The organism is Pseudomonas shirazensis (assembly GCF_014268785.2).
GTDB classification, from domain to species: Bacteria; Pseudomonadota; Gammaproteobacteria; order Pseudomonadales; family Pseudomonadaceae; genus Aquipseudomonas; species Aquipseudomonas shirazensis.
Window position 1 is genome coordinate 2,308,251 of the sequence record NZ_JABWRD020000001.1, and the last position, 56,857, is coordinate 2,365,107.

The 56,857-nt window shown below is 62.6% G+C and carries 53 protein-coding genes and 2 tRNA genes (2 of these 55 only partly in view); 27 read left to right on the plus strand and 28 right to left on the minus strand.

Features of this window, described 5'->3' with window-relative positions; genetic code table 11:
- Together HU736_RS10590 and HU736_RS10595 are read right to left on the minus strand one after the other, a co-directional pair.
- Nucleotides 1-263 carry the 5' portion of a YnfA family protein gene (locus tag HU736_RS10590; RefSeq protein ID WP_101323088.1) on the minus strand. Its footprint begins 70 nt before the window's first position, so 263 of the gene's 333 nt are visible here — the first part of the coding sequence; its start codon is at nt 261-263; its stop codon lies beyond the left edge, outside the window.
- 50 nt (nt 264-313) lie between these two features.
- Entirely contained in the window at nt 314-1,120 is an 807-nt protein-coding gene (locus HU736_RS10595; protein WP_103438226.1) for an SDR family oxidoreductase, read from the minus strand.
- A 197-nt stretch (nt 1,121-1,317) separates the two neighbouring features.
- Between HU736_RS10595 and HU736_RS10600 the strand changes: the two genes are divergently transcribed.
- A complete protein-coding gene (locus HU736_RS10600; RefSeq protein ID WP_181003848.1) occupies nt 1,318-1,476 on the plus strand; it encodes a DUF3309 family protein in 159 nt (52 codons plus the stop codon).
- On the opposite strand, the gene HU736_RS10605 is transcribed toward HU736_RS10600, so the two are convergent.
- From HU736_RS10605 to HU736_RS10625, 5 genes are all read right to left on the minus strand, one after another.
- On the minus strand, nt 1,404-4,688 hold the full coding sequence (locus tag HU736_RS10605; protein WP_367615286.1) for a transporter substrate-binding domain-containing protein: 3,285 nt from the start codon (nt 4,686-4,688) through the stop codon (nt 1,404-1,406). The two genes, HU736_RS10600 and HU736_RS10605, sit on opposite strands and share 73 nt — an antisense overlap.
- A gap of 12 nt (nt 4,689-4,700) precedes the next feature.
- Nucleotides 4,701-5,327 (minus strand): response regulator transcription factor, encoded by a 627-nt coding sequence (locus HU736_RS10610; protein ID WP_186699949.1) that lies wholly within the window; start codon nt 5,325-5,327, stop codon nt 4,701-4,703.
- A gap of 26 nt (nt 5,328-5,353) precedes the next feature.
- A complete protein-coding gene (locus HU736_RS10615) occupies nt 5,354-6,505 on the minus strand; it encodes a hypothetical protein (protein WP_225912998.1) in 1,152 nt (383 codons plus the stop codon).
- Between the two features lie 47 nt (nt 6,506-6,552).
- Nucleotides 6,553-7,290, minus strand: coding sequence for a molecular chaperone (locus tag HU736_RS10620; RefSeq protein ID WP_186699944.1), 738 nt, complete (start codon nt 7,288-7,290; stop codon nt 6,553-6,555).
- A gap of 227 nt (nt 7,291-7,517) precedes the next feature.
- Nucleotides 7,518-8,390 carry a CS1-pili formation C-terminal domain-containing protein gene (locus tag HU736_RS10625; RefSeq protein WP_186699942.1) on the minus strand — a complete coding sequence of 291 codons (873 nt, stop codon included), beginning with the start codon at nt 8,388-8,390 and terminating at the stop codon, nt 7,518-7,520.
- Here HU736_RS10625 and HU736_RS22185 point away from each other — a divergent pair.
- Nucleotides 8,377-8,736, plus strand: coding sequence for a transposase (locus HU736_RS22185; RefSeq protein ID WP_411561899.1), 360 nt, complete (start codon nt 8,377-8,379; stop codon nt 8,734-8,736). The two genes, HU736_RS10625 and HU736_RS22185, sit on opposite strands and share 14 nt — an antisense overlap.
- A gap of 8 nt (nt 8,737-8,744) precedes the next feature.
- On the plus strand, nt 8,745-9,578 hold the full coding sequence (locus tag HU736_RS10630) for an IS3 family transposase (RefSeq protein ID WP_427118622.1): 834 nt from the start codon (nt 8,745-8,747) through the stop codon (nt 9,576-9,578).
- Between the two features lie 20 nt (nt 9,579-9,598).
- Here HU736_RS10630 and HU736_RS10635 read toward each other — a convergent pair whose 3' ends face one another.
- From HU736_RS10635 to HU736_RS10655, 5 genes are all read right to left on the minus strand, one after another.
- The gene (locus HU736_RS10635; RefSeq protein ID WP_186701527.1) at nt 9,599-11,278 is read right to left on the minus strand and encodes a TcfC E-set like domain-containing protein; all 1,680 of its coding nucleotides are present in this window, start codon (nt 11,276-11,278) and stop codon (nt 9,599-9,601) included.
- Nucleotides 11,279-11,376: 98 nt separating this feature from the next.
- Nucleotides 11,377-11,859, minus strand: a complete 483-nt coding sequence (locus tag HU736_RS10640) for a CS1 type fimbrial major subunit (protein ID WP_186701526.1) — start codon at nt 11,857-11,859, stop codon at nt 11,377-11,379.
- Between the two features lie 221 nt (nt 11,860-12,080).
- On the minus strand, nt 12,081-13,745 hold the full coding sequence (locus tag HU736_RS10645) for a cation acetate symporter (RefSeq protein ID WP_103438228.1): 1,665 nt from the start codon (nt 13,743-13,745) through the stop codon (nt 12,081-12,083).
- The gene (locus HU736_RS10650; RefSeq protein WP_101321679.1) at nt 13,742-14,053 is read right to left on the minus strand and encodes a DUF485 domain-containing protein; all 312 of its coding nucleotides are present in this window, start codon (nt 14,051-14,053) and stop codon (nt 13,742-13,744) included. The genes HU736_RS10645 and HU736_RS10650 overlap by 4 nt, the downstream gene beginning before the upstream one ends.
- Before the next feature lie 215 nt (nt 14,054-14,268).
- The gene (locus HU736_RS10655) at nt 14,269-15,117 is read right to left on the minus strand and encodes a glycine betaine ABC transporter substrate-binding protein (RefSeq protein WP_186701525.1); all 849 of its coding nucleotides are present in this window, start codon (nt 15,115-15,117) and stop codon (nt 14,269-14,271) included.
- A 206-nt stretch (nt 15,118-15,323) separates the two neighbouring features.
- On the opposite strand from HU736_RS10655, the gene HU736_RS10660 reads away from it, so the two are divergent.
- Nucleotides 15,324-16,883: a glycoside hydrolase family 17 protein gene (locus HU736_RS10660; protein WP_103438230.1), complete on the plus strand. Its 1,560-nt coding sequence runs from the start codon at nt 15,324-15,326 to the stop codon at nt 16,881-16,883.
- Nucleotides 16,884-16,886: 3 nt separating this feature from the next.
- Here the strand turns inward: HU736_RS10660 and HU736_RS10665 are convergent, their stop codons facing one another.
- On the minus strand, nt 16,887-17,264 hold the full coding sequence (locus HU736_RS10665) for a hypothetical protein (protein WP_186701524.1): 378 nt from the start codon (nt 17,262-17,264) through the stop codon (nt 16,887-16,889).
- A gap of 229 nt (nt 17,265-17,493) precedes the next feature.
- Here HU736_RS10665 and HU736_RS10670 point away from each other — a divergent pair, with 229 nt between their 5' ends.
- Both HU736_RS10670 and HU736_RS10675 read left to right on the plus strand, forming a co-directional pair.
- Nucleotides 17,494-18,792: a serine/threonine protein kinase gene (locus HU736_RS10670; RefSeq protein ID WP_103438231.1), complete on the plus strand. Its 1,299-nt coding sequence runs from the start codon at nt 17,494-17,496 to the stop codon at nt 18,790-18,792.
- Nucleotides 18,785-19,600: an MlaA family lipoprotein gene (locus HU736_RS10675; protein WP_103438232.1), complete on the plus strand. Its 816-nt coding sequence runs from the start codon at nt 18,785-18,787 to the stop codon at nt 19,598-19,600. The genes HU736_RS10670 and HU736_RS10675 overlap by 8 nt, the downstream gene beginning before the upstream one ends.
- A gap of 34 nt (nt 19,601-19,634) precedes the next feature.
- Here HU736_RS10675 and HU736_RS10680 read toward each other — a convergent pair whose 3' ends face one another.
- On the minus strand, nt 19,635-20,777 hold the full coding sequence (locus tag HU736_RS10680; RefSeq protein ID WP_103438233.1) for a patatin-like phospholipase family protein: 1,143 nt from the start codon (nt 20,775-20,777) through the stop codon (nt 19,635-19,637).
- Between the two features lie 25 nt (nt 20,778-20,802).
- Complete coding sequence (locus HU736_RS10685; protein ID WP_186701523.1) at nt 20,803-21,738, minus strand: lipid A biosynthesis lauroyl acyltransferase; 936 nt, start codon at nt 21,736-21,738, stop codon at nt 20,803-20,805.
- A 111-nt stretch (nt 21,739-21,849) separates the two neighbouring features.
- Between HU736_RS10685 and minC the strand changes: the two genes are divergently transcribed.
- From minC to HU736_RS10720, 7 genes are all read left to right on the plus strand, one after another.
- Nucleotides 21,850-22,608 carry a septum site-determining protein MinC gene (gene minC / locus HU736_RS10690; RefSeq protein WP_103438235.1) on the plus strand — a complete coding sequence of 253 codons (759 nt, stop codon included), beginning with the start codon at nt 21,850-21,852 and terminating at the stop codon, nt 22,606-22,608.
- Between the two features lie 100 nt (nt 22,609-22,708).
- Complete coding sequence (gene minD, locus HU736_RS10695) at nt 22,709-23,521, plus strand: septum site-determining protein MinD (protein ID WP_186701522.1); 813 nt, start codon at nt 22,709-22,711, stop codon at nt 23,519-23,521.
- 3 nt (nt 23,522-23,524) lie between these two features.
- Nucleotides 23,525-23,779 carry a cell division topological specificity factor MinE gene (gene minE, locus HU736_RS10700; protein ID WP_101321688.1) on the plus strand — a complete coding sequence of 85 codons (255 nt, stop codon included), beginning with the start codon at nt 23,525-23,527 and terminating at the stop codon, nt 23,777-23,779.
- A 90-nt stretch (nt 23,780-23,869) separates the two neighbouring features.
- Nucleotides 23,870-24,553: an RluA family pseudouridine synthase gene (locus tag HU736_RS10705; protein ID WP_264081776.1), complete on the plus strand. Its 684-nt coding sequence runs from the start codon at nt 23,870-23,872 to the stop codon at nt 24,551-24,553.
- A gap of 71 nt (nt 24,554-24,624) precedes the next feature.
- The gene (locus HU736_RS10710) at nt 24,625-25,914 is read left to right on the plus strand and encodes a M18 family aminopeptidase (protein WP_103438238.1); all 1,290 of its coding nucleotides are present in this window, start codon (nt 24,625-24,627) and stop codon (nt 25,912-25,914) included.
- A gap of 95 nt (nt 25,915-26,009) precedes the next feature.
- On the plus strand, nt 26,010-26,177 hold the full coding sequence (locus HU736_RS10715; protein ID WP_178080787.1) for a hypothetical protein: 168 nt from the start codon (nt 26,010-26,012) through the stop codon (nt 26,175-26,177).
- 44 nt (nt 26,178-26,221) lie between these two features.
- Nucleotides 26,222-28,399 (plus strand): mechanosensitive ion channel family protein, encoded by a 2,178-nt coding sequence (locus HU736_RS10720; RefSeq protein ID WP_186701520.1) that lies wholly within the window; start codon nt 26,222-26,224, stop codon nt 28,397-28,399.
- 78 nt (nt 28,400-28,477) lie between these two features.
- Here the strand turns inward: HU736_RS10720 and HU736_RS10725 are convergent, their stop codons facing one another.
- Nucleotides 28,478-29,191 (minus strand): UTRA domain-containing protein, encoded by a 714-nt coding sequence (locus HU736_RS10725; protein ID WP_101321692.1) that lies wholly within the window; start codon nt 29,189-29,191, stop codon nt 28,478-28,480.
- 327 nt (nt 29,192-29,518) lie between these two features.
- Between HU736_RS10725 and HU736_RS10730 the strand changes: the two genes are divergently transcribed.
- From HU736_RS10730 to HU736_RS10755, 6 genes are all read left to right on the plus strand, one after another.
- A complete protein-coding gene (locus tag HU736_RS10730; RefSeq protein WP_186701519.1) occupies nt 29,519-30,580 on the plus strand; it encodes an ABC transporter substrate-binding protein in 1,062 nt (353 codons plus the stop codon).
- Nucleotides 30,581-30,674: 94 nt separating this feature from the next.
- Nucleotides 30,675-31,481 (plus strand): alkaline phosphatase family protein, encoded by an 807-nt coding sequence (locus tag HU736_RS10735; RefSeq protein WP_186701518.1) that lies wholly within the window; start codon nt 30,675-30,677, stop codon nt 31,479-31,481.
- On the plus strand, nt 31,481-32,317 hold the full coding sequence (locus tag HU736_RS10740) for an ABC transporter permease (protein ID WP_181003815.1): 837 nt from the start codon (nt 31,481-31,483) through the stop codon (nt 32,315-32,317). Before HU736_RS10735 ends, HU736_RS10740 begins: the two co-directional genes overlap by 1 nt.
- Nucleotides 32,307-33,101, plus strand: coding sequence for an ABC transporter permease (locus HU736_RS10745; RefSeq protein WP_103438242.1), 795 nt, complete (start codon nt 32,307-32,309; stop codon nt 33,099-33,101). Before HU736_RS10740 ends, HU736_RS10745 begins: the two co-directional genes overlap by 11 nt.
- A gap of 1 nt (nt 33,102) precedes the next feature.
- Nucleotides 33,103-34,092 carry an ABC transporter ATP-binding protein gene (locus HU736_RS10750; RefSeq protein ID WP_186701517.1) on the plus strand — a complete coding sequence of 330 codons (990 nt, stop codon included), beginning with the start codon at nt 33,103-33,105 and terminating at the stop codon, nt 34,090-34,092.
- A gap of 22 nt (nt 34,093-34,114) precedes the next feature.
- On the plus strand, nt 34,115-34,768 hold the full coding sequence (locus tag HU736_RS10755) for an HAD family hydrolase (protein ID WP_186701516.1): 654 nt from the start codon (nt 34,115-34,117) through the stop codon (nt 34,766-34,768).
- A 33-nt stretch (nt 34,769-34,801) separates the two neighbouring features.
- On the opposite strand, the gene HU736_RS10760 is transcribed toward HU736_RS10755, so the two are convergent.
- A complete protein-coding gene (locus HU736_RS10760; protein WP_103438245.1) occupies nt 34,802-35,764 on the minus strand; it encodes an NAD(P)H-quinone oxidoreductase in 963 nt (320 codons plus the stop codon).
- A gap of 141 nt (nt 35,765-35,905) precedes the next feature.
- On the opposite strand from HU736_RS10760, the gene HU736_RS10765 reads away from it, so the two are divergent.
- Nucleotides 35,906-37,987 carry a carboxy terminal-processing peptidase gene (locus HU736_RS10765; RefSeq protein WP_181003816.1) on the plus strand — a complete coding sequence of 694 codons (2,082 nt, stop codon included), beginning with the start codon at nt 35,906-35,908 and terminating at the stop codon, nt 37,985-37,987.
- 100 nt (nt 37,988-38,087) lie between these two features.
- Here the strand turns inward: HU736_RS10765 and HU736_RS10770 are convergent, their stop codons facing one another.
- From HU736_RS10770 to nirB, 7 genes are all read right to left on the minus strand, one after another.
- On the minus strand, nt 38,088-38,456 hold the full coding sequence (locus tag HU736_RS10770) for a hypothetical protein (protein WP_103438247.1): 369 nt from the start codon (nt 38,454-38,456) through the stop codon (nt 38,088-38,090).
- The gene (locus HU736_RS10775; protein ID WP_186701515.1) at nt 38,453-38,803 is read right to left on the minus strand and encodes a helix-turn-helix domain-containing protein; all 351 of its coding nucleotides are present in this window, start codon (nt 38,801-38,803) and stop codon (nt 38,453-38,455) included. The genes HU736_RS10770 and HU736_RS10775 overlap by 4 nt, the downstream gene beginning before the upstream one ends.
- A 100-nt stretch (nt 38,804-38,903) precedes the next feature.
- Nucleotides 38,904-39,344, minus strand: a complete 441-nt coding sequence (locus HU736_RS10780; protein ID WP_101321703.1) for a YkvA family protein — start codon at nt 39,342-39,344, stop codon at nt 38,904-38,906.
- Nucleotides 39,345-39,616: 272 nt separating this feature from the next.
- A complete protein-coding gene (gene bamJ / locus HU736_RS10785; protein WP_101321704.1) occupies nt 39,617-40,357 on the minus strand; it encodes a BamJ family beta-barrel-assembly machinery protein in 741 nt (246 codons plus the stop codon).
- Between the two features lie 229 nt (nt 40,358-40,586).
- Nucleotides 40,587-41,519, minus strand: a complete 933-nt coding sequence (gene pcaQ, locus HU736_RS10790) for a pca operon transcription factor PcaQ (protein WP_101321705.1) — start codon at nt 41,517-41,519, stop codon at nt 40,587-40,589.
- Between the two features lie 43 nt (nt 41,520-41,562).
- On the minus strand, nt 41,563-41,925 hold the full coding sequence (gene nirD, locus HU736_RS10795; protein ID WP_103438249.1) for a nitrite reductase small subunit NirD: 363 nt from the start codon (nt 41,923-41,925) through the stop codon (nt 41,563-41,565).
- Nucleotides 41,925-44,477 carry a nitrite reductase large subunit NirB gene (gene nirB / locus HU736_RS10800; protein WP_186701514.1) on the minus strand — a complete coding sequence of 851 codons (2,553 nt, stop codon included), beginning with the start codon at nt 44,475-44,477 and terminating at the stop codon, nt 41,925-41,927. The genes nirD and nirB overlap by 1 nt, the downstream gene beginning before the upstream one ends.
- A 413-nt stretch (nt 44,478-44,890) precedes the next feature.
- Between nirB and map the strand changes: the two genes are divergently transcribed.
- The 3 genes from map to HU736_RS10815 all read left to right on the plus strand — a co-directional run bounded on the left by map (nt 44,891) and on the right by HU736_RS10815 (nt 49,128).
- The gene (map, locus tag HU736_RS10805) at nt 44,891-45,682 is read left to right on the plus strand and encodes a type I methionyl aminopeptidase (RefSeq protein WP_186701513.1); all 792 of its coding nucleotides are present in this window, start codon (nt 44,891-44,893) and stop codon (nt 45,680-45,682) included.
- Between the two features lie 108 nt (nt 45,683-45,790).
- The gene (locus tag HU736_RS10810) at nt 45,791-46,483 is read left to right on the plus strand and encodes a DUF1266 domain-containing protein (protein ID WP_186701512.1); all 693 of its coding nucleotides are present in this window, start codon (nt 45,791-45,793) and stop codon (nt 46,481-46,483) included.
- Nucleotides 46,480-49,128: a J domain-containing protein gene (locus tag HU736_RS10815; RefSeq protein WP_186701511.1), complete on the plus strand. Its 2,649-nt coding sequence runs from the start codon at nt 46,480-46,482 to the stop codon at nt 49,126-49,128. The genes HU736_RS10810 and HU736_RS10815 overlap by 4 nt, the downstream gene beginning before the upstream one ends.
- A 48-nt stretch (nt 49,129-49,176) precedes the next feature.
- Here HU736_RS10815 and HU736_RS10820 read toward each other — a convergent pair whose 3' ends face one another.
- From HU736_RS10820 to HU736_RS10830, 3 genes are all read right to left on the minus strand, one after another.
- Nucleotides 49,177-50,883: a molecular chaperone HscC gene (locus HU736_RS10820; protein WP_103438252.1), complete on the minus strand. Its 1,707-nt coding sequence runs from the start codon at nt 50,881-50,883 to the stop codon at nt 49,177-49,179.
- A 156-nt stretch (nt 50,884-51,039) separates the two neighbouring features.
- Nucleotides 51,040-51,116 (minus strand) — tRNA-Asp (locus HU736_RS10825).
- A 13-nt stretch (nt 51,117-51,129) separates the two neighbouring features.
- A tRNA-Val gene (locus HU736_RS10830) sits at nt 51,130-51,205 on the minus strand.
- Between the two features lie 206 nt (nt 51,206-51,411).
- Between HU736_RS10830 and rdgC the strand changes: the two genes are divergently transcribed.
- The 3 genes from rdgC (at nt 51,412) to sugE (ending at nt 53,801) form a co-directional block, all read left to right on the plus strand.
- Nucleotides 51,412-52,329, plus strand: coding sequence for a recombination-associated protein RdgC (rdgC, locus tag HU736_RS10835; RefSeq protein WP_103438253.1), 918 nt, complete (start codon nt 51,412-51,414; stop codon nt 52,327-52,329).
- Between the two features lie 73 nt (nt 52,330-52,402).
- Nucleotides 52,403-53,368: a bile acid:sodium symporter family protein gene (locus HU736_RS10840; protein WP_186701510.1), complete on the plus strand. Its 966-nt coding sequence runs from the start codon at nt 52,403-52,405 to the stop codon at nt 53,366-53,368.
- 115 nt (nt 53,369-53,483) lie between these two features.
- Nucleotides 53,484-53,801 (plus strand): quaternary ammonium compound efflux SMR transporter SugE, encoded by a 318-nt coding sequence (gene sugE / locus HU736_RS10845; RefSeq protein WP_101321713.1) that lies wholly within the window; start codon nt 53,484-53,486, stop codon nt 53,799-53,801.
- Nucleotides 53,802-53,873: 72 nt separating this feature from the next.
- Here the strand turns inward: sugE and HU736_RS10850 are convergent, their stop codons facing one another.
- Nucleotides 53,874-55,748, minus strand: a complete 1,875-nt coding sequence (locus tag HU736_RS10850) for an MFS transporter (RefSeq protein ID WP_186701509.1) — start codon at nt 55,746-55,748, stop codon at nt 53,874-53,876.
- A 208-nt stretch (nt 55,749-55,956) separates the two neighbouring features.
- Here HU736_RS10850 and HU736_RS10855 point away from each other — a divergent pair, with 208 nt between their 5' ends.
- A protein-coding gene (locus HU736_RS10855) for a hybrid sensor histidine kinase/response regulator (RefSeq protein ID WP_186701508.1) crosses the window boundary here: on the plus strand, nt 55,957-56,857 show its 5' end (the start). The gene runs 2,576 nt beyond the window's last position; only the first 901 of its 3,477 coding nucleotides appear in the window; it begins with the start codon at nt 55,957-55,959; the stop codon falls past the right edge of the window.

Consider the following 56,857-nt stretch of genomic DNA (forward strand, 5'->3'; position numbering starts at 1 on the left):
CAATCGCTGCCCAACGGCCGAACCCGCTCAACCAGCGCCAGCCAAAGCAGCGAAGAAACGATATAGATCCCGCCATAAGCCGCATAAGCCCGTCCCGCATAGGCCGCTTCGACGCGCGTCAAAATCAGCCCAAACACACTCAGGCTGACCAGCGCTGGCACAACCCACCAGGCACTCTTGCCCAACCGCAACCAGAGGTAAAACGCATAGCACCCGCCAATCTCGAACAACGCCGCAAGAAAGAACCAGAAGTAATTGACCACAGCCCACGCCCGTGCAGATTCAAAGCTACCGAGCATACCTCACTCGCCCACTACTGCCGTGCCTTGGCGCGCATCTTCACCGCCATCCCAGCCATCTCCGCATACAACAATTCCGGCGTCTGGCACTTAAGCTTCCAGGCAGCACGCCCCGCCTCATGCGGCAAGATCAAAAACTCATCCGCAGCAATCCGCTCATGCATGTAATCGGCAATTTCGGCAGCGCTGATCGGCGAGCCTTCGAGCAACTTGCCCACTTGGGCTTTCATTGCCGGGTCCGGCCCGCGGAAAGAATCCAGCAGGTTGGTCTGGAAGAACGACGGGCACACCACATGCACCGCCACCTGCACCTGACGCAGCTCGACCAGCAGGCTTTCCGATAACGCCAACACCCCGGCCTTGGCCACGTTGTAGTTGCTCATGCCCGGGCCCTGCATCAATGCTGCCATCGAGGCGATGTTGACGATCCGCCCCTGGCTGCGTTCCAGTAACGGCAAAAATGCCTTGCAGCCCTTGACCACCCCCATCAGGTTGACCGCCAATTGCCAATCCCAGTCTTCCAGTGACAACTCGGCAAAAAAACCGCCCGAGGCCACCCCGGCGTTGTTGACGATCATGTCGATGCCGGCAAACCTTTCTTCACAGGCCTGGGCCAGCGCCGTCAGCTGGCTGTAGTCGCGCACGTCGCAGCGCTGCACGAACCCTTCGCCACCGGCGGCCTGCACCCACTCAAGGGTTTCCCGCAGGCCGGCCTCGTTGACATCGGCCAGCGCCAGGCGCCAACCCTCGCGCGCCCAACGCAGGGCAATTTCACGGCCGAGGCCAGACCCGGCGCCGGTAATCATCATTCGCTTGTGCATGCTGCAGGCCTTGTTCGGTGGGCAATAGCGCGAGTCTAGCCAAGGCCGGCCAGGGCCTGGTGCGCTATCGAAATGCTGAATGAGCGAACATGCCGACAAGGCAGACAATCGATTGAATTTTCTTGTAACAGCTGCGGTCGGAAATGTAAGCGGCCAGGATTGCCCGGCCCCTTCCCCCACGAAAACACGCAAGGATTCTGCCCATGACCACGATCCTCATCATCATCCTGATTCTGCTGCTGATTGGCGGCTTGCCAGTCTTCCCTCACTCGCGCAGCTGGGGCTATGGCCCGTCCGGCATCATTGGTGCGGTCCTGGTGGTTCTGTTGGTGCTGTTGCTGCTTGGCATGATATGACCCGGCACCGGTTCGGCTGACAGCTTCTCCAGCTGTCCTTCGAGCTGGTGCATAGCCAGGTGCAGCGCGTGTTTCGCGCGCTGCACTACGGCCACATTGCTTGGCTGTTGACGACAGCATCGCTCAAGTTCTTCACACGCTTCCAGCAACGGCCTCGCTCGGGCTATCTGCGCCCCGCCTTTGATCCGATGGGCCAATACGGCCAGTTCTTTCGGATCGTCTGGTTGCTGCTGTAACTGCCGTGAATCCTCGGTCAAACTCCCGCGTAAATCATTCAACAAGCCGCGCAAGGCCTGCTGATCATCGCCGACCAGACGTTGCAGATGGGCAAGGTCCAGCGCTGCGCCTACTCTGCCCGCCCCGGCCTGTGACGCGCCAGCGGTCCCCGCACCTGGGCCGGTCGCCAGTGCTGCGGCCAGGCTGCTCAGTGCCAGCGGTTTGAACAGGCAAGCGTCCATACCTGCCGCCCGGCAGCGCTGGCGTTCCTCCTGCACCGCATTGGCGGTCAGCCCGAGCACGCGGCATCTGGGCCTTCGCGTACGCCGCTCATGCAGGCGAATGGCCCGGGCCAGCGCGTAGCCATCCAGGCTTGGCATGCTGCAGTCGCTGATGACCACATCAAATGGCTGGCCAAGCCACAGGCGCAAGGCTTGCGCACCTTCTTCGGCAATGCAGGTGCGGTGGCCGAGGTATTCCAGTTGCTGGGCCAACAGCAGACGGTTGGCGGGATAGTCGTCGACCACCAGCACCCGCAGGTGGTGCTCGGCTGCAGGCGGCACGGCGAGCGGCGCCGGCTGCCGCTGGCCGTGCCAACGCTGACAACTCAGCAGGATCAACGCCTGTGTGCCGGCGCCGAGCACACTACGCAGGCGCAACTGGCCGCCCATCAGCTCGCACAGGCTGCGGCTGATACTCAGCCCCAAGCCGCTGCTGCAACGCGTTGATTGCTTTTGCCCGGCCTGGCGAAACGGCTGACCCAGTTCGGCCAGGTCTGCCTCGGCGATACCACTGCCGCTGTCCTTGACCTGCAGCTCCAGCGCCAGGCTTTCGCCACGCTCGCGCACACACAGACTGACCTCGACGCGTCCCGCGCGAGTGAACTTGATCGCATTGCTCAACAGGTTGGCCAGCACCTGCTTGAACCGCAGTGGGTCGAGCAGAACCTGGACATCGCCCGCACCCTCGCTGTGCAGCAGCAGCGTCAGGCCTTTACGCCGCGCCTGCTGTTGAAACAGTTGCACCACCTGCTCGACCTGCTCGCGCAACTGCACCGGCTGCAGTGCCAACTGCAGTTGCCCGGCTTCGATGCGGGTGATGTCCAGAATATCGCCGATCAGCGCCAGCAAGCCGCGCCCGGCATCGGCCGCCACATCAATCGCCACACGGTCCAGTGTGCCTTGCTCGGCCTTGTGCTGAGCCAGTTCGAGCATGCCCAGCAAGGCGTGCATGGGCGTGCGAATCTCATGGCTCATGGTCGCCAGAAAACGCGTCTTGGCCAGGTTAGCGGCTTCTGCCGTGTGCTTTGCGTGGCGCAGTTCGGCATGCAGCCGGCGCAGGTAACGGACCCACAGCAGCGCCAGCAGCAACAGCAACAGCATCAGGCCGAAACCGAGCAGGATGTTCAGTCGCTGACGCGGCCACAGGCCATCGGCGACGATCATCGGATTGCGCCAGCGCCGCACCAGCGTCTCCGTCTCGCGCGGGGTCAGGCTGAGCAGTGCCTTGTTCACGATACCCTGCAGCTCGACCTCGCCTCGCAGGCTGGCCAAGGCAAAGTGAGCAGGTGGCATGGTCAGGCTGGCGCTGATGCGCAACTGACGTGGGTACCAGCGCGCGATCAATGGGCGCGCATCGTCGAGGGTCAGCACTGCAGCCGTCGCCCGGCCGATGGCGACCGCTTGCAGCGCGGCCAGCGGCCCTTGAACCTGGAGCACGCGTACCTGTGGATAATGCTGGGCCAGTTCATCTTGCACAGCGCTGCCCCACACCACTGCCAGCGACTGCCCCGCCAACTGGCCAAGGCTGCTCGGCGCGGCCGGCTCGGTACGGCTGACCAGCACACGCGCAGCGCTCAGGTAAGAGCGACTGAAGCTCAACTGCTGGGCCAGCGCCGGGCTCTGGGGCAAACCAGCGATCAGTTGGGCGTGGCCCTGGCGCAATTGCCCAAGCATGCCCTCGACGCTGCTTGCGGAGGCCAGCTCGAACTGCAGGCCGCTGCGCCGGCTGATCAATTCCAGCACCTCCACGCTTAAACCGCGCCAGTGGCCGCTGCTATCGCGGTAGCTCAGCGGCAGCGAGTGCTCGTCGAGCAGTACATTCACCGTTGGATTGGCCTGCAACCAGCGTTGCTCATCTTCGCTCAGCTGCAACAGCACAGGGCTCGAGGGGACGGCACCGGTCACGCTCCAGCGCTGCTCGATGCGGGCGCGTTGGCTGGGCGACAACCCTTTGAGCACTGAATCGAGCATGTCAGCCAACGGTGCTGCGTCGCGGCGCAGGGCAAAGCCAATATCCTGCCCGGCCAGGCCAGCATTGCCGATTTCCTCGATACCGCGCGGCGAGGTCCGCGCCAGAGCATAGCGCCCCGCCAGGGCATGCCCCAGATACAGGTCGGCCTGGCCCAGGGTCAGTGCGGCCAGCGCGCTCAACGTTGTCGAATGCAGCTCGATCCGCGCCAGCGGATAGAGCTGGCGCAACTGCTCGACGGTGCGATAGCCCTCAACTGCAACCAGTCGAAACGCAGCGCCAGGCGGCGGCGCGGGCTGATCGCCTTGGCGTGCCATCAGCAGCGGCTGGTCCTGCGCATACGCATGCGACAGGCGCAGGCCTGCGGTCTGGGCACGCTCGCGGCTTACCGAGCCGAGCAGGTCAACCACGCCATCGCGTAATCCGGCCACGGCGGCGTCAAACGAGGCAAAGGTATGCACGCTGATGGACAGGTTCAGTTGCTCGGCCACGAGCCCGGCATAGTCGGCAGTGATGCCTTCATAGGCCTGGCCAGTGCCGAGGATGTCCAGTGGCGCATCGTCACGCGCGATCACCCCCAGGCGCAGTTGCCGGCGCGCCCACAACCAGCGCAGATCAGCATCGTCGGGCTCGACTCGCTGGTCATCGAGGCTGGCCCTGGCGTGCAACAACGGGGCGGCACCGGCCGGCAGCGTGAACAGCGCCAGAACGCCGCACAGGGCTGCCAGAAAGACACGCGGGCGCACCGGCTGACGACGTCAGAGCAGTTCATTGCGGCGGGCGAAATCCGCCAGATCGATCAACGAATGCAGGCGCAGTTTTTCCAGCAGCCGGCTCTTGTAGGTGCTGATGGTCTTGTTGCTGAGCAGCATCGTTTCGCCGATGGCCTTGTTGCTCAAGCCGCGTGCCAGGTGCTGCAACACCGTCAGCTCGCGGTCGGTGAGGCCGGCAATGCACTCCCGTTCGGTGGCGCGCAGGTCCTGGCTGCGCACCGAACTCAGGGCCACATCGGGGAAATAGGTAAAGCCGGACAACACCGCACGCACCGCCTTGTTCAGTTCAGCCAGATCGTCGGTTTTCGACACATAACCCGCGGCGCCCGCCTGCAGGCAGCGCAACGAGTAGGCTTCGGCCAATTGCGAAGTGAGGATCACCACCTTGGCCGGTTGCGCCAGGCTCTTGAGCCTGGCGATCACCTCGAGGCCATCCAGTCCAGGCATGGCGATATCGAGGATGATCAGGTCCGGTGCATGCTCACGGGCCAGCAACACGGCGTCGACGCCGTTGTCGGCCTGCGCTACCACCTCGACCTGTTCCCGGCGCAGCAGCATGCACACCGTGGTGCGGATGAATGGGTGATCATCTACCACCAATGCCCTATGCATGGTGCGCTCCGCCCACACTCAGGCAGTCAGAGTTCAGCATCGAAGATCACCGTAGCTTCGCCGGAATAAGTAGTGCCCGGTTGCTTGAGCATGGCCTGCACACCGTTGCGGGCCACGCTGAAATGCAGCTGGCCGCCACGGTTCAGGGTTGGCTGCATCGATTCGAACTGCAGCGCTGCCGCAGGCCCGGTGGGCAACGACAGTCGGGTCACCGGCCGGCCCTGGTGGAGGATACCTGCGGGCAGGGTCATGGCAATCTCCACCGGAACTTGATCGTGGTGCTGATTACGGATGCCGCATTGATCGCCAAGCGTGTACTGGCAAGTTTTGTAGACCTTGAACGGCCCGGTCGACCACAGCCGGAACGGCAGGTCACGGTACACCTGCGACGGCGCCGCTGCCCCGCCCAGCCATGCCTGCCAACCGTCTTTGGGCTCCAGCACCGCCCGCTCGGAGCCGGGTGGAAACTCAAAAATGAACGCGTGCTGCACATCAAGCACGAAATTGACCGTGAGGCTGTCGCCGCTCAGCGCAGTGACACCGCTGCCAAAGTCAAAATCACCACCAGGACCAATGCTGTAGGTCAGGCTACCGCGATAAATGCCGGCGGCGAGGCGGTAAGGCGGCGGAATATCCAGCAGAAATGACACCCCCATCTGGCTGACTTCAGAGTTGTCGACATGATTCACCGGCGCCCAGGAATAGCTTGCCCAGCACGGCTCCGGGGCCTGCGGCTGGCGCATATAGGTATGGAAGGTGACCGTACGCGCAGCATGGCTGGAGAGCTGGCTGCCATTACTGCAACCGCCATCCACACTACCCTGCAACGGGCTGTAACTGAAGTTCGACGGGGTATGCACCTGTTGGCTGACCGAGAGGATGTCAAAATTCATCCGGCGCATTTCGCCATTGAGCTCGTGAAACACCTCGACCTGTTTGCGTGACGGCATCTTCAGGTAGTACCTGTCGCGTAGATCCCCCGCGCTTTGCTGGCTGCGTTTGGAGTAGGCAATCGGCACGTCGACGGTGGATTTGCCGTTACACAGTCCCGACCACAGCCGACACAGCGCAGCCGGTGGCGTGGTATTGACGAACCGCCCACTGCCACCACCGCGATACTCGGCGCTGATGGTCACCTCCAGCGCCTGTGCCGTAGGCAGCCAGCCGAGTATCGCCATGGCCGCACCCGCCCAACGCAGCGTGTATCGAAGGCCCCGTGCACTGCTCACCCGGGCACCACCAGTGTCTTGCGCTGGTCGCCTTCGTACATCTCGAACTGGAACACCGGCTTGCCCTCCACCGGCTCGAAGCGCCGCGTACTGCCGGGCAACAAGTGATGCTTGGTGGCGGCTTCGCATTTCTGGTCGGCCGCCTGGCACTGGCGAAAGTGATCCAGCACCACCGTGGCGTTGCCTTGATTGACCACCTGCAGGCGACCGCCCTGGCCCGTTACATCGGTCTGATACTGCGCCGCCGCCGGGTGCACGAACAACAGTGTGCCGTAGCCGGCCAGCAGGTTGACGCCCGCCTTGAGGCTGTCGCGATAGCTTTCGGCCTCCGCTTCGGTGACGACAAAGCCATCGCCCTGCTCGGGCAATACCGGGATGAAGCGCAGGCGGAAATAGCGTTCCTGGGCTCGCTCACCGCGGTACAGCAAGCGCACCGCCTGCATGCCACGTGCGGGGATGATCAGCCGCGCCGGGCTGGCGATCAGGCCGCGCTGCTCCAGTGGCAGTTGCGTCTGGTCGATCTCGCGGGGCACACCGTCGGCGTCGTACACCAGCTCGGCGACGCTGAGCTTGACGAAGGCGGTGCTGTCGCCGCCATTACGCACCCGTTTGAGCAAGGTGCTGCGGTTACCGTCCAGGTAATCGTACAGCCCACCGACGTTGAGTTCCGGCGCAGCCTGCAGCGGCAATGGCGCCAGCAGTAGCGACAGGTAAAAGAGTTTCCACGGTTTCATCTGCAACCTCGTTGGATGGTGCCAGGCAAACAGCCAGCGCTCATTTGTGCACATGTGCTGCCGGCAAGAAAGTCAGACCGTTCCGATAAAAAAGAAGAAATTTCCTAGAGACGACTGCTACTCACAGCTCATCATCGAAGACCACACCTGCGCAGCTTCGACCAGCGGGCCGCAGGCAACCAGCAGGGCGCTGGGCAGCGCCAGCAGCAACCGATACAGTCTGCCGTTCATCCTCGTTCTCCTGTGCTCAGCGGATCACTGCCACCCAGCAATTGCGGTGGCGCGCAGACCTGATCGCCGGCCAGCAAGACATTGCCCTCGCGAGGCAGCTGCTTTGGCTCGAGCCTGAGCAGGCAAGCGATCTTGCCCGCCTGGCGTATCTCCAGCGTCGGCGTGCCTTCGCTCATCTCCACCGCAAAGATCCCGCTGGCCTCGCTGACGCTGCGGCTGGCGTGATTGATCACCAGCGCACCGCGCATGGGCTGGCGCTGCTGATCGAGCAGGCGGCCAAGCACGGTCACCGTGCGCAACACCTTCAACTGGCGATACTCGACGCCGCCGCGATTGAGGTGGTAGTCCAGGCTGGCCGGCTGAATCACCGCGTCGGGGTCATGTTTGCCAGCGAAATCGAACTGCACGGTGCCAGCCCGATAGGCACTTACAGGGATAATGTTGCGCCCTGGGCGCAGGGTGGCACCCAGCCCGTTGACGTCGTCGGCGCGCAGCTCCAGGTCATCCAGATCGCTGTCGATGTCGACCACCAGCCCGGCCTCGTGGGGCAGGTATTGGCCACTCAGGGCCAGCTTGCCGCCGCCCATGGCGAGCGTGCTCTGCAGGTTCAGGCCGGCGCTGAGCTGGCCGCTGTAGGACGACGACTGCGCGTAGGCGTCGCCATACACCTGCTGGTTCTGAAACTGGGTGTTGGCGCCGAAACCTGCCCCGTAGCGGTCGACATTGAGCGTGCCGCCAACACTTCGTATTGCGCCCAGCTGCACGTCCTGCTGATAGCTCAGCGATGCATTCTGATCGCGTCCGCCATCGCGCGAAGTGCGACTGCCAAAGCTGGCGGCGATGTGAACTGGCCTAATGATTTTGTACACCTTCTTCGGGCGCTATGATGGCGCCCAATTGGAGGCAAAATCAGTGCGCAAGTCTTATTCGAAAGAACACAAAATCCAAGCTGCTGAAATGGTGCTGGACGGTGGCCAGTCAGTTCCTGAGGTATGCGAAATCCTCGGGATTGGCCGCACCGCCCTTCGCCGTTGGGTTGAGCAGGTAAGGCAGGAGAGAGAAGGTAAGGTTCCGGCTGGAGCCAAAGCCATCACTCCGGAGCAGCAACGCATTGAAGAACTGGAAGCACTGGTTCGTCAAAAGGACCGGGATATCGAAATCCTAAAAAAGGCCAGTGCTCTCCTGCTTCGGGACTCCAAAGATCGTTCTCGCTGATCAACGAGCTGAGTGAGCAATACAGTGTTGTCGACTGCTGTCGCGTGCTTGGGGTCAAGCGCAGCAGTTTCTATGCATGGCGCAAACGCCAAGGGCGTGAAAATCCTGACAGGGATGCTCTACGCTCGCGCGTAATCAACCATTTCACGGCGTCACGAAGCTCCGCAGGCTCACGCACATTGATGCAGGAATTGCGGCGTGAAGGCCGTGAGGTCGGGCGTTACAAAGTGCGTGCGCTTATGCGTGAAGCTGGCCTGAAATGCCGGCAACGCAGGCCGCACCGGTATCGCTCATCAGGCACGGAAGCACTGATTGCGGAAAACCAACTGAAGCGCAACTTCAAAGTTTCAACGATCAACGAGGTTTGGTGTGGCGATGTGACTTACATCCAGGTTGGCAGACGTTGGCTGTACTTGGCCGCAGTGATCGACTTGTACGCACGTCGAGTTGTGGGCTGGGCGTTTTCAATGACTGCCGATGCCAGGTTAGCCTGTGACGCGCTGCGCATGGCGTCTGAGTCCAGAGGCAAGCCTAAGGGCGTGATGTTTCATTCAGATCAAGGTTGTCAGTACACCAGCCATAAATTCAGGGCTGCGCTTGAAGAGTGCGGTTTGAAACAGAGCATGAGCCACCGTGGTCAATGCTGGGACAATGCCGCCATGGAGCGATTCTTCGGGGCATTGAAATCAGAATGGATGCCAGCAGGAGGCTATGAATCCGAAGCTGAAGCTAAAGCCGACATCATGGCTTACTTGGTGCGCTACAACCTCAAGCGCCTCCACAGCTACAACGGCTACGAGACCCCTGTAGCTATGGAGGAAAAGCTCAGGGCAGCGGCATGAACCTAAACCGGTGTCCAAAATTACTTGACCAGATCAATGCGCTGGCCGGGGCCGCCAAGGCTCATGCTCAGGCTCAGGTTGACGCCACGGTTGCGGCTGTCGCTCGTGCTTGCGGTGCCAGGGCGGTCGAACAGCGACAGGCGCCAGTTGGCATCCGAGCCGCCGAGCTTGCCATAGCACGACCAGCCCAGGTCGATCCCCAGGCCGTTGGCGGCACCAGAGCTGTGGGCCAGGCGCAGGCTCGCCGTGCTGCGTGCATCGAGACGCTGGCTGAGTGACAGCGAACTCTGGCTGATCTCCTGCTGGCGGCGTGCGCCACGCCAGCCTGAATTGCCGGTGTCGATCCAGGTGCGGCTGTGGCTCGCCACCAGCGAGCCATTAGGCAGGTTGCTGATCACCTGCAGGTCGTAACCGGTGCCTTGATTGTCGCTGCGGTAGACGTTGCCATACAGCTTGAGCTGGTCGAACGCATCCCAGTCCAGCGAGGTGCCGTACTGGATGGCTTCGTCGACCCGCTGTGCGGACACACCGAGCACGGCGCGCGGGTGCAGCAGATAGTTGGCCAGCACGCCCGCGCCGAGGCTGTCCTGGTGGTCCTTGTCCCAGTTGCTCAACAAGTTGCTCTGGCGACCGGCGTAGACGTTGTAACGCCAGCGGCTGTCGGGATTGCTCCAGTTGCTTGGTTTGTAGATGAAGGCGTCGCTGCGCGAGGTTTCCTGGCCGTCTTCGAGCAGGCGTACCTCGATCTGATAAATGCCGCCGGGCAATACCCGCGTGTCGAGGGTCTGCAGACCGGCCTGCACCGGCTGACTGTTGATCAGCACGCCGTTGCGGTAGATCTCGACCACGCCTGGCCGATTGGGGGTGACATACACCGGGGTGGCACTGGCTTGGCCGTTGTCGATCAACAGGCTGTCACTGCTGCCGAACATCACCCCCAAGGTGGTATCCGGGCTGCTGCCCAGCAGGCGCGGCTGGCGGGTCAGGCCTTGCGCGCTCGGGGTGAAATAGCCCAGCCGCAGAAATTGCTGGTCGAACAAGCGCTCGGCGTACAACTGATCGAGGCGGTGACGGACCCGGTCGGATTGATCGTTGCCGCGGTCAAACTGCGCATCGGCGAGGGTTGTCCAGTTGCCGATGCTGCCTTGGCCCTGGGCGGCGAAGCGGCCGTTGGTCTGGCTGCCGTTGCGCACCAGATTGAGCTGGTTACGTAGCAACAGGCCGCTGCTGCCCTGTTCGGGAAGGCTATAGTAGCGCGGCTGCTCGAGGTTGGCTTCGGCGCTGGAGGTCACCAGCGATAGCTGTGAATTGACCAGGCTGTAATGAATGGCCTGGAGCCCGTCGGCACAGTCGCTGACGCAGGCCCCCAGTGGTCGCCCGTCAGCCAGGCGCTGCAACCAGCGGCTGCGCAGTTGCGCCGGTTCGCGGCTTTCCTGGGTGTCGGTGAACTCCAGCAACTGGACCTGGCTGGCGCGGCTGAGCACCACCATCGCATCGCCCAGGTAACGGCCATCCAGATCGACGCGTACCGCGAGCGGCACATCAAAGAAATGCGCTTCGAATTCTTTCGGCAAGCCTTGCGCCTGGCTCACCATGTTCAACGCTGCCGGCGGCGCCGCCCAGGCTGGCAACAGCGCGCAGCAGGCGCCGAGGGCGATGCCCCAACGCCGGGTAACAGCATATGTAGGAATGGACGGCATGACCCTGCCTGCAAGCAATGACCGCCCTCGCCGCCGGAGAGCAGCCGGGCGGCAAAGGGGGGTACAAACGGATGAAGAGGATGCGCTGCGGGATGCGATCAAGGGATCGGCGCGGCGGTCTCGAACATCATGCTGACCAGGCCTTGGTAGCTACCCGGCTGATAACCACCGGCCGGTACGGTTGGCTCGACCATGAAGTCCAGGGTCGTGCCGGTAGCGGCTTGCGGCGCTGCGAGCACCTCGGTTGCGGTGGTGGTCAGGGTGGTAGCGCCAACCTTGACGTTCAGATCGATCACGTTGACACCGCTGGTGACGGCGGCCGGAGTCAGCAGGTGCGCGGTGATCGGGCCGATGGTGCTTTTGGCTTGCAGTTGCTTGCGGATCGGCTCGAGGGTGCCTTGAAACGAGTTCCAGGCCATGTCTTGAGGGTCGTTCATCCAGTTGCCGCCGACCGGCTCGACGTAGAACGCGGCAGTCGGGACGGTGGCGGTGATCAGCACCTGTTTTTCGATCGGGTCAGCCGCGATGGCCGAATTGGCGGCCAGAACAGCCAGGGGAAGCGCCAGCACAAATGCTTTCACGAATGTATCTCCTTGGATCCTGTAAGGAACGCCACAGGAAGCGTGCACAAGCGGCACAGCGCCGTTGGCAGGAGCGATTATTCGGAAATGCCGGTGGGCAAACTCTAGGATTGGTCTGACCGCGCTTGGGAAATTTCCCAGCGTGCGGGTTGAGCAGTTCTTGCCGCAGCAAAAACGACAACGCCCCGACTATGCGGGGCGTTGTTCATGCTCAGAGCAGGTTAGTGAGAAACCGCACCACTGGCACCCAGGCCGGTTTGCGAACGAACGAACTGCGGGAAGAACAGCGCACGCTCGTTGGCTGCCTCCTTGGACTTGTCGGTGACCGAGAAGAACCAGATACCGACGAAGGCAATCAGCATCGAGAACAGTGCTGGGTATTCGTACGGATAGATGGCTTTTTCGTGACCGAGGATCTGCACCCAGATGGTCGGGCCAAGCACCATCAGGCCAACGGCACTGATCAGGCCCAGCCAGCCGCCGATCATGGCGCCGCGGGTGGTCAGCTTCTTCCAGTACATCGAAAGCAGCAGAACCGGGAAGTTGCAGCTGGCGGCGATGGAGAACGCCAGGCCGACCATGAAGGCAATGTTCTGTTTCTCGAACAGAATGCCCAGGCCGATGGCCAGGATGCCGAGGAAGATCGTGGTGATCTTCGACACACGGATCTCGTCCTTGTCGTTGGCCTTGCCTTTGCGCCAGACGCTGGCATACAGGTCATGCGACACCGCCGAGGCACCGGCCAGGGTCAGGCCGGCAACCACCGCCAGGATGGTGGCGAAGGCCACTGCCGAGATGAAGCCGAGGAAGATACTGCCACCCACAGCGTCAGCCAGGTGCACCGCAGCCATGTTGTTGCCACCCAGCAGCGCGCCGGCGGCGTCCTTGAAGTCCGGGTTGGTGCTGACCAGCAGGATCGCGCCGAAACCGATGATGAAGGTTAGGATGTAGAAGTAACCAATGAAGCCGGTCGCGTACAGCACGCTCTTGCGCGCTTCCTTGGCATCGCTGACGGTGAAGAAGCGCATCAGGATGTGCGGCAGGCCGGCGGTACCGAACATCAGTGCCAGGCCCAGCGAGAACGCCGAAATCGGGTCTTTGACCAGGCCACCCGGGCTCATGATTGCTTCACCCTTGGCGTGTACCTTGATCGCTTCGGAGAACAGCGTGTTAAAATCGAAGTTGACGTGTTTCATCACCATCAGCGCCATGAAGCTGGCACCGGACAGCAGCAGCACGGCCTTGATGATCTGCACCCAGGTGGTCGCGAGCATGCCGCCGAACAGCACGTACATGCACATCAGGATGCCGACCAGAATCACCGCAACGTGGTAGTCCAGGCCGAACAGCAGCTCGATCAGCTTGCCGGCGCCAACCATCTGCGCAATCAGGTAGAACGCTACCACCACCAGCGAGCCCGAGGCCGACAGGGTGCGGATCTGTTTTTGCCCGAGGCGATAGGACGCCACGTCGGCAAAGGTGTACTTGCCCAGGTTACGCAGGCGCTCGGCGATCAGGAACAGAATGATCGGCCAGCCGACCAGGAAGCCGATCGAGTAGATCAGGCCGTCGTAACCGGAGGTGAACACCAGCGCGGAAATACCCAGAAAGGACGCCGCAGACATGTAGTCACCGGCAATCGCCAGGCCGTTCTGGAAACCGGTGATCTTGCCGCCGGCTGCGTAGTAGTCCGAGGCTGACTTGTTGCGCTTCGAAGCCCAGTAGGTAATCCCCAGGGTGAACAACACAAAGGCCAGGAACATGAGAATGGCGGCCATGTTCAGGGGCTGTTTCTGCACCTCGCCGGTGAGCGCGTCAGCCGCCCACACAGCGGGTGCGAAGACACCGCAGGCCAATACGGCCAAAGTTTTGGTAGGTCGCATCATTGCTTGGCCTCCGCCAGAATTGCCTTGTTCAGTTCGTCGAACTCGCCGTTGGCGCGACGCACATAGATGGCGGTCAGCACAAAGGCTGAAAGGATCAGGCCGACGCCCAGGGGGATGCCCCAGGTGATGGACGACTCTGGGCTGATCTTGGCGCCGAGCAGGTGCGGGCCATAGGCGATGAGCAAGATGAATCCGCAGTAGAGGCCGAGCATGATTGCCGAAAGAATCCAGGCGAATCGCTCGCGTTTGCTGACCAGTTCCTTGAAGCGCGGACTGTTCTGTATCGAGAGGTAAATGCTGTCGTTCATTGTTTTTGTCCTAGCAGCACAGATTATGGATAACCCACCTGTAACTTTATGCTGCTGTTGGACGCCAACCAGACGACCTTAGTCTTAGATGCAAGAGTGTTTTGCGGTTTTGGTAACAAACATCAGCCAGTGCAGTGTTGATTTGGCTGAAAACAGCGCGCCCAAGGTGACGACTCAACCTTGGGCGGCGATGCTGCTATGGCTCGTTCAACGCGTTACTTGGCAGTCCACTCCGCCACGCGCTCAGGGTGTTTGGCGACCCAATCCTTGGCCGCTTGTTCTGGCTTGGCGCCATCCTGAATGGCCAGCATGACTTCGCCGATCTCATCCTTGGACTGCCACTGGAACTTCTTCAGGAACGCTGCAACTTCCGGGGCCTTCTTCTCCAGGTCCTTGCTACCGATGCTGTTGACGGTCTCAGCCGCGCCGAACACGCCTTTCGGGTCTTCGAGGAACTTCAGCTTCCACTTGGCGAACATCCAGTGCGGCACCCAACCGGTGACAGCAATCGAATCCTGCTTTTTCTCGGCGCGGCCCAGTTCGGCGGTCATGCCGGCGCCGGAGCTGGCTTGCAGCTTGTAACCGGTCAGGTCGTAATCCTTGATCGCCTGCTCGGTCTTGATCATCACGCCCGAGCCTGCGTCGATACCGACGATCTTCTGCTTGAAGCTGGTGTCGGTCTTGAGGTCTGCGATGCTGTTGGCCTTGACGTACTCAGGCACGATCAAGCCAATCTTGGCGTCTTTGAAGTTAGGACCGAAGTCGACCACCTTGTCCTTGTTCTTGGCCCAGTATTCACCATGGGTCACCGGCAGCCAGGCCGAGAGAATCGCATCGAGTTTACCGGTCGCAACCCCTTGCCACATGATCCCGGCTGCCACTGCCTGCAGCTTGACGTCATAGCCGAGTTTTTCCTTGATAACCTCGGCGGCGACGTTGGTGGTCGCAACACTGTCGGCCCAGCCATCGACATAACCGATGCTTACTTCTTTAGCCATGGCCTGCCCAGCGCTCATGGCCAACAACAGGGCGGACCCCACCCCCAGCATACGTCGCATGTTCATCAATGCATCCCCTCGTCAGGTCTCGGAGATAGCATCATCAACCTGCAACAAAGCGCGACCTGCTCCAGCCGCGACCTCTACCTTAACCAGATGCGACAGCACTTGGCCATTAGCGCCATCGGCCGACATTGGCCTGCGCGATCCTTGCATGCCAATGCGTTGGCGCCGGCGATTTGCGGCTATCATCTAGCCCTTTGCGCCTGACGATGGACCGCCCGATGCCCCGCTCCGCCCGCAATCTGCTGCCACTCTTTCTATTCGCCTGCCTGCTCGCCCTTGCCGGGCTGGGCACGCTCTGGTACGGGCTGGGCAAGCCGGTGCTGCTGCCCGACGCCGCCAGCCCGACGCATAAACTGCAGTGCGCCTCGTACACCCCGTTCGACAAGGACCAATCGCCGTTCGACCAGCCGTTTCGCCTGCGGCCGGCGCGGATGGACGCCGACCTGGCCCTGCTGGCCGAACGTTTTCAGTGCATCCGCACCTATTCGATGACCGGTCTTGAGGCGATCCCGGCGCTGGCGCGCAAGCATGGCCTGAAAGTCATGCTCGGCGCCTGGGTGAATGCCAATCCGATCGACAGTGACAAGGAAGTCGCATTGCTTATTGCCGCGGCCAATGCCAACCCCGATGTGGTCAGTGCAGTGATCGTCGGCAACGAGACCCTGCTGCGCAAGGAAGTCACCGGCGAGCGCCTGGCCGAGCTGATCAAGCGGGTCAAGGCCCAGGTCACGGTGCCAGTGACCTACGCCGATGTCTGGGAATTCTGGCTGCAGCATCCACAGATCGCGCCGGCAGTAGACTTCCTGACCATTCACCTGCTGCCGTACTGGGAAGATGACCCACGCAGCATCGACCAGGCATTGGCCCATGTCGCCGAGGTGCGCCAGGTGTTCGGCGCCCGTTTTGCGCCCAAGCAGATCATGATCGGCGAGACCGGCTGGCCCAGCGAAGGCCGCCAGCGTGAAACGGCGCTGCCCAGCCGGGTCAACGAGGCACGCTTCATTCGCGGTTTTGTAGCGATGGCAGAGCAGAACGACTGGAGCTACAACCTGATCGAAGCCTTCGACCAGCCCTGGAAGCGCGCCAGCGAAGGTGCGGTGGGCGGTTACTGGGGGTTATACGACGCCGACCGGCAGGATAAAGGCATTCTCGAAGGGCCGGTCAGCAACCTGGCTCTGTGGCCACAGTGGTTGGCGGCGAGTGCGCTGTTGCTGCTGGCGGCGCTGCTGTTTGCCGGGCGCCCGGTCAATGCCCGGGCCGCACTGCTGCTGCCGTTGCTTGCAGCGATTGGTGCTGCCAGCCTTGGCTTATGGGGCGAATTGATGCGGACCAACGCACGCTTTGCCGGCGAATGGCTGTGGGCAGTGTTGCTGGCAGGCCTGAACCTGCTGGTGCTGGCCCACGCCCTGCTGGCCTTGGCGCAGCGCCAGGGTTGGCGTGAGCGGCTGTTTGCCTGGTTTGAAGCGCGCGCCGGCTGGCTGCTGCTGGCGGCGGGTTTTGCCGCTGCAGTGAGCATGCTGGCGATGGTCTTCGAGCCGCGTTATCGCAGCTTCCCGACTGCCTCGTTGCTGTTGCCGGCGCTGGTGTACTTGCTGCGACCAGTCGTGGCGCGTCGGGCCGAGGTGGCCTTGCTGGCATTCATCATCGGCGCGGGAGTGCTGCCACAGCTGTACCGTGAAGGGCTGGCCAACCAGCAAGCCTGGGCCTGGGCAGTGGTCAGCATACTGATGGTCGGCGCGTTGTGGCGCAGTTTGCGCACGCGCTGACGCTCATGCCAATCTGGCGACCTGTGCCTGACGCACCAGGCGCAAGCCGGCCAGCACCACCGCGAACACGGCGATACTGGCGGTATACAGCACCAGCGCGCTGAGCCCGAACAGCAAGCCGACAGCGGCCAGATACCAGCCGGCGCGGCCCTTGAGCAGTTGCGCGAGCACGCTCAGGGCCACAGCCAGCCAGGCAAGCAGCTGAAAATGAATCGCCAGGCCCAGCAGCGAGCGCACCTGGCATTGCCAATACTGCGCAGGCACGCCGCACAGGCCAACCCACTGGCCGTCCTCCATCAGCCCGTAGCGCACGCCATAGCTGGCTGCCAGCCACAACGGCAGGCACAGCAGCAGGACAATGACGGGCAATGAACGAGGCATGAAGATCTCCGGGCAAATGTAAACAAACGCCAGCATAATCAATGGCGGCATCTGTGCAAGGCAAGATTTCCCGGCAGCAGCTATGTTGCACAGAGCGATCGTTACCGCGCTATTCACTGGCGCGGTAAAAACTGGCATAACAAATGGCCATGCCCCGGCAACTTTGCCTGCTGGGCCGTGGTCAGAGCCTGCGTACCGTCATGCCTTGCCGAATATTCTGGGGGATTCAATGCTTCGATCACTGCGCCTCGCTGCCCTTCTGGGTGGCTTGCTTATGGCTGCGGCCGCCTCGGCGCGGGATATCGACGCCGCCAGCTATGGCTTTCCCTTGACCAACCCGTTCGAGGCGACAATTGCCTCCACCCCGCCTGAACTGCGGCCGACGCTGCCCAGTGATGAAGACATCACCCAGGCAGACTACAGCCTCACCCTGCGTCCGGAGCGTGAGTTCACCCTGCCGGACAACTTCTGGCCGGTAAAAAAGCTCAAGTACCGCATGGCCCGTCAGGACCACGAGGCGCCGCTGATCTTCATCATTGCCGGCACCGGCGCGCCCTACAGCAGCTCGACCAACGAATACCTGAAAAAGCTCTACTACCAGGCAGGCTTCCATGTCGTGCAGCTGTCGTCGCCGACCAGCTGGGATTTCATGAGCGCCGCTTCGCGCTTCGCCACGCCTGGCGTGACCAAAGAGGATGCCGAGGACCTGTACCGGGTCATGCAGGCGGTGCGCGCGCAGCACCCGCGTCTGCCGATCAAGGACTTCTACCTCACTGGTTACAGCCTGGGTGCTCTGGACGCGGCGTTTGTCAGCCATCTGGACGAAACCCGGCGCAGCTTCAACTTCAAGCGCGTACTGCTGCTCAACCCGCCGGTGAACCTTTACACCTCGGTGAGCAACCTCGACAAGCTGGTGCAGACCCAGGTCAAGGGCATCGACCGCAGCACCACGTTCTACGAGCTGATGCTGGAAAAGCTCACCCGGTACTTCCAGGACAAGGGCTACATCGACCTCAACGACGCGCTGCTGTATGACTTCCAGCGCTCGCGCGAGCATCTGTCCAACGAGCAAATGGCGATGCTGATCGGCACTTCGTTCCGCTTCTCGGCGGCCGACATTGCCTTTACCTCCGACCTGATCAACCGCCGCGGCCTGATTACCCCGCCAAAGCAGCCGATCACCGAAGGCACCAGCTTGACCCCGGCGTTCAAGCGCGCCCTGCAGTGCGACTTCGAGTGCTACCTGACCGAGCAGGTGATCCCGATGTGGCGCGTGCGCACCGACGGTGGCAGCGTGCTGCAGCTGGTCGATCAAGCCAGCCTGTACGCCCTTGAAGGCTACCTGAGCAAAAGCCCGAAGATTGCCGTCATGCACAATGCCGACGACCTGATCCTCGGCCCTGGCGATATCGGTTTTCTGCGTAAAGTATTTGGCGATCGGCTGACCCTGTACCCGCACGGCGGCCATTGCGGCAACCTTAATTACCGCGTCAACAGCGACGCCATGCTGGAGTTCTTCCGTGGTTAAACGACTGCTGCTCGTCACCGCTTTGCTCGCCGCCGGGCATGCCCAGGCCGAGGAGATCGCGCCGCGTACCAGCGTGATCGATGCCAACGTGGCCGATGCGCCGGTCGAGCAAAGCGATGGCTTTCTCGACCCGTTACGCTCGCTCAAATTCAACCCTGGGCTGGACCAGCGTGAGTTCGAGCGCTCGACCCTGACCGCGCTGAATGTCTACGATCCGCTGGAGTCGGTGAACCGGCGCATCTACCACTTCAACTATCGCTTCGATCAGTGGGTGCTGCTGCCTGCCGTCGACGGTTATACCGCGATCACGCCACGCTTCGTGCGTACTGGGGTGAGCAACTTCTTCAGCAACCTTGGCGATGTGCCCAACCTGTTCAACAGCGTGTTGCAGCTCAAGGCCGAGCGGTCGGCGAAGATCACTGCAAGGCTGATGTTCAACACCATCATCGGTGTCGGCGGCCTGTGGGACCCGGCGACCAAGATGGGCCTGCCGCGCCAGAGTGAAGACTTCGGCCAGACCCTGGGCTTCTATGGCGTACCCGACGGGCCGTACATCATGCTGCCGATCCTCGGCCCATCAAACCTGCGCGACACCACCGGGGTGGTGGTGGACTACGCCGGCGAACAGTCGATCAACTACCTGGACATGGCCAATGTCACCAGCGACCACCCGGAGATCCTGTTCCTACGGGCTGTGGACAAGCGCTACACCACTGCCTTCCGTTATGGCCAGCTGAATTCGCCGTTCGAATACGAGAAGGTGCGCTACGTCTACACCCAGGCGCGCAAACTGCAGATCGCCGAGTAATCAGCATATTGGGGCCGCTTTGCGGCCCCAAAACTTACAAGCCGAGAAAACGACTCAGCGCCCCCCGCTTGGCCAGGGCATCGCGCCGGCCCAGCTCGATCAGCTCGCTGCAATAACTCGCCTCGAACAGCAGATAACTCAACACCCCTGCCCCACTCGTGCGGGTTGCCCCGGGCCCACGCAGGAACATGCGCAAAGCCGCCGGTAACTGGCGTCGATGACGCGCGGCGATTTCATCCAGCGGCTGGCTCGGCGCAACCACCAGTACCTCGATCGGCGCCAGGCCCAGCGCCCGCGCATTCAAATGCGCCGGCAGCAGGTGGCTGAGGTGATTGAGCCGTTGCAACAGCTCGATGTCGTCTTCCAGGCTATCGATAAAGGTGCTGTTGAGCATATGCCCGCCGATCTGCGCCAGGCTTGGCTGGCGACCACTGAACAGACGCTGGCTGGGCAATGGCGGCGCCGGCCGTTGCGGGTTGCCGCTGACGCCGACCACCAGCACCCGGCTCGCGCCCAGGTGCAAGGCAGGGCTGATCGGCGCCGACTGGCGCACCGCACCATCGCCAAAGTACTCGTCGCCAAGCTTGACCGGGGCAAACAGCAAGGGGATCGCCGAGCTGGCCAGCAAGTGCTCGATGCTTAGCGCGGTTGGCACGCCAATCCGGCGGTGGCGCAGCCATGGCTGAATCGTCTCGCCGCCTTGATAGAAGGTCACTGCCTGGCCCGAGTCGTAGCCAAAAGCGGTAATGGCCACGGCGCGCAATTGCTCGCTGGCCAGCGCCTCGCCAATGCCGTCAAGATGCAGGTGCGCTTGCAACAGGCCACGAAGCGGGCTGCTATCGAGCAACGCCACCGGCACGTCGCCGCCAAAACCCAACAGGCTGTGGCTGACAAACCGGCTGGCCTGGCGAATCACCCCGGGCCAGTCGCTGCGCAGCACCAGGTGACTGCTGAAGTTCTGCCAGAAGGCGGTCAGGCGCTGCACCGATTCGGCAAAACGAGTGGCACCGCTGGCCAGCGTCACCGCATTGATGGCCCCGGCCGAGGTGCCAACGATCACCGGGAACGGGTTGGCCGCGCCAGGCGGCAGCAACTCGGCAATACCTGCCAGCACCCCCACCTGATAAGCCGCGCGGGCACCGCCGCCAGAGAGAATCAGGCCCGTGGTTGCAGTCATGTGATCCTCCCTGGAAGCACTGGCGTCAGCGCTGCTTCTTGTCGTATAGCCGTGGCGCGCCCTCAGGGCGGGACTTGAAGCGGCGATGCGCCCACAGGTATTGCTCCGGGCATTCACGCAGCACGCTCTCGACCCACTGGTTGATGCGCAGGCAGTCGGCCTCCTCGGTCTCGCCCGGGAAGTCCTGCAGCGGTGGATGCACAACCAAACGGTAACCGCTGCCATCCTCAAGCCGGCGCTGAGTGAACGGAATCACCCGCGCCTTGCCCAGACGGGCAAACTTGGTGGTAGCGGTAACCGTTGCCGCCGGGATACCGAACAGCGGCACGAACACACTCTGCTTGGCGCCGTAGTCCTGATCCGGTGCGTACCAGATCGCGCGGCCGCTGCGCAGCAGCTTGAGCATGCCGCGCACGTCCTCGCGCTCGATCGCCAGCGAATCGAGGTTATGCCGCTCGCGGCCACTGCGCTGGATGAAGTCGAACAGCGGATTGCCATGCTCGCGGTACATGCCGTCGATGGTGTGCATCTGGCCGAGCAGTGCGGCGCCGATTTCCAGAGTGGTGAAGTGCACCGCCATCAGAATCGCACCCTGGCCATCGCGCTGGGCGGCCTGCAGGTGCTCGATGCCTTCGATATGCGCCAGCTGCGCCAGCCGGGCCTTTGGCCACCACCAGCTCATGGCCATTTCGAAGAAGGCGATGCCGGTGGAGGCGAAGTTTTCTTTAAGCAACCGCAGCCGTTGGTCGGCGGAAAGCTCAGGGAAGCACAGCTCGAGGTTGCGCGCAGCGATGCGCCGACGCTCGCCGGCAAAGCGATACATCACCGCGCCCAGCGCACGGCCCAGCGCTAGCAGTGCCCGATAAGGTAGTTGCACAGTCAGCCACAGCAGCCCCAGGCCCAACCACAGGCCCCAGAATCGCGGGTGGAGAAAATAACGACGAAAACGCGGGCGTTCCATTCAAGCTTCCGGAAAGACAAAGGCCGCGCATTCTACAACGGATCGCCTCCGGTTGCGGGCAACCCGCGTTCTCGTTATAAGTCAGGGCACTTTTTCCGTTACAAGCCGTCTATGCAGACCATGAGCCCAAACCACACCCCCGAACACGCCCCCGCGTTCCAGCTCAAGGGCAGCATGCTTGCCATTACCGTTCTGGAACTGGCGCGCAACGACCTTGAATCGCTGGACCGCCAGCTGGCGGCCAAAGTCGCCCTGGCACCGAATTTCTTCAGCAATACACCACTGGTGCTGGCGCTGGACAAACTGCCGGCCGGCGAAGGCGCCATCGATTTGCCCGGGCTGATGCGCATCTGCCGCCACCATGGCCTGCGCACTCTGGCGATCCGCGCCAACCGTATCGAAGACATCGCTGCGGCGATTGCCATCGACCTGCCCGTGCTGCCGCCGTCCGGTGCCCGCGAGCGGCCATTGGAGCCTGAGCCGGAAGTAAAGAAGCCCGAGCCAGAACCAGTGCCGGTGGTGCCCGCCGAGCCGGAAGTGCGGCCGACCCGGATCATCACCACGCCGGTGCGCGGTGGCCAGCAGATCTACGCCCAGGGCGGTGACCTGGTGGTGACCACATCGGTCAGCCCGGGCGCGGAACTTCTTGCCGATGGCAACATCCATGTCTACGGCGCAATGCGTGGTCGGGCCCTGGCGGGGATCAAGGGCAACACCAAGGCGCGCATCTTCTGCCAGCAGATGACCGCAGAGCTGGTCTCGATTGCCGGTCAGTACCGGGTCTGCGAAGACCTGCGTCGCGACCCACTGTGGGGTTCGGGGGTACAGGTCAGCCTGTCTGGCGATGTGTTGAACATCACCCGGCTTTAACGGATACTTGCGGCATTTTTAGAGCAACTTTTTCATCGTTGCCGTTTTGTGCTTTTTCAGGGACTGCTGTCCCGACTATTTTATTTAGGGGTGAAACACCTTGGCCAAGATTCTCGTGGTTACTTCCGGCAAAGGGGGTGTGGGCAAGACCACCACCAGCGCCGCCATCGGTACCGGCCTGGCCCTGCGCGGGCACAAGACTGTCATCGTCGACTTCGACGTCGGCCTGCGTAACCTCGACCTGATCATGGGCTGCGAGCGTCGCGTAGTGTACGACTTCGTCAACGTGGTCAACGGCGAAGCCAACCTGCAGCAGGCCCTGATCAAGGACAAGCGCCTTGAGAACCTGTTCGTGCTGGCCGCCAGCCAGACCCGCGACAAAGACGCGCTGACCCAGGAAGGCGTCGAGAAGGTCCTGATGGACCTGAAGGAAAACTTCGAATACGTGGTCTGCGACTCCCCTGCGGGTATCGAAAAGGGCGCCCACCTGGCCATGTATTTCGCCGACGAAGCGATCATTGTGACCAACCCGGAAGTCTCCTCGGTACGTGACTCGGACCGCATGCTCGGCCTGCTGGCAAGCAAGTCGCGCCGCGCCGAGCGTGGTGAAGACCCGATCAAGGAACACCTGCTGATCACCCGCTACCACCCAGAGCGCGTGAGCAAGGGCGAAATGCTCGGCGTCGAAGACGTCAAGGACATCCTTTCGGTTGACCTGGTTGGCGTGATTCCGGAATCGGAAGCCGTGCTCAAAGCCTCGAACCAGGGCGTGCCGGTCATCCTCGATGACCAGAGCGATGCAGGCCAGGCCTACAGCGACACCATCGACCGCCTGCTCGGGAAGACCCTTCCTTTGCGGTTCATCGAAATGCCGAAGCAAGGATTCTTCGCGCGCCTGTTTGGAGGCAAGTAAACCATGAACCTTTTTGACTTCTTTCGTGGCAGACAGAAACAGAGCAGTGCGTCGGTAGCGAAAGAGCGTCTACAGATCATCGTGGCGCACGAGCGCGGTCAGCGCACCACGCCGGACTACCTGCCGGCGCTGCAGAAAGAACTGGTCGAGGTGATCCGCAAGTACGTCAATATTGGCAACGATGACGTGGTGGTTGCCCTGGAGAACCAAGGCAGCTGCTCGATCCTCGAGCTGAACATCACCCTGCCCGAGCGTTAATAAACGCTGCGGGCACACCTGCAGGAGCGGCCCTGAACCGCGAAGCAGCCACTGACGCAACCAGAACATCTGGTGCCGTCCGTGGCTGTTTTGCGGTTCAGGGCCGCTTTTGTCAGTTTTTCCAGAGAAGACGCACCAATGCCCCTGTCGAACGTGCACATCCTTCATCAGGACGACGCTGTCCTGGTCATCAACAAGCCGACCCTGCTGCTTTCGGTGCCGGGCCGCGCCGACGACAACAAGGACTGCCTGATCACCCGCCTGCAGGAAAACGGCTACCCGGAAGCGCTGATCGTGCATCGCCTCGATTGGGAAACCTCGGGGATCATCCTGCTCGCTCGGGATGCCGACAGTCATCGAGAACTGTCGCGCCAGTTTCATGATCGCGAAACCGAAAAGGCCTACACCGCACTGTGCTGGGGCCAGCCTGCGCTGGACAGCGGCAGCATCGACCTGCCACTGCGCTATGACCCGCCGACCAAACCGCGGCATGTGGTCGACCATGACCAAGGCAAGCATGCACTGACCTTCTGGCGCATCGTCGAGCGCTGTGGCGACCATTGCCGGGTCGAGCTGACGCCGATCACCGGCCGCTCGCATCAACTGCGCGTGCACATGCTGTCGATCGGCCATCCGCTGCTCGGCGACCGGCTGTACGCCAACCCGGAGGCGCTGGCTGCTCATGAGCGTCTATGCCTGCACGCGAGCATGCTCAGCTTTACCCATCCGGTTAGCGGCGAGCGCTTGAAGTTCGAGTGCCCGGCTCCGTTCTGAAGTCGCTGTGCGCCGACACAAAACGTCGCAGAACTGCGTTAAACTCGCGCCATTGCTGTCTGGAGTGAACTATGCGCGATGTTTTGAACCAGGGCCTGATCGAATTCCTCAAGGCCTCCCCGACGCCCTTCCACGCCACGGCAAGCCTGGTCCAGCGCCTCGAAGCCGCTGGATTTCAGCGCCTCGACGAGCGTGACAGCTGGGCCACCGTGCCTGGCGGGCGTTACTACCTGACCCGCAACGACTCGTCGCTGATCGCGATCAAGCTCGGTTCGCTGTCACCGCTGCTGAGCGGTATCCGCATGGTTGGCGCGCACACCGACAGCCCGTGCCTGCGAGTCAAGCCGCAGCCTGAACTGCAGCGCCAAGGCTTTTTGCAGCTGGGCGTCGAAGTCTACGGCGGCGCGCTGCTGGCGCCGTGGTTCGACCGCGACCTGTCGCTGGCCGGGCGGGTAACCTTCCGCCGCGACGGCAAGGTCGAAAGCCAGTTGGTCGACTTCAAGCTGCCGATCGCGGTGATCCCCAACCTGGCGATCCATCTCAATCGCACCGCCAACGAAGGCTGGCCGATCAATGCCCAGCTCGAACTACCGCCAATCATCGCCCAGGTGGCCGGTGATGAGCGGGTCGATTTCCGCGCTGTGCTCACCGAGCAGTTGGCCCGCGAACACGAACTGAATGCCGACGTGGTGCTCGACTACGAGCTGAGCTTCTACGACACCCAGGACGCGGCCCTGATCGGCCTCAATGGTGACTTCATCGCCGGCGCTCGCCTCGACAACCTGCTGTCGTGCTATGCCGGCCTGCAGGCGATGCTGGCAACCGACAGCGACGAGACCTGCGTGCTGGTCTGCACCGACCATGAAGAAGTCGGGTCCAGCTCGGCCTGTGGCGCCGACGGCCCAATGCTCGAACAAACCCTGCAGCGCCTGCTGCCGGATGGCGACGAATACGTTCGCGTGATCCAGCGTTCGCTGATGATCTCGGCCGACAACGCCCACGGCGTGCACCCCAACTACGCCGACAAGCACGACGGTAATCATGGGCCCAAGCTCAATGCCGGGCCGGTGATCAAGGTCAACAACAATCAGCGCTACGCCACCAACAGCGAAACCGCCGGGTTCTTCCGCCACCTGTGCATGGCTGAAGAAGTACCAGTGCAGAGCTTTGTGGTGCGCAGCGACATGGGTTGTGGTTCGACCATCGGCCCGATCACCGCGAGCCACCTGGGTGTGCGCACGGTCGATATCGGCTTGCCGACCTTTGCCATGCACTCGATCCGCGAGCTGTGCGGCAGCCATGACCTGGCTCACCTGGTCAAGGTTCTGAGCGCGTTCTACCGCACCCGCGAACTGCCGTGAAGGCAACCTGCCGAGGGTCAATGGCCACCCTCGGCGCAGCCGCTATGCTGGATGCATAGTGGCTCTCCAGTTACCCCGCAGAAGGATTCTGTCGCATGTCGCCCTTTCTCTCGTTGTTCGTTCCGGTATTCCTGTTCCTGATGCTGCTGACCATCGGCTTCAGCCTGCGCGAGCGCAACGCCGGGGTGCTGATGATGTGGATCGGCACCTTGGGCATTTTCGGCATCATGTGCTGGAAGATCCTCGAGAAACTGCCCACATAAACCTCTACACTCGGTCGATCGATTGTCCTGAGGTAGTTTTTCCGGTGCCTGTCTTCCTGCGTTGCCTGACCCTGCTGCTGTTGCTGTTCATCACGCCGAGTTATGCCGCCGGCATTCCCGGCCTGCTCGGCTCGAACGCGCCGGCACAACCGCAAGCCAGCGAGCCGCTGGCAAAGTCGCTGGACGAGGTGATCAAGAACCTCGAAAACGACCAGCAACGCAGCAAGCTGCTGGCCGACCTGAAAAAACTCCGTGATGCCAGCAAACAGACCCAGGCCAACCCGGAACAAGGTGTGCTCGGGCTCATCAGCGGCGCCCTGCATGACATTGAAAAGCAGTTCAGCGGCGATGAAAGCCCGTTTCGGCGTTGGTCGCTGGAAATCAATCAGGCCCAAGATGAGCTCAGCGCGCTGATGGTGCCGGTGCAGCAGTGGCCGGCGATTCTGTTCGGCTTCGCGGCTGTGATTGCGGTGTGGAGCTTGCTGGCCATGCTGTTCAACTGGATAGGTCAGCGCGTGCGCCTGCGCTTCGGTCTCAAGGCTGAGCTGCCGCAATACCCTCGCACCGGTGACCTGGTGTTGTTTGCCTTGCGCAAACTGGGGCCTTGGCTGGTGGCACTGATCATCACCGTCTACCTGAGCTTCGCCCTGCCCCCATCGCTGGGCAAATCGATGGCGATGGTGCTGGCTTACGCCTTGGTAGTGGGCACCTGCTTCTCGGCGATCTGCGTGATTGCCTTCTCCCTGCTCGATGGCCCGCACCGCCACCGCGCCCTGCATATTCTGCGGCATCAGGCGTTTCGCCCGCTGTGGCTGATCGGCAGTTTCGCGGCGTTTGGCGAAGCGATGAACGACCCGCGCCTGACCGCAGCGCTGGGCACCCATCTGGCCCACGCTCTGGCGACCATGGCCAACGTGCTGGCGGCGCTGTGCACCGGATTGTTCGTGCTGCGCTTCCGCCGCCCGATTGCCCACCTGATTCGCAACCAGCCACTGTCGCGTCGGCTGAACCGGCGCACCCTGAGTGACACCATCGAGATTCTCGGCAGCTTCTGGTTCATTCCGGCAATGATTCTGGTGGCGATCTCGCTGGTGGCCACCTTCGTTTCCGCTGGCGATACCAGCACGGCCCTGCGCCAGTCGCTGATGTGCACCGTGCTGGTGGTGGTGTGCATGGTAGTCAATGGCCTGGTGCGCCGCCACGCGGCCAACCCGAAGCGGATCAATCGCCGTCAGGCGGTGTATGCCGAGCGCTTGCGCAACTTTGGCTACGCCCTGCTGCATGTGCTGATCTGGCTGGCGTTCATCGAGCTTGGCCTGCGCGTCTGGGGCCTGTCGATGATCGGCTTTGCCGAAGGCGAAGGGCATGACGTCAGCCTGCGTCTGCTCGGCCTGGCCGGTACCCTGATCGCCGCCTGGCTGGTGTGGATCCTCGCCGACACGGCGGTGCATCATGCGCTGGTGCGCTCGCGCCGTGGTCTGGCCAACGCCCGCGCGCAGACCATGATGCCGCTGATCCGCAACGTCATGTTCGTGGCCATCTTCATCATTGCGGTGATTGTCGCCCTGGCCAACATGGGCATGAACGTCACGCCGCTGCTGGCCGGTGCCGGTGTCATCGGCCTGGCCATCGGCTTTGGTGCGCAGTCGCTGGTCGCCGACCTGATCACCGGGCTGTTCATCATCATCGAAGACTCACTGGCCATCGACGACTATGTCGAAGTCGGCGGCCACCTGGGCACCGTCGAGGGCCTGACGATACGCACCGTGCGCCTGCGCGATATTGATGGCATCGTGCATACCATCCCGTTCAGCGAAATCAAGAGCATCAAGAACTACTCGCGTGAGTTCGGCTATGCGATCTTCCGCGTGGCCGTGCCTCACGGCATGAGCATCGACAAGGCCATCACCCTGATCCGTGAGGTCGGCCAGACCCTGCGCAGCGACCCGCTGATGCGCCGCAACATCTGGTCGCCACTGGAGTTGCAAGGGGTGGAAAGCTTCGAGGCCGGCCAGGCGATCCTGCGGGCGCGCTTCAAGACTGCGCCGATCAAGCAGTGGGAAGTGTCGCGGGCGTTCAACCTAGCGCTCAAACGCCAGCTTGATGAGGCCGGCCTGGACCTGGCGATGCCGCGCTTGTCGGTGCAAGTGGTCACAGCAGGAGGCGGCGGGCTGAGCGAAGCGGTTGCCAACGAAACGCCAGCAGCAAAGCCGTCTCTATAATCGCTCTATAATTGCCTATAAATCTTTTGGGAGGCACCGTAAGGTGTCTTCCAGCATGCAGCTCTGCATGGAAACCAACTACCCCGCCTCCGCCCTGATCCGCACTGCATCATGGCGCCAGTACTCCAGGTCGCAGTCGATCAGATGACCCTGCTGATCGCAGTTGACCCGGGTCACCTGTAGGCCCGGGCTGCCCGCCGAAATCTTCAGCGCGCTGGCGGCAGCCAAGGGTAGCGCGGTGGGCAGGATCTCGAAGCAGACCCGGCCATATTCAATCTGATACTCGCGAGCGTAGATCTCGGTCAGCGACTGACTGAGGTCCTGCTCGAGAATCTGCGGGAAGTACGCTGGCGCCAGGTAGTGCTCGGTATACAGCACTGCGCGCCCGTCAATGCGCCGGACCCGGCAGATCTGCACCACGCTGGACAACCCCGGCAGGCGCAAGCGCGCGCAGATCGCCGCCGAGGCCGGCTGCAGGCGCGCCGACAACAGCTCGGTGGCCGGCACCCGCCCCTGCTCGCGAACCATCGCGTGGAAGTGGCTACGGGCAATCAGGTCATAGCTTAACCGCTGCGGCGCAACGAACCAGCCACGGCGCTCTTCGCGATAGATCAAACCCTGTGCCTCCAGCTGCAGCAGTGCTTCGCGCAGGGTGATGCGCGTGGTGGCGAAGACTTCACTGAGTTTGCGCTCGGCCGGCAGTTTGCCGCCCGGCGCCAGCAGGCCGTGCTCGATCTGCTCCTGCAGGGCATGACAGATGACTGTTACCGCGCGCGCTGGCGTCGCTTGCATCAAAGGTTACCTATCTGGACTAGTCCAGCCCCACCACAGGGTAACTGGAGAATAGTGCAAGCCTAGATACAGGCCATGAACATCCGGTTACAGGAGCGCTTGGGACGTCGGCGAAAATGCATCAGGCCAGGCGAATCAAGGCCTGGGATCTGGTCTACGCTGTATTTTCAGGCATCCCGGTAGGCCGGCCAAGCCGCTGACCTACATCAAACTGTCACGCTGGCAGCCTACCTTGGCGCAAGGTTTGCTGACCTAGACCACTTACGTCACGCGCACGGTTTGCATCCTCATATCGCCTGCAAGGCATTCCCACCCAAGGAGCTTCGGATGAAACAGTTTTTCATGGCGTCATTGCTCGGTTCGGCCATCGCCCTGTGCACCTCGGCAATGGCCGCCGACGACCTCAAGACACTGGAAGATGCAGCCCGCAAGGAAGGCGCGGTGAACAGCGTGGGCATGCCCGATGCGTGGGCCAACTGGAAAGCCACCTGGGATGACCTGGCCAGCAAGTACGGCCTCAAGCACATGGACACCGACATGAGCTCGGCGCAGGAAATCGCCAAGTTCGAGTCGGAAAAGGACAACGCCAGCGCCGACATCGGTGACGTCGGTGCCGCCTTTGGCCCGATCGCCGTGGCCAAGGGCGTGAGCCAGCCGTACAAGCCAAGCACCTGGAATCAGGTACCGACCTGGGCCAAGGACCAGGACGGCCACTGGGCGCTGGCCTACACCGGCACCATTGCTTTCATCATCAACAAGCAGCTGGTCAAGGAAGGCGAGCGGCCAAAAACCTGGCACGACCTCGAGAAGGGCAAGTACAAGGTCGCCATCGGTGACGTCGGCACCGCAGCCCAGGCGGCCAACGGCGTGCTCGCTGCGGCCATCGCCTACAAGGGTGATGAACGCAACATCGAGCCAGGCCTGCAGCTGTTCACCAAGCTGGCTCAGCAGAAACGCCTGTCGCTGGCCAACCCGACCATCCAGACCCTGGAGAAAGGCGAAGTGGAAGTCGGCGTGGTCTGGGACTTCAATGGCCTGAGCTACCGCCAGCAGATCGACCCTGAGCGCTTCGAGGTGTTGATCCCGGCTGACGGCTCGATTACCTCGGGCTACACCACCATCATCAACAAGTACGCCAAAAACCCCAACGCGGCCAAGCTGGCTCGCGAATACATCTTCAGCGACGCCGGCCAGATCAACCTGGCCAACGGCCACGCGCGGCCGATCCGTGCCGAGCACCTGAAGCTGCCGGCTGATGTACAGGCCAAGCTGCTGCCCAACGAGCAGTACGCGCCGGCCCAGCCAATCAAGGACGCCACAGCCTGGGAGACCACCTCCAAGGCGCTGCCGCAAAAATGGCAGGAGCAGGTCATCATCGAGATGGAATGACGCTTGCTTGGGTAATGCTCTGAACAGCTCTCTGCACCGTAACAGTGGGGCAGAGGGCAACCCCACCGTGTGATCCACCTGCCGTGGAGTCTCCATGCCACACAACGTCATTCTGGTCCTGCTCGACGGCCTCAACCACGAGGTCGCCCACCATGCGATGGGCCACCTGCACGCTTACGTCGAGGCTGACCGCGCCGCGCTGTACCGGGTCCAGTGCGAGCTGCCGTCGCTGTCGCGGCCGCTGTACGAATGCATCCTCACCGGCGTACCACCACTGGAAAGCGGCATCGTCCACAACAACGTCAACCGCCTGTCCAACCAGCGCAGCGTGTTTCACTACGCCCGCGAGGCAGGCCTGGGCACTGCTGCCGCCGCGTATCACTGGATGAGCGAGTTGTACAACCGCTCGCCGTTCGACCCGCTGCGCGACCGCCACACCCATGCGCCGAAGCTGCCGATCCAGCATGGGCTGTTCTACTACGCCGATCACTACCCCGACTCGCACCTGCTGGCCGACGCCGAGTACCTGCGCCGCCGCCACGCCCCGAATTTCTTGCTGGTGCACCCGATGAACATCGACGATGCCGGCCATCGTCATGGCCTCGACAGCAGCCAGTACCGCAATGCCGCGCGCGGCGCCGACATCCTCTTGGCCGACTACCTGCCGCGCTGGCTCGAAGAGGGATATCAGGTGCTGGTGACCGCCGACCATGGCATGAACAACGACCGCTCGCACAATGGCCTGCTGGCCGAGGAGCGCGAGGTGCCGCTGTTCGTCTTCGGCAGCGCCTTCAGCCTCGACCAGAATGCCAAGCCGCTGCAGACCGAGCTGTGCGGAACGATCTGCGAGCTGCTCGGCGCCGCTCATGACAAAAGCGTTTGCCGCGAGCTGCTGTCGTGATGGCCGGCACCCGCGGGCGCTACCTGGCCATGCTCTGCCTGCTGCCGTTCGCGCTGTTCTTTCTGGTATTCCAGATCGCGCCGCTGGGCTGGGTGGCAATTAACAGCGTGCAAGCCGAGGGCGGCTGGAGCCTGGACAACTTCAGCAAGGTGTTCGCCTCCAAGTTTTATCTGCAGGCGCTGCAGCGCAGCCTGGAGATCAGCTTCTGGTCGAGCCTGTTCGGCATCATCATTGCCACCCTTGGTGCCTATTCGCTGCGCCAGGTCGACTCGAAGCTGCGCGACTTCGTCAGTGCCTTCGCCAACATGACCAGCAACTTCGCTGGAGTGCCGCTGGCCTTCGCCTTCATCATTCTGCTCGGCTTCAACGGCGCACTGACCTTGCTGCTGAAGCAGATCGGCTTGCTCGAAGACTTCAGCATCTACTCCAAGACCGGTTTGATCCTGGTGTACACCTACTTCCAGATCCCGCTCGGCGTGTTGTTGCTGTACCCGGCGTTCGATGCCCTGCGCGAAGACTGGCGCGAATCTGCAGCGCTGCTCGGCGCCAGCCACTGGCAATTCTGGCGGCACATCGGCCTGCCGGTGCTGACCCCGGCGCTGCTCGGCACTTTCGTGATTCTGCTGGCCAATGCCCTCGGTGCCTACGCCACGGTCTATGCACTGACTACGGGCAATTTCAACGTGCTGCCGATCCGCATCGCGGCGCTGGTGGCGGGTGACATCAGCCTCGACCCGAACCTGGCCAGCGCCCTGGCGATGGTGCTGGTGGGGCTGATGACGCTGGTCACGGTGGTCCATCAATGGCTGTTGAAGAGGAGCTACCATGCGCGCTGAATCCCGCCCTGGCGGCTGGTACCACCGCGCCATGGTCTACCTGCTGTTTTTGATCCTGCTGCTGCCGCTGGCCGGCACCCTGCTCTACTCGCTGTCGACCAGCTGGTCGGCGAGCCTGTTGCCCAGCGGCCTTACTTTCAAATGGTACGTGGCGCTGTGGAGCGAGCCGCGCTTTCTGGCCGCCTTCGGCCAGTCGCTGCTGGTGTGCGTCGGCGCGCTGCTGTTGTCGGTGGTGCTGATCCTGCCGTTGCTGTTTGTGGTGCATTACCACTTTCCGCGGCTGGACGCGCTGATGAACATCCTCATCCTGCTGCCGTTTGCGGTACCGCCGGTGGTGTCGTCGGTGGGCTTGCTGCAGCTGTATGGCAGCGGGCCGATGGCGATGGTCGGCACGCCGTGGATTCTGATCGGCTGCTACTTCACTGTAGCGCTGCCGTTCATGTACCGGGCCATCACCAACAACCTGCAAGCAATCAACCTGCGCGACCTGATGGACGCTGCCCAACTGCTCGGCGCCAGCACCTGGCAGGCGGCGTTTCTGGTGGTGCTGCCAAACCTGCGCAAGGGCCTGATGGTGGCGCTGTTGCTGTCGTTCTCGTTTTTGTTCGGCGAGTTCGTGTTCGCCAACCTGCTGGTCGGCACCCGCTACGAAACGCTGCAGGTGTACCTGAACAACATGCGCAACAGCAGCGGCCACTTCAACAGCGCGCTGGTGATTTCCTATTTCGCCTTCGTCCTGGTGTTGACCTGGGTGGCCAATCGCTTGAACAAGGACAAACCCTGAGATGAGCTTCGTCAGCGTAGAGAAACTGCAAAAGAGTTACGCCGGCAGCCCGGTCTTCGACGATATCGACTGCCAGATCCAGCGCGGCGAATTCGTCACCCTGCTCGGCCCGTCCGGTTGCGGCAAGTCGACCTTGCTGCGCTGCATTGCCGGCCTGACCCCGGTCGACAGCGGCCGGATCCTCCTCGACGGCCACGACCTGGTGCCGCTGAGCCCGCAAAAACGCGGCATCGGCATGGTCTTTCAGAGCTATGCACTGTTCCCCAACATGACCGTCGAGCAAAACGTCGCCTTTGGTTTGCGCATGCAGAAAACCCCCGCTGAAGAAAGCCGCACGCGGGTGCGCGAAGTGCTCGAGCTGGTCGAGCTGGGCAGCTTTGCCGGGCGCTATCCGCATCAGTTGTCGGGCGGCCAGTGCCAGCGGGTGGCGCTGGCCCGATCGCTGGTGACCAGGCCGCGCCTGTTACTGCTGGATGAGCCACTGTCAGCACTGGATGCACGCATTCGCAAGCACCTGCGCGAGCAGATTCGGGCGATTCAGCGCGAGCTTGGGCTGACCACGATCTTCGTCACCCACGACCAGGAAGAGGCGCTGACCATGTCCGACCGCATCTTCCTGATGAACCAGGGTCGGATCGTGCAGAGTGGCGACGCCGAAACCCTCTATACCGCGCCGGTGGACCTGTTTGCCGCAGGCTTTATCGGCAACTACAACCTGCTCGATGCCGACAGCGCCAGCCGCCTGTTGCAACGCCCGGTCAGCAGCCGCCTGGCGATCCGCCCCGAGTCGATCAGCCTGGGTCTCACCGGCGAACTGGACGGCCAGGTGCGCAGCCATAGCCTGCTCGGCAACGTCATCCGCTATCGGGTCGAGGTGCGCGAGGTCGAACTGGTGGTTGACGTGCTCAATCGCTCGTCAGAGGATCTGCATGCGGACGGTCAACGGGTATCCTTGGCTATCGACCCAACGGCGCTACGCGAAGTGGCATAGAAGTAGCTCAGGAGAAGTACCGATGGCTTTGGCAATTTTCGATCTGGATGAAACCTTGATCCATGGCGACTGCGCGTCGCTGTGGAGTGAGCACATGGTGCGGCTGGGCTGGGTCGATGGCGAGTCGTTTCTGCGCCGTGACCGCGAGATGATGGAAGCGTACAACAAGGGTGAGATGGCCATGGAAGACTACATGGCCTTCAGCCTCGAGCCGGTTGCCGGGCGCACACTGGAGGAGCTGGCGCACCTGGTCGAGCCATGGGTGGAAGATGTGATCGAGCCGATCATCTTCGGCGACGCCTGCCACTGCATTGCCGAGCACCGCAAGCAAGGTGATCGGGTGCTGATCATCTCGGCTTCTGGCACCCACCTGGTCGGGCCGATTGCAGCGCGCTTGGGTGTAGACGAGTATCTGGCGATCGAGCTGGAAGCGATCAATGGCGTGTACACCGGCAACACTCACGGCGTGCTGACCTACCGCGAGGGCAAGGTCACCCGGCTGCTGGAGTGGCTGGATCAGGAGCAGGAAAACCTCGAGGACGCGAGTTTCTATTCGGACTCGCGCAATGACCTGCCGCTGCTGCTCAAGGTCGATCATCCCAAGGCAGTCAACCCGGACCCGGTCCTGCGCGCCCATGCCGAGCAGCATGGCTGGCCGATCCTCGCCTGGAAGTGAAACAGCCGGGGCCGTAGCCCCGGCATGGCTGACTCAGGCCAGCGTCTGGTCGATCACCAGCACCAGCTTGCCGGAGACCTGATTGGTCGCAAGCTCGGCGTAGGCGGCCTCGGCGAACGCGACCGGATAGGTGTCCACCAGTTGCGCCTTGAGCCGGCCATCGGTGAACAACGGCCAGACCTGCTGGCCGAGCTCCTTGAGCAGTTCGGCCTTGAAATCATCATGGCGATTGCGCAAGGTCGAGCCGGTCAGCTGCAGGCGCTTGCCGAGAATCTGCGCCAGGTCCAGTTCGACCTTGCGCCCGCCCATCAAGCCGATCATCACCCAGCGCCCGTCGCGGGCCAGCAGCTCGACATTGAGCGGGCCGTAGCTGGCGCCAACCGGGTCAAGGATCACGTCGAACGGGCCCAGTTGCTTGAGGTCATCGAGGTTGGCATTGCGCACCACCCCACCGGCAGCGCCCAGCGCCTCGCAGTAGGCCAGCCGCTCTGGCGAGCCGACGCTGACCCAGACCGGATTACCCAGCGCCTTGCACAGTTGAATCGCCGCCGAGCCGACGCCACTGGCGCCGGCATGCACCAGCAGTTTTTCCCCAGGCTTGAGCCCGCCGAGCTGGAAGATATTCAGCCAGGCCGTGGCATACACCTCGGGGATCGCCGCCGCTTCGTGCAGGCTCAGGCCCTCGGGCACCGGCAGCACGTGGCGAGCATCGACCACCACTTCCTCGGCCATGCCACCGCCCGCCAGCAGCGCACAGACGCGCTCGCCGACGCGCCAGTCGGTGCCGGGGCCGACTTCACTGATGATCCCGGAACATTCCAGCCCCAGGTACGGGCTGGCGCCCGGCGGCGGTGGGTAATTGCCCGCGATCTGGAGCATATCCGCCCGATTCAGGCCTGCCGCGGCTACGCGAATGCGTACCTGGCCGGCATCACAGGTCGGGCGCTCGGCCTCGACCCACTCCACATGTCCGTCAACGCCTTGCAATGCCTTCACAGTGCCTCCATAGTTGAGTCATGACTGAGCCCGGGATCGCCTTGCCCCGGGCTTTTTGCAGTATTTGCCCGGCTCCATGGAACCGGCGAACGGAATAGACGGCCTACTATGCGTGATCAATTGCCTTTACGTCGAATCAGCATGAAGCATTTTCTGCCCAGCACCGCCCTCGCCCTGCTCATTGGCGTTGGCAGCCTGACGCTTGGCGGCAATGCGGCCGCCGCCAACAAGTGGGAAAGCCTGCAGCCAGACCGGGATGAGGTGGTTGCCAGTCTCAATGTGGTCGAGCTGCTCAAGCGCCACCACTACAGCAAGCCGCCACTGGATGACGCCCGTTCGGTGATCATCTACGACAGCTATATCAAGCTGCTCGATCCATCGCGCAGCTACTTCACGGCCTCGGACATCGCCGAGTTCGACAAGTGGAAGACCCAGTTCGACGATTTCCTCAAGAGCGGCAATCTCGATCCGGGCTTCACCATCTACAAGCGTTACCTGAACCGCGTCAAAGCCCGCCTGGACTTTGCCCTGGCCGAACTCAACAAGGGCGTCGACAAGATCGACTTCAGTGTTGACGAGTCGCTGCTGGTCGATCGCAAAGACGCGCCATGGCTGAAAAACGACGCCGAGCTGGACGACCTCTGGCGCAAACGCGTCAAGGATGAAGTACTGCGCCAGAAGATCGCCGGCAAGGACTTCAAGCAGATCCAGGAAACCCTGATCAAGCGCTACAAGAACCAACTTGCGCGGCTTGACCAGACCCGTGCCGAAGACATCTTCCAGGCCTACATCAACACCTTCGCCCAGTCCTACGACCCGCACACCAATTACCTGTCGCCGGACAACGCCGAAAACTTCGACATCAACATGAGCCTGTCGCTCGAAGGCATCGGTGCGGTGCTGCAGAATGACAACGATCAGGTCAAGATCGTCCGTTTGGTACCGGCCGGCCCAGCCGCCAAGACCAAACAGGTCGCCCCGGCCGACAAGATCATCGGTGTGGCCCAGGGCAACAAGGAAATGGTCGACGTGGTCGGCTGGCGTCTGGACGAAGTGGTCAAGCTGATCCGCGGCCCGAAAGGTTCGGTGGTGCGTCTTGAAGTCATCCCGGCCAGCAATGCGCCGAGCGACCAGACCAGCAAAATCGTTTCGATCACCCGCGAAGCAGTCAAGCTTGAAGAGCAGGCGGCGAAAAAGTCGGTGCTCAAGCTCAAGCAGGATGGCCGTGACTACAAGCTGGGGATCATCGAGATCCCGGCCTTCTACCTCGATTTCAAGGCCTACCGTGCCGGCGATCCTGAGTACAAGAGCACCACGCGCGACGTCAGGAAACTGCTCACCGAACTGCAGAACGAGAAAGTCGACGGCGTGGTCATCGACCTGCGCAACAATGGTGGCGGCTCGCTGCAGGAAGCCACCGAGCTGACCAGCCTGTTCATCGACAAAGGCCCGACCGTGCTGGTACGCAACAGCGATGGCCGCGTCGATGTGCTTGAAGATGAAAACCGCGGCGCGTTCTACAAAGGTCCGCTGACGCTGCTGGTCAACCGTCTCTCGGCCTCGGCTTCGGAGATTTTTGCCGGCGCCATGCAGGACTACCACCGCGCCTTGATCATCGGTGGCCAGACCTTCGGCAAAGGCACCGTGCAGACCATCCAGCCGCTCAACCATGGTGAGCTGAAACTGACCCTGGCCAAGTTCTACCGGGTTTCCGGGCAGAGCACTCAGCATCAGGGCGTGCTGCCGGATATCGACTACCCGTCGATCATCGACACCAAGGAAATCGGCGAGAGCGCCCTGCCCGAGGCCATGCCATGGGACACCATCAAGCCGGCGATCAAGCCTGCCGTGGACCCGTTCAAGCCGTTCCTCACCGAGCTGAAGGCCCGCCACGACGCCCGTAGCGCCAAGGATGCCGAGTTCACCTACATCCGTGACCGCCTGGCCCTGAGCCAGAAGCTGATGAGCGAGAAGAGCGTCAGCCTCAACGAGCAGACCCGTCGCGCCCGCCACGATGAGATCGAGGGCAAGCAACTGGCCCTGGAAAACATCCGCCGCAAGGCCAAGGGTGAAGAGCCGCTCAAGGAACTGAAGAAAGAAGACGAAGACGCCCTGCCGGTGGAAGATGAAAACACCAAACCGGAAGACGACGCCTACCTGGCCGAAACCGGGCGTATCCTGCTTGATTACCTGAGCCTGAGCTCGTCGGTAGCCAAGAAGTGACCGCCGGCTGACGCCAGTCGCAAAAAAAGGGGGTGGACGCCTAGAATGTCCACCCCCTTTTCTTTGTCTGCAGTTTGCTCAGGCAAACGCGCTGCGGCGCTCAGGCTTCTTCTGAATAGGGGTGCTCGAATACCCTGGCCACTTCCGAGGCGTGCCAGGAGGCTGCTTCCATGCCATCGACCGGCCCGGTAAACCTGCCCAGGCGCTCGGCACATTCGAAAAAGCCGGTACGCGGCAGGCGGCTTGCGCCCTGGCTGATTACCAGCGAGCTGCGCAGCGGCTGTTCGGCGCGTGCGTCGATGGCGGCCAGATGCTCCAGCGCGGCGGTCAGCGTCTGCATGGCCGGGGTTGGCAGCTGCAGACGCTCGAGCAGGGCACGGTAGGTCAGCAGGTGGCGCTGGCGGCGGGCCATGTCCAGCTCGCCGAGCAGCCCGTCCCATTGCTGGCGACTGATCCTGACGCCACTCATGACGGCTCGCTCCAGCCAGCAATACCCAGGTGCCAGGCCAGGCTGCGCAGGATCGGCGCACCCGCGTCACGCTCACCGGCTTCGATCATGGCCAGGTAGGCCGGGCTGATGCCGACGCTGCGCGCCAGCGCCTCAGGGGCCAGGCCCTTGGCTTCACGCAGGCGGGCCAACTCGCTGATTGCTGGCAGGCTGGCAGGCGCTGCAGCAGGCTCTGCTAGCGTCTGCTCTGCCTTGGCAGGGCTGGACGCAGGCGCCTGGCCGGCAGCGACCAGCAGGGCCTGATACTGCTCCCAGGGAATGACGGCGTATTCGGGCTTATCGTCCCGGCTGATGACCTGAATTTCCATTGCAAACCCCTCACGTAGGACTACTGCATGTAGCCCATAGGCATAACCTTTATGCCAATTATATGACCAAGCGCGAGGGTCTGTGCAGATCAGGCTGAATTCAAGGCGTACCGCGCTCCAGGCGCAGTGCCTCGGGGGTGTCTGGCAGGCGCTCTACCACGCGCAAACGCTCCGGCGTCTGGGCATCGCGCCAGGCCTTGAAACGGCCCAATTCGTCAGCCACGGTCTTCAATACCCAGCCGAGCACGGCGATATCATCGAGAAAGCCGACGCCCAGCAGCCAGTCGGGGATCGCATCCAGCGGGCTGACGAAGTACAGCAGGCCGGCCACGATGGTCACCAGCGCCTTCGGGCTGATGGCGCGGTACTCGCCGCGCCACCAGGCCAGGCACAGGCTCTGCATCAAGCGCAGGTCTTCACGCAGCTGGCCAAGCTTGGGACCTTTGCGCGCGACCGCAAACAACAGTGCCGGTAACCGGCCACGGCTGAGCAGGCGCTCGGCCAGGGGCAGAAATCGGCTGAAATTCCAGGGTGCACTCATGGGGCCTCCAAGCGATGAGGTTATCCACATTTATTGTGGATAACCTTGTGAACAGGGCACAGTTTCCGCCGCCCCGTGCCGACAGGGCAAGGGTCGCGCTTAGATCGGGCGTTTTTTACCCAATCGTGACAGTTACGCAAACGTTTTGCGTCATCGGGCAGACATGTACCGGCCACCCAATCTCGGACAAGCAATGCCGGCCGAGGTTCGTCTGGGTGCCCGCAAAAACGACAACGCCCCGTCGAGACGGGGCGTTGTAGACACGCTAAGGCTTACTGAGCCGGAGCTTCGGCTGGCGGCTCGGCGCCTTCGAGCTTGCTCGGATCTTTGATCGCCAGCAGTTCCAGGTCGAACACCAGTACCGAGTTGGCCGGGATCAGCGGGCTTGGGCTCTGTGCGCCGTAAGCCAGCTCAGCCGGGATGTACAGCTTGTACTTCTCGCCGACGTGCATCAATTGCAGGCCTTCGACCCAACCTGGGATCACACCGCTGACCGGCAGATCGATCGGGCTGCCGCGCTCGACCGAGCTGTCGAACACCTTGCCATCGATCAGCTTGCCTTCGTAGTGAACGGTCACAACGTCAGAGGCTTTTGGCTGTGGGCCATCGGCTTTCTTCACGACTTCGTACTGCAGGCCGGAAGCGGTGGTCACGACGCCCTGCTTCTTGGCGTTTTCTTCGAGGAACTTCTTGCCAGCCGATGCGGCTTCTTCGCTGGCTTTGGTCAGGCGCTCTTCGGCACGCTTTTGCAGCGCGGTGAAGGCCTCGACCAGTTCGTCATCCTTGATGCGCTGCTCTTTCTTGCTGACAGCGTCATCGATACCCATGGCGACTGCTTTCGAATCAAGGTCTTCCATGCCTTCCTGAGCAAGGCTCTTGCCCATGTTCAGGCCGATACCGTAGGAGGCTTTCTGTGCCGGGGTTTTCAGCTCGACGTCGCTGGTCTGAGCGTCGCAGCCCGCCAGAACCAAACTTACCAGGGCAACCGCAGCCGCCAAACGATGTTGTTTCATGCTAGTTCCTTGTTCATGCGCCATAAGGGCAATCAGGGTAAAGCCGCGAGCTTAGCAGGCGGTCGTTACCAATGGCTACCGGCATAGGAGCCGCTTGCGGGCAGTAAGTTCAGTAGGTGAAAGGTTGTTCATGGCAACGCTGCAGCCACTGGCCAGTATTGAGCCCAGATGCTACCTGCGGCGGGTATTGTGGCTATTTATGTCTGCCCTGCGAAACATGACAGATCCGTCAGGGATAAAGCCCTTCGCGGTACTCCCCGGCCAACTCGCGCAGCACCTCACATACCCACTGCGCCGGAAGGCTCTGCGGCAGCGCGGCGTTGCGGCAGATGCCCACCGAGCCACCCGGTTCGTAGATGCCAAGGTCCAGCTCGACCAGCTCGCCGCGGCCCAGGTCGATCAGCACCGCGTCACGTGGGGCGACCCAGACTGCATCGCTGCCCAGCAGGTAGCGCCGGCTCAGCGCCAGCGACAAGGTCTCCAGACGTTGCGCCGGCATGTGGATGCCGCACTGCACAAACAGGCTGTCGGCGTGTTGGCGGATGGTGGTGCCAAGCGGAGGCAACACCAGCGGATAGTCACCAACCCGGCTGCGCTCGAGCGGCTGCAGCGCCAGTAGCGGATGGCCCGGACGCACCACCAGACTCATCGATTCGCTATACAGGTGCTCGAATGACAAGCCCTGAATCTGCGGGCTGTCGGTCATGCGCCCGACTACCAACTCCAGCTCACCCAGGCGCAATTGGCCGAGCAACTGCGCACTGACCCCGGTGCTCACGCTGATCAGCAACGCCTGATGGCGCTGATGCAGGCGGCACAGCGCCTCGGGCATGAGCAGGCCTTCGACGGTCGAGAGCACGCCAATGCGCACCTGCGACGGCGCCCGCGCCTCGCCGCGCACACTGCTCACGCCATCGCGCAGGGCCTGCACGCTGGGGCCGGCGTAGCGCATGAAGCGCGTGCCGGCGGTGGTCAGCTCGACGCCCAGCCGAGTGCGCTCGAACAATCGCGTCTCAAGCAACTGCTCAAGCTCCTTGAGGGTCTTGGAAATCGCTGGCTGGCTGATCGCCAGAACGTCAGCCGCACGCGCCAGGCTGCCCTGGCGGGCGATTTCCAGAAAGCACAGCAAGTGGCGGTACTTGATTCGAGTGTCGAGGTTCATGCGTAAAAGCAGCTCTGCCCGCGGTCAGCGTCGGTCAGCCATCTTAGCGCATCGCCACCTCGACAGCCTCCCCTGCCAGGCGCACCGGCCAGGTCCGCAGCGCCTGCTGCGGGTCTTCCAGGCAGCGCCCGCTGCGCAGGCTGAAATGCTGCTTGTACAACGGCGCCGCCACCGTCAGCTCGCCACCGATGCTGCCGATCAGACCGCGGCCGATGATATTGGCGCCCGAGCGCGGGTCGCGATTGGCCACGGCATACAGCGGCTGAGCCTGGCCAGGCAGGTAGAACAGCGCCACCTGCTCGCCGTCCAGCCACACCACCACACCGGAATCGGCGACCAGATCGCCGCGCTGGCAAACCGTTTGCCAGTTGGGTTGTTGCGCTACTGCGACATTGGATGAGTTCATCAGACAACCTCCTCGACAGTTGGGATCAGGTGCAGCGCGGCCACTGGCCGGCGTTGTTCGCGTTCGCGCACGAAGTGCACGTCCGGGTCAGCGCGCTGGTCGTTGACGAAGGTGCGGAAGCGTTTGAGTTTTTCCGGATCGTTGAGGGCGTTGGCCCACTCGCATTCATACTGATCGACCACGTGCTGCATCTGCGCTTCGAGCTCGCTGCCAAGCTGCAGGCTGTCATCAAGGATCACCGCCTTGAGGTAATCCAGGCCACCTTCCAGGCCCTCGCGCCAGACCGAGGTGCGCTGCAGCTTGTCGGCAGTGCGGATGTAGAACATCAGCACGCGGTCGATCATGCGGATCAGGCTGTCGTCATCGAGGTCGGTGGCAAACAACTCGGCATGCCGCGGGCGCATGCCGCCGTTGCCGCAGACGTAGAGGTTCCAGCCCTTGTCGGTGGCGATCACGCCGATGTCCTTGCTCTGCGCCTCGGCGCACTCGCGGGTGCAGCCGGACACGGCAAACTTGAGTTTGTGCGGCGAGCGCAGGCCCTTGTAGCGGTCTTCCAGGCGCAGGGCCATGGCCACGCTATCCTGCACGCCGTAGCGGCACCAGGTGCTGCCGACGCAGGATTTGACCGTACGCGTCGACTTGCCATAGGCGTGACCGGTCTCGAAGCCCGCAGCGATCAGCTCGCCCCAGATCAGCGGCAATTCGTGCAACTGCGCGCCGAACAGGTCGATGCGCTGACCGCCGGTGATTTTGGTATAGAGGTCGTATTTTTTCGCCACCTGGCCGATCACGATCAGCCTGTCCGGGGTTATCTCGCCACCGGGAATGCGCGGCACCACCGAGTAGGTGCCGTTTTTCTGCATGTTGGCCATGAAGGTGTCGTTGGTGTCCTGCAGCGGCACCAGCGCGGCGTCCATGATCGGCTGGTTCCAGCACGAGGCCAGGATCGAACCCACCGCCGGTTTGCAGATGTCACAGCCAACATGGCCTTTACCGTAACGCTTGAGCAGCTCATTGAAGGTGCGGATGCCCTCGACCCGGACCAGCCCATAAAGCTCCTGGCGGGTATAGCCGAAGTGCTCGCACAGGCTCTTGTCGACGGTGACCCCACGGGCAGTCAACTCGTGCTCGAAGACCTGTTTGAGCAGCGCCGCGCAACCGCCGCAACCGCTGGCCGCCTTGGTGCAACTCTTGACCGCGGCGAGGTCGCTGCAGCCGCTGTCGATGGCCGCACAGACAGCGCCCTTGCTGACGTTGTGGCAGGAGCAGATGGTCGCCGTATCGGGCAAGGCATCGGCACCCAGCGCCGGCGCGCCGCCGCCCTGCGGCAGGATCAGCGTGGCCGGATCAGCTGGCAGGGCAATGCCGTTCTGGCAGTACTGCAGCAGGGTGTCGTAGTAGCTGTTGTCGCCAACCAGCACCGCGCCGAGCACGTGCTTGCCGCTGGCATCGACCACCAGCCGGCGATAGGCCGCGTTGGCCTCGTCGATAAAGCGATAACTGCGCGCGCCGGGAGTCGCGCCATGGGCATCGCCGATAGAGCCGACATCAACCCCAAGCAGCTTGAGTTTGGTTGACATGTCGGCGCCGGTGAACGGGGTGGACGATTCACCAAGCAACAGCGCAGCAAGGTTGCGCGCCATGCTGTAACCGGGCGCGACCAGGCCGAACACGCTGCCATTCCACGAGGCGCACTCGCCGATGGCGAAGATCTGCGGGTCGCTGCTGCGGCAATCGTGATCGATCGCCACCCCGCCACGCGCACCAATCTCCAGGCCGCAGGCGCGGCCGAGGGCGTCTTGTGCGCGGATACCGGCAGAAAACACGATCAGGTCGGTTTCAAGATACTCGCCACCGTCGAAATTCATTCGATAGCGGTACTCACTGCCCGTGCTGATCGACTGGGTGGCGCGTGACACATGCACCCCCACGCCCAGCGCCTCGATCTGCGCCTTCAAGGCAGCACCGCCTTCGCTGTCGAGCTGCACCGGCATCAAGCGCGGCGCGAACTCCACCACGTGTGCTTCCAGGCCCAGCGACTTCAAGGCGTTGGCCGCCTCGAGGCCCAGCAGGCCGCCACCGACCACCACACCCCGGCGGCTGCCGCTGGCGGCGGCGCGAATGGCGTCAAGGTCATCCAGGGTGCGATAGACCAGCCGCGACGTGCCGCTGGAGCCTTCGACTGGCGGCACGAACGGATAAGAGCCGGTGGCCAGGACCAACTGGTCGTAGCCATAACGGCCCTCTGCAGTGACCACTTCACAGCGCTCGCGATCGATCTCGAGCACGCCCTCGCCGAGGTGCAGGTGCACGCCGTGGCGATCGTAGAAATCCGCCTCGCACATGGCCAGCGCTTCGCTGTCGCTGCCGGCGAAGTACTCTGAGAGGTGTACGCGATCGTAGGCGCGCTGACGCTCCTCGCCGAATACGCGCACCTCGAAGCGCGCCAATGCGCCGCGCTCGACCAGTTGCTCGACGCAGTGATGGCCGACCATGCCGTTGCCGACGATGACCAGTCGCTGAAGTTGTCCGCCGTTCGCTGTTGCCTGCATAGCCGATCCTCGATCACGGGTTGGCGGGGTTGGCCGCCGCAAAGACAAAAAAAAACGCCTGGAGCCGAAGCTCCAGGCGCCTTTGCCTGTTCTCATCTGGGTGAGGCCCCTGATTGATCGCCGTTGATCAGTGGGGCGTGTTGTGGATGGGGTGTAGCAGGGACTGTGCCAATTTTCAGCGATGGCTTTGACCGGGGGCCGCTTTGCGGCCCTTTCGCGACACGAGGCGGCTCCTACAGAGGATCGGCGCTGGTGCAGACGGGGGTGGTGAGAAAGCCGATGCGCCGCCATGGGGGATTTTTGACTCGTCTTGGTGCACGCGTCCCCATCCTGGGGCACGGCGCCGCGGTGGCAAGGCTGGGTGCCATGGGGATATGCTGCAGCCTGATTCAAGCGAGGTCTTTGAAGCGCCAATGTCCCAAGTCATCCTCAAGACAGCCGAACAACTCGAGCTGATGCGCCGCGCCGGCCAGTTGCTGGCCAAGGTATTCGCCGAGCTCGACGGTTTTATCCGTCCCGGCATAACGACCATGCAGATCAACGACCACGCCGAGGCGTTCATCGTCCAGACCCTGCGCGCCAGGCCGGCCAGCAAGGGCCAGTACGGTTTCCCCTATTCGCTGAACACTTCGGTCGATCACGTCGTCTGTCACGGCATGCCCAAGGCTGACGAAGTGCTCGCTGAAGGCTCGATCGTCAACGTCGACATCACCCTGGAACAAGGCGGTTATATCGCCGACTCGTCGAAGATGTACCGCATCGGCGCGATCAGCGCTGAAGCCGAGCGGTTGGTAGAAACCACTTATGACGCGCTCTGGCGCGGCATCGAGCAAGTTCGCCCGGGGGCCACTCTGGGCGACATCGGCCACGCCATTCAGAGCACCGCCGAAGCGGCCGGCTACAGCGTGGTACGCGAATACTGCGGCCACGGCATCGGCCAGCAGATGCACGAAAAACCGGAGATCCTCCATTTCGGCCAACGCGGCATGGGCATGAAGCTCAAGCAGGGCATGGTCTTCACCATCGAGCCGATGATCAACCAGGGCGCGCGCGGCACCCGCGAGCTGAAAGATGGCTGGACGGTGATCACTCGCGACGGCGCGCTGTCGGCGCAGTGGGAACACACCGTTGCGGTCACTGCTGACGGTTATGAAGTGCTGACCCTGCGCGAGGAAGAACGTCTGGCCGGAAAAACGGTCAGCTGAAGCGCCATCCCGAGCAGGCCATTTGCCGCCGTGCTGGCCGCTATTTACAATCGCCACCCGCAAGGCCGGCCGTCCTCCCTGTTCTGCCCCGGCCCAGGAGTCCGTGTCATGGAAGAAACCGCGCAGCATTGGCTGCATGCCTTGTCCGCACCGATGGCTGCTCTCAACGGTGCCAGCTACACCGCGCCGGACTATCACGAGGGCGACGACCAGAGCGACCTCGAACGCTGGTGGGGCATCAGCAACCGTGCGCAGTTGCTGGACATGCTCGGCATGGCTGACAACGGCCACGCCACCGAGCTGTCCGAAGCCTACTGGCAGTTCCAGCGCTGCTTGCCCAGCCAGTGGCAAGCACTGCTCGAGCGCCTGCCCGAACGGGACCGGATCAAGTACCAGTACGCCGCCCGCACCTACCCGGACTGCGGCCCCGGCGGCACCCGCGCCTGGGACCTGGGGCGGATGAGCTTTCTGCTGCGCGCCGGGCTGAAAAAGTCCTATATCACTGCCGAAGAAAGCCTCTACCTGCATTACCGCCTGGCCTTGCGTGCCCGCCATTACTACAGCAGCTGGGACGGCTACCTGGCCGGCTACCTGTTCGGCAAGGCGCTGTGGAACGTCTCTGACAGCAGCGACCAGGCACTCGCCGCCGAACTCGAACGCCAGGGCAACGAGCACTGGAACCGCTGCATCCTGCTCAACCTGCGCCTGGGTGCCAGCGAGCTGCTGGCCAGCCTCAGCTGGGATCTGCCATTACCTGAACCGGAACGCCCGGCATCGCTGGAAGAGGACTGCTGGTCATGAGTTGCTGGATACGCCTTGGCCTGGAACCGACCCAGGACCTCAATCTGATCCGCCAGGCCTACCGCGGCCTGCTGCCGGCACATCATCCGGAAACTGACCCGCAAGGTTTCCAGGCGCTGCGCGAGGCCTACGAACAAGCGCTGCGCCTGGCCCGTGAAAGCGAGGCCGACGCCGCGCCAGTCGTCGAAACCGAAGCCAAAGCTGACGAGATGTCAGCCGCATTGCGCGGTTTTCACCGGTTGCTGGAAGACCCCACCCTGCGTTTCGATCCCGCCGCCTGGCAGGGCTACATCGCCGAGCTCGACGAACTGCCGTTGGACGAACTGGAACAACTGAGCTGGCAGCTGCTGCATGAACTGCGCAGCTGCGGGCCGATTTCGCACCGCTGCGCCGGCCTGCTGGCACAGCGCCTGGGTTGGGCTGAACAGTTGCTGCGCCTGCAAGACCCGCAGGAGGTCGAAGCATTCCTCCAGCGCCTGAGCGAACCCGATCCGTTCGATACCGCCCTGATGCGCGACTGGCCACCCGCTGCGCAATTGGAGACGCTGTGGTACTTGCGCAGCCTGGAATACTGCTTCAATCAGCGCCCGCTGTTTGAGTACGAGCAGTTTGTGCAGGCACACACCTGCCTCGCCTTCCCCAACGACGAGGCTCTGCTGCAACGTCTGCTGGTGCAGTTCTGCCAGGCCGGGATCGGCAGCCAGACCCTGCACGCGCAGGTGCAGCAGCAACTGCAACAGGCGCCTGACGATGTCGACCTGCTGTACCTGCTGGCGCGCCAGGCCGAGGCGCTTGGCGCTGAACAGCAGGCACTGGAATGCTGGCTGCGGCTGTGGCGCGAACATCGCCACCCGCAGGCCGAGCGCTGGCTGCTCAACCTGTGCGCACGGCACCAGCCGCAGCGCTTGCCGCTGCTGATCCAGGCGTTCGACCTGCAGACCCCGTGCGACAGCTGGCCGGCCGACCTCGCCGACCCGGCGCAGGCCTGGGGTAGCCCGTCGCAGAGCCCGCAGACTTTGTCGCGCTGGCTCGAAGCGGCGCGGCTTGAACTGGGCGACATTGCCGCGACATTCATCGATTGGCGCCTGGACGGTGACGACGAATTGCCGCTGCTGGCCTGGTTGCTGCAGGAGCAGCCGGACGCAGACTTGCAGCGCTTGTACTGGCTGGCCTGGGCCCTGCAACGCGGTGAAGCCGAGCTGCTGCGTCTGGTAGTCGCTGAGCCAGCGCGGGAAGACACTCTCGATAACCTGATCCTCGAAGGCTTGCAGGCGCAAGCGGCGCAGCAGCTGCGCTGGCTCGAACAGTCGCCGGTGGTGCAGGCATTGGTGGATTTCTGCACAGCCAATGATCCACGCGCACAGTTGCCTGAAGCGCTCGGTGAAGACGCCATCCGCCCGGTCTGCCGCGAGTGGCTGCGGCGTATGCGGGTGTATCCCGAGCAGGCGCTGCATGAACTCAATAGCCAGTTCGACATGCGCCGCATGTTCACCCGGCCGTTCGCCCTGCAGGCTCAGGAAGCCCTGGCCGCCCATGGCGCGCCACTACCAGCGCCGGCAGCAGGCGAATCACTGTGGGCCTGGCACCGTCAGCAGCTGTTCATGCTGGCGTTGTTCGACCAGCCAAGCCGCTGGCTGGCGTTGATCGACCCGCAACTGCCCGGGCAACTGCACTACCCTGCCGAGCACCCGTTTGCCACGCTGCACAGCGCGCTGCTGCAGGCCATCGCCGGGCCGCATGGCAGTAGCGATGTGCTGGCCGCGCTGGACTACAACGAACCGCTGCAAGGCCTGCTCGCCAGCCGCGTGCTGAGCCTGCGCACGGCCCTCGACAGCAGCCGCCTGCCCACCGCTGCGCAGTTGCTGACCTGCCTGGAAAACGAACCGGCGGTGCTCGACGATTACCCACTGGGCAAAATGCTGTTCTGCGCCGTGCTCTATCACGATCGCAGCCTCGACGAAGCCCAGCGCACCCGCCTGCGCGATCGCCTCGAGGCGCTGTACATCGAGGACTACTGGTACGAGCCGTTACGCCGCAGCCTGGTGGCCGGCAAGTGCACACATCCAAGCGGGCAGCTACTGCGTAAACAAGGGATGGCCAGCGCCCCGTTCAACGACGCTCTGGATGCCCTCGACAGCCTGCTCAATGACTGCGCACCGCCGAAAACGCGGTTGTTGCGTAGATTGCAGAAAGCCAAGGACAACGTCGACCTCGACCCCGGCCTGCGCTGCGCGATCATGGCGTTGCTGGGCTGGACCGAGCGCATGCTGCGCAACAACAGCAAGCAGGTGGCGGAACCAATGTGGGCGGTGTGGAAGCTCAACAGCCGCCTCGACCGCAAGGGCTTCGGCCTACATCTGTTAGCGGTGATCGCCTGCGGCAGCCTGATGACCTTGCTGCCGGCGATGGCAGCGCCGATGGTGCTGTTGATGGTCAGCGCCATGCTGCGCCGCCTGCGTGATCTTGGCCAGGGCGTGCCGGTGCTGATCCTGCTTGTGGTGCTCAGCCGGGTGCTGCCAGTGGTGCCGCTGATACTGGTAAGCCTACCGGGCGACAAACTGCCCAACCGCTATGGGCCAGTGCCGGGCAAGGCGGCCGATCTGGAGGGTGGCTTGCAGGCGGCCTTGCGCCGGATGAACGGCTAGCCATCACCCTGAGCAAGGCAACGGGCCGCAGTGCGGCCCGAGCCAATATCAGTAACGCAGCTCGTCCAGCGCCTGGCTCAATTGCTGGCGCTGGCGGCTGATCTCGCCGGCCTGCTGACCGGCCAACACTCCATTGAACGTATCCAGCCAGCTGCCGATCAGCTCGCGCTCATCGCCCAGGCTCTGCATCCAGGCTCGCTCCAGCCGCGCCAGCAGGGTGCGGTTGGGCAAGGCATCGCGTGGGTGAATCTTCAGCCGCGACAAGCGCTCATGGCTGGCCTGGCGCGCGTCCTGATCCAGCCCGGTCGGGCTGCGGTCAATGCTGTGGCTGTGTTTGAGGCCGGTTTCGATGAATGTCACATCGACTTCAAGCAAGCCGTTGATGTCGTAGCTGAAACGCACATCCAGTGACTGGATCTGCCCGGTCGGCTGCAGCGGGACCTCGAAACTGTCGACCAGAATATTGTCCCGCACCCAGGGCCGCTCGCCTTGGTATACCGCGATACGCACGGTTTTTTGCTCTGGGTGAGTGCTGTAGAAGCGCTCGACCCGTGAGGTGGGAATCACCGTGTTGCGCTCGATGATCGGCGAAAACGCGCCGGCGCTCTGCTCGCCACGCTGCGAGGCAATGCCCAGGGTGTACGGGCACACGTCGGTCAGGATCAGTTCGTCGATAGCCGCATCGCGTGCCTTGCAAGCCGCCTGGCTGGCGGCGCCGAGGGCAACGATGGTGTCTGGGTCCAGGTGCCGGTACGGCAGCCGGCCAAACAGCTTGGCCACAAGTTGCTGCACCTGCGGCATGCGCGTGGCGCCGCCGACCAGCACCAGGCTGTCGAGCTCCTTGGGGCTCAGGCGCGCATCGCGCAGGGCCTGTTCGATCGGTGCGCGCACCCGCGCCAGCAACGGCGCCCAGATGCCCTGCAGCTTGAGTTCGTCGAGCTGCCACTCACGGGCCTGGCCGTCGCCTTGCCAGGTCAAGGTCCATTGACCCTCACCCAGCGCATGTTTGAACTGGTCGATGGCGTCGTGCAGGCTGGCCAGCGCCTGTGGCTCGAGCTGCTCGAGTTTGAGCCCCCAGTCACGCAGGCACGCCAGCAACAATGCATCGGTAAAGTCTTCACCGCCCAGATAGTTGTCACCGGTGGAGGCATGCACTTCGATCAGCGGCAGCGCGTATTCCAGCACGGTCACATCGAAGGTGCCGCCGCCCAGGTCGAACACCAGTGTGCGCTCGAACTTTTGTTCGTGCAGGCCGTAGGCCATGGCTGCTGCGGTTGGTTCGTTGATCAGCCGCTGCACCTTGAGCCCGGCCAACTCTGCGGCAAACACCGTGCGCTTGCGCTGCTCGTCACTGAAATAGGCTGGAACCGAGATAACCGCTTCGCTGACCGGGCAGCCCAGATACGCTTCGGCATCCTGCTTCAAGGCACCCAGCACCAGCGCCGACAGCTCTTCAGGGGTGAAGCGATGCTCGCCCAGCTCGAAGCGCTTGTCGCTGCCCATGAACCGTTTGAAGGCAGCCGCGCTGCGCAGCGGATGGGTGGTCAGGCGGGCTTTGGCGGCTTTGCCGACCAGAATACTGCCATCGTCATCGACGCTGACCACCGATGGCGTCAGTACGTCGCCGAGGGCATTGGCGATCAGTTGGGCTTGGCCATCCTGCCATACGGCGATCAGGCTGTTGGTGGTGCCCAGGTCGATACCGAGCAAGGGCGCCGCAGCGGCGGGCATTGGAGAGGTACTGGCATCCTGCATGGTCGGTCTCTTGCGTGCAATGAAGAGCCGGAGCACAGCCTGTTGGCCGCGACCGGCGGACAAGGCATTCTGACGCAATGCCAGAAACAAAAAAAGCGACCCTAAGGTCGCTTTCTCTGTCGCTTCAAGGTGTTCAGTGGGCCTTGAAGCTCAATATGGCGCAGCGGACGGGACTCGAACCCGCGACCCCCGGCGTGACAGGCCGGTATTCTAACCGACTGAACTACCGCTGCGCTATACATCGAGTGGTGGGTGATGACGGGATCGAACCGCCGACCCTCTGCTTGTAAGGCAGATGCTCTCCCGGCTGAGCTAATCACCCTTCGTCTCGGTGTGGCGCGCATTCTACGGAGGACATACCACCCTGGCAAGCACTTTTTTCAAATAATTTTGCAGGCCTTTCAAGGACCTAGCGCTATCACGCTTTTATTGACCATTAACCGCCTGATGGCCCTCTGACAGGGTTGGCCGCATGGCCCCAGTCGGAGAATAATGCCCGCCTTATGCATTAAGGAGAGATCTACCCCCATGTGGTTCAAGAACCTGCTGACCTACCGCCTGACCCAGGAAGTCCCATTCGAGCCTGAGGCACTGGAAACTGCCCTGGCCAGCAAGCCGGCCCGTCCGTGCGCCAGCCAGGAGCTGACCACCTATGGTTTCGTCGCGCCGTTCGGCAAGGGTGAAGACGCCCCGCTGGTGCACGTCAGCGGCGAGTTCCTGCTGATTGCCGCGCGCAAGGAAGAACGCATCCTGCCCAGCAGCGTGGTCAACGACGCGGTCAAAGAAAAGATCGAAGAGATCGAGACCGAGCAGATGCGCAAGGTCTACAAAAAAGAACGCGACCAGATCAAGGACGAGATCATCCAGGCCTTCCTGCCACGCGCATTCATTCGTCGCTCGATGATCTTTGCCGCCATCGCCCCGCGTCAGGGCCTGATCCTGGTCAACTCGGCCAGCGCCAAGCGCGCCGAAGACCTGCTGTCGACCCTGCGTGAAGTCATGGGCTCGCTGCCGGTACGCCCGGTCACCGTGAAGGCCGCGCCTAGCGCGACCATGACCGAGTGGGTCACTTCGCAGGCGGCTGAGGACTTCCATGTCCTGGACGAGTGCGAGCTGCGTGACACCCACGAAGACGGCGGCATCGTCCGCTGCAAGCGTCAGGACCTGAAAAGCGACGAAATCCAGCTGCACCTGGGCAACGGCAAGGTCGTCACCCAGCTGGCTCTGGCCTGGCAGGACAAGCTGTCGTTCGTGCTCGACGACAAGACCGTGATCAAGCGTCTGAAATTCGAAGAACTGCTGCAAGAGCAGGCCGAGCAGGACGGAGGTGAAGAAGCGCAGCAGCAGTTCGATGCGAGCTTCCTGCTGATGATGATGACCTTCAAGGAGTTCCTGCCGGCGCTGTTCGAAGCGCTGGGTGGTGAAGACATTCCGCAGGGCGTCTGATTGCGGCCTGGGGTTGCCCGCGCAGCCCCACCTGCATCGATTGGCTACTTAATAGAAGAACAAGGATTGCTCCATGCGTGCCCTCGCCGCCCTCAGCCGCTTCGTCGGCAACACCTTCGCCCTTTGGGTATTACTGTTTGCCTGCCTGGCGTTCCTGCAGCCGCAATGGTTCATCGGCCTGAAGGTAGCCATCGTGCCGCTGCTCGGGCTGGTGATGTTCGGCATGGGCCTGACCCTCAAACTCGACGACTTCGCCGCCCTCGCCCGCCAGCCCTGGCGAGTAGCGCTGGGCGTGGTCGCACATTTCGTGATCATGCCGGGCATGGCCTGGCTGCTGTGTCAGCTGTTCCATCTCCCGGCAGAGATTGCCGTCGGTGTGATTCTGGTCGGTTGCTGCCCTAGCGGCACGGCCTCGAACGTGATGGTCTGGCTGTCCAAGGGTGACCTGGCGCTGGCGGTGGCGATTGCGGCGGTGACTACCCTGCTGGCGCCGTTGCTGACGCCTGCGCTGATCTGGTTTCTGGCTTCGGCCTGGCTACCGGTCTCGTTCATGGACATGTCCTGGTCGATCCTGCAGTTGGTGATGCTGCCGATCATTCTCGGCGTGCTCGCCCAGCGCTTGCTTGGCGCACGGGTGCAGGCTGCGGTGCAGGTGCTGCCGCTGGTATCGGTGGTGAGCATCGTGATGATCGTCTGCGCGGTAGTTGCAGCCAGCCAGGCGAAGATCGCCGAGTCGGGGTTGCTGATCATGGCGGTGGTGATACTGCATAACAGCTTTGGCTATTTGCTTGGCTACCTCACCGGCAAGCTGTGCAAGTTGCCGCTGGCTCAGCGCAAGTCGCTGGCTCTGGAGGTGGGCATGCAGAACTCGGGGCTGGGCGCGGCGTTGGCGGCGGCGCATTTTTCGCCGTTGGCGGCAGTGCCGAGCGCGTTGTTCAGCGTGTGGCACAACATCTCTGGGGCGTTGCTTTCAACCTGGTTCCGGCGTATGCAGGAGCCTGGGGAAACGCAGACCGAGACCAGGCCTGAGGCGCACTGACCTTGCCTTGGTAAATGCACTTGTGCAATATAGTGCACATGTGAGGACGACCTCACCGCGCACTGCGTGATCAACCTGGGGACGGCCCCATCCTTAATACGATGGAGACTCACAGATGTCCTGGATCATTCTGTTTTTCGCCGGCCTGTTCGAAGTGGGCTGGGCGGTGGGCTTGAAATATACCGACGGGTTTACCCGACCGTTGCCTACGGTGCTTACTGTGGGGGCAATGGTGATCAGCCTTGGCTTGCTGGGGTTGGCCATGAAGGAGTTGCCGCTGGGGACTGCTTATGCCATCTGGACTGGGGTTGGGGCAGTGGGTACGGTGATTGCCGGGATCATCCTGTTTGGAGAATCGATGGCGCTGATCCGACTGCTCAGCGTCGCCCTGATCATCACGGGCCTGGTCGGCCTCAAAGTCAGCGCCAGCTGATCCCCCCCTGTTCAAGGCAGCAAATGTGCGAGGGGTGTCCCGTTTCCGACGGCTCCCCCCACCTGACCCTGTTTAACGCCGATTGCCGCGCAGGGCACCGACCTGCGCGCGCAATGCTTCTGGCTGCGCCGCCTCCACCGAGATGGCAGCGCCCGCGACTATGGTCACACGCGACCACAGGCGCTTGAACAGGCCCTTGGCCGGATCGCGGCTGAAGAAGCTTCCCCACAACCCCTGCAAAGCCAGCGGAATAACCGGTACCGGGGTTTCTCGCAGGATCCGCTTGACCCCACCCTTGAACTCATCGATCTCGCCATCGGCCGTCAGCTTGCCCTCGGGGAAGATGCACACCACCTCCCGCGCCGCCAGAACCTCGGCGATACGGGCGAAGGCTCGCTCATGGATGGCTTCATCCTCGCTTCGTCCGGCGATCGGGATCGCCCCAGCCGTACGGAAGACAAAGTTGAGCACAGGCAAGTTATAGATCTTGTAGTACATGACAAACCGAATCGGCCGGCGAATCGCCCCAGCGATCAGCAGCGCATCGACGAACGACACATGGTTGCACACCAGCAGCGCCGCCCCCTCATCAGGAATACGCTGCAGGTCCCGATGCTCGACCCGATACATCGAGTGACTCAGCAGCCAGATCAAGAAGCGCATGGTGAATTCAGGCACGATGCTGAAGATATAAGCGTTAACGGCAATATTAAGCAGCGACACCACCAGAAACAGCTGTGGAATTGTCAGCTCGACCACGCTCAACAGCACAATGGTGACCAACGCCGACACCACCATGAACAACGCATTGAGAATGTTGTTGGCAGCAATCACCCGCGCCCGCTCACCCTCGGCAGTCCGCGCCTGAATCAGCGCATACAGCGGCACGATATAGAACCCGCCAAACACCCCAAGACCAACGATCGACAGCATGATCCACCAGGCCTGATGCATGCCCAACAACGCCAGCCAGTCGTGCGCCACGTCGGTGCTCGGCACATCGCCCGAATGCCACCACCAGAGCAGGCCGAACAAGGTCAGGCCAAACGAGCCGAACGGCACCAGGCCGATTTCCACCTTGCGCCCACTGAGCCGCTCGCACAGCAGCGAACCCAACGCGATGCCTACCGAGAACAAAGTCAGTACCAGCGTCACCACCGTCTCGTCGCCGTGCAGCCAGTCCTTGGCGTAGGCTGGGATCTGGGTCAGATAGATAGCCCCGACAAACCAGAACCACGAGTTGCCAACAATCGAGCGCGACACCGCCGGCGTCTGCCCAAGCCCCAAGCGTAGGGTCGCCCAGGACTGCTTGAAGATGTTCCAGTCGAGCTTCATCTGCGGCGCCACAGCAGCAGCGCGCGGGATCCAGCGGCTGGCCAGATAGCCGAGCACGGCAGTGCCGACGATGCCGCCGGCGACCACCGCTGCATAGCTGCTGGACGACATCATCACCCCAGCGCCAATGGTGCCCGCCAGAATAGCCAGGAACGTACCCATCTCGACCAGGCCATTACCGCCGACCAGCTCATCCTCGCGCAGCGCCTGCGGCAGGATCGAATACTTGACCGGCCCAAACAGCGCCGAGTGGGTGCCCATGGCGAACAGCGCCAGCAGCATCAGCACCAGGTGATTGCTGACAAAGCCCACCGCGCCGATCGCCATGATGACGATCTCGGCCAGCTTGATCGCCCGTATCAGCGCATCCTTGGCGAACTTCTCGCCAAACTGCCCGGCCAGCGCCGAGAACAGGAAGAACGGCAAAATGAACAGCAGCGCGCACAGGTTGACCCAGATCGAGCGGTCGCCCTCCAGGCTGAGCTTGTACAGGATCGCCAGGATCAACGACTGCTTGAACAGGTTGTCATTGAACGCGCCCAGTGACTGGGTGATGAAAAACGGCAAGAAGCGCCGCTTGCCGAGCAAGGTAAATTGCGAGGGGTGACTCATCAATCGATTCCCTGAGTGATGCCGGTGGCTGTTTGTTGATTAGAATGCACCTGAGCGTCATTGCGCCACATCCAGATGCAAGTCGCCTGCACTCAGGCCGCACTGCGACGACACGCCACTGCGACCATGGTCGACGCTGACGACGCGCAAGGCACATGCCAGACTTGTTCACCGGGCCCACGCTCTACCCTATTGCTGCGGAGTTTTCATGTCGTTGTCCAGCGGGCTGATCGCCGTGGTCGCCCTGGTCTATATGGCCATCATGTTCGCCATCGCCTTTTACGGCGACCGCCGCAGCACGCCTCTGCCGCCGCGCCTGCGCGCCTGGGTATATAGCCTGTCGCTGGCAGTGTACTGCACCAGCTGGACATTCTTTGGCGCGGTCGGCCAGGCCGCCGAACAGCTCTGGGCGTTCTTGCCGATCTATCTGGGGCCGGTGCTGCTGTTGGTGTTCGCGCCGCAGGTCGTGCAGAAGATGGTGTTGATCAGCAAGCAGCAGAACATCACCTCGATTGCCGACTTCATCGCCGCACGCTATGGCAAATCGCAGAGCCTGGCGGTGGTAGTGGCGCTGATCTGCCTGGTCGGCGTACTGCCCTACATTGCCTTGCAGCTGAAGGGTATCGTGCTCGGCGTCAATCTGCTGATCGGCGCCAATGCCGATGCCACCGGCACCCGTGTGCAAGACACCGCACTGGTGGTGTCACTGGTGCTGGCGCTGTTCTCGATCGTGTTCGGCACGCGCAGCCTGGACGTCACCGAGCACCACCGCGGCATGGTCCTGGCGATTGCCTTCGAGGCGCTGGTCAAGCTGCTGGCGTTTCTTGCCGTGGGCGTGTTCGTGGTGTTCAACCTGTATGACGGCTTCGACGACCTGTTCACCCAGGCGCGCCAGTCGGTGCAGTTGGAGAGTTACTGGCAGGAGACCATCAACTGGCCGTCGATGGTGGTCCAGACCGGGGTGGCAATGATGGCGATCATCTGTCTGCCGCGGCAATTCCACGTCACCGTGGTCGAGAACATCGAAGCGCAGGACCTGCGCACGGCGCGCTGGGTGTTCCCGATGTACCTGGTACTGGCAGCGCTGTTCGTGGTGCCGATTGCCCTGG

Excerpts from the sequence above, each read along its gene's own strand:
- HU736_RS10595 (WP_103438226.1), bottom strand. The coding sequence starts at position 1,120 with ATGCACAAGCGAATGATGATTACCGGCGCCGGGTCTGGCCTCGGCCGT.
- HU736_RS10610 (WP_186699949.1), bottom strand. The coding sequence starts at position 5,327 with ATGCATAGGGCATTGGTGGTAGATGATCACCCATTCATCCGCACCACG.
- HU736_RS10615 (WP_225912998.1), bottom strand. The coding sequence starts at position 6,505 with ATGGCGATACTCGGCTGGCTGCCTACGGCACAGGCGCTGGAGGTGACC.
- HU736_RS10620 (WP_186699944.1), bottom strand. The coding sequence starts at position 7,290 with ATGAAACCGTGGAAACTCTTTTACCTGTCGCTACTGCTGGCGCCATTG.
- HU736_RS22185 (WP_411561899.1), top strand. The coding sequence starts at position 8,377 with ATGATTTTGTACACCTTCTTCGGGCGCTATGATGGCGCCCAATTGGAG.
- HU736_RS10635 (WP_186701527.1), bottom strand. The coding sequence starts at position 11,278 with ATGCCGTCCATTCCTACATATGCTGTTACCCGGCGTTGGGGCATCGCC.
- HU736_RS10645 (WP_103438228.1), bottom strand. The coding sequence starts at position 13,745 with ATGATGCGACCTACCAAAACTTTGGCCGTATTGGCCTGCGGTGTCTTC.
- HU736_RS10650 (WP_101321679.1), bottom strand. The coding sequence starts at position 14,053 with ATGAACGACAGCATTTACCTCTCGATACAGAACAGTCCGCGCTTCAAG.
- HU736_RS10655 (WP_186701525.1), bottom strand. The coding sequence starts at position 15,117 with ATGAACATGCGACGTATGCTGGGGGTGGGGTCCGCCCTGTTGTTGGCC.
- HU736_RS10660 (WP_103438230.1), top strand. The coding sequence starts at position 15,324 with ATGGACCGCCCGATGCCCCGCTCCGCCCGCAATCTGCTGCCACTCTTT.
- HU736_RS10665 (WP_186701524.1), bottom strand. The coding sequence starts at position 17,264 with ATGCCTCGTTCATTGCCCGTCATTGTCCTGCTGCTGTGCCTGCCGTTG.
- HU736_RS10670 (WP_103438231.1), top strand. The coding sequence starts at position 17,494 with ATGCTTCGATCACTGCGCCTCGCTGCCCTTCTGGGTGGCTTGCTTATG.
- HU736_RS10680 (WP_103438233.1), bottom strand. The coding sequence starts at position 20,777 with ATGACTGCAACCACGGGCCTGATTCTCTCTGGCGGCGGTGCCCGCGCG.
- HU736_RS10685 (WP_186701523.1), bottom strand. The coding sequence starts at position 21,738 with ATGGAACGCCCGCGTTTTCGTCGTTATTTTCTCCACCCGCGATTCTGG.
- minC (WP_103438235.1), top strand. The coding sequence starts at position 21,850 with ATGCAGACCATGAGCCCAAACCACACCCCCGAACACGCCCCCGCGTTC.
- minE (WP_101321688.1), top strand. The coding sequence starts at position 23,525 with ATGAACCTTTTTGACTTCTTTCGTGGCAGACAGAAACAGAGCAGTGCG.
- HU736_RS10710 (WP_103438238.1), top strand. The coding sequence starts at position 24,625 with ATGCGCGATGTTTTGAACCAGGGCCTGATCGAATTCCTCAAGGCCTCC.
- HU736_RS10715 (WP_178080787.1), top strand. The coding sequence starts at position 26,010 with ATGTCGCCCTTTCTCTCGTTGTTCGTTCCGGTATTCCTGTTCCTGATG.
- HU736_RS10725 (WP_101321692.1), bottom strand. The coding sequence starts at position 29,191 with ATGCAAGCGACGCCAGCGCGCGCGGTAACAGTCATCTGTCATGCCCTG.
- HU736_RS10730 (WP_186701519.1), top strand. The coding sequence starts at position 29,519 with ATGAAACAGTTTTTCATGGCGTCATTGCTCGGTTCGGCCATCGCCCTG.
- HU736_RS10735 (WP_186701518.1), top strand. The coding sequence starts at position 30,675 with ATGCCACACAACGTCATTCTGGTCCTGCTCGACGGCCTCAACCACGAG.
- HU736_RS10740 (WP_181003815.1), top strand. The coding sequence starts at position 31,481 with ATGGCCGGCACCCGCGGGCGCTACCTGGCCATGCTCTGCCTGCTGCCG.
- HU736_RS10745 (WP_103438242.1), top strand. The coding sequence starts at position 32,307 with ATGCGCGCTGAATCCCGCCCTGGCGGCTGGTACCACCGCGCCATGGTC.
- HU736_RS10750 (WP_186701517.1), top strand. The coding sequence starts at position 33,103 with ATGAGCTTCGTCAGCGTAGAGAAACTGCAAAAGAGTTACGCCGGCAGC.
- HU736_RS10755 (WP_186701516.1), top strand. The coding sequence starts at position 34,115 with ATGGCTTTGGCAATTTTCGATCTGGATGAAACCTTGATCCATGGCGAC.
- HU736_RS10765 (WP_181003816.1), top strand. The coding sequence starts at position 35,906 with ATGAAGCATTTTCTGCCCAGCACCGCCCTCGCCCTGCTCATTGGCGTT.
- HU736_RS10770 (WP_103438247.1), bottom strand. The coding sequence starts at position 38,456 with ATGAGTGGCGTCAGGATCAGTCGCCAGCAATGGGACGGGCTGCTCGGC.
- HU736_RS10775 (WP_186701515.1), bottom strand. The coding sequence starts at position 38,803 with ATGGAAATTCAGGTCATCAGCCGGGACGATAAGCCCGAATACGCCGTC.
- HU736_RS10780 (WP_101321703.1), bottom strand. The coding sequence starts at position 39,344 with ATGAGTGCACCCTGGAATTTCAGCCGATTTCTGCCCCTGGCCGAGCGC.
- bamJ (WP_101321704.1), bottom strand. The coding sequence starts at position 40,357 with ATGAAACAACATCGTTTGGCGGCTGCGGTTGCCCTGGTAAGTTTGGTT.
- pcaQ (WP_101321705.1), bottom strand. The coding sequence starts at position 41,519 with ATGAACCTCGACACTCGAATCAAGTACCGCCACTTGCTGTGCTTTCTG.
- nirD (WP_103438249.1), bottom strand. The coding sequence starts at position 41,925 with ATGAACTCATCCAATGTCGCAGTAGCGCAACAACCCAACTGGCAAACG.
- nirB (WP_186701514.1), bottom strand. The coding sequence starts at position 44,477 with ATGCAGGCAACAGCGAACGGCGGACAACTTCAGCGACTGGTCATCGTC.
- map (WP_186701513.1), top strand. The coding sequence starts at position 44,891 with ATGTCCCAAGTCATCCTCAAGACAGCCGAACAACTCGAGCTGATGCGC.
- HU736_RS10810 (WP_186701512.1), top strand. The coding sequence starts at position 45,791 with ATGGAAGAAACCGCGCAGCATTGGCTGCATGCCTTGTCCGCACCGATG.
- HU736_RS10815 (WP_186701511.1), top strand. The coding sequence starts at position 46,480 with ATGAGTTGCTGGATACGCCTTGGCCTGGAACCGACCCAGGACCTCAAT.
- HU736_RS10820 (WP_103438252.1), bottom strand. The coding sequence starts at position 50,883 with ATGCAGGATGCCAGTACCTCTCCAATGCCCGCCGCTGCGGCGCCCTTG.
- rdgC (WP_103438253.1), top strand. The coding sequence starts at position 51,412 with ATGTGGTTCAAGAACCTGCTGACCTACCGCCTGACCCAGGAAGTCCCA.
- HU736_RS10840 (WP_186701510.1), top strand. The coding sequence starts at position 52,403 with ATGCGTGCCCTCGCCGCCCTCAGCCGCTTCGTCGGCAACACCTTCGCC.
- sugE (WP_101321713.1), top strand. The coding sequence starts at position 53,484 with ATGTCCTGGATCATTCTGTTTTTCGCCGGCCTGTTCGAAGTGGGCTGG.
- HU736_RS10850 (WP_186701509.1), bottom strand. The coding sequence starts at position 55,748 with ATGAGTCACCCCTCGCAATTTACCTTGCTCGGCAAGCGGCGCTTCTTG.